This is a genomic window from Streptomyces sp. NPDC001020 (genome assembly GCF_053599115.1).
The window spans coordinates 110,204-166,997 of sequence record NZ_JBSFLQ010000011.1; the positions used below are offsets into that span (position 1 = coordinate 110,204).

Below are 56,794 nucleotides of genomic sequence, written 5' to 3' on the forward strand. Positions count from 1 at the left end.
GTCGCCGACCTGGTGGGCCGCAAACGGACGTTCGTCATCGGACTGATCGGCTTCGCCGGGGCGTCCGCGGTGGGTGGCGCGGCCACCACGTCCGGGATGCTCTTCGGCGCCCGCGCGCTCCAGGGTGCCCTCGCCGCCGTCCTCGCCCCGTCGGCGCTCAGCCTGCTCACGACCACGTTCACCGACCCGAAGGAGCGCGGGAAGGCCTTCGGTGTCTACGGTGCGGTCGCCGGCAGCGGATCGGCCATCGGCTTCATCGCGGGCGGGGTGCTGACCGAGTACCTGAACTGGCGTTGGTGCCTGTACGTCAACGTCCCCGTCGCGATCGCCGCCGTGGTCGCCGCCTTGACCGTCCTGCGCGACCGGCCCGGCCACCCGGGAGCCCGGCTCGACGTCCCCGGCGTCCTGCTGGGCTGCGGAGGGCTGGTCGCGCTCGTGTACGGGTTCAGTGAGGCGCAGCCACGCGGGTGGAGCGACTGGGTGGTGCTGAGCCTGATCGCGGTGGCTGTGGTGCTGCTCGGGGCGTTCGTGTGGTGGCAGACGCGGGCGCCGCAGCCGCTGCTGCCGCTGCATATCGTCAGGGACCGTGTCCGGGCCGGCTGCTTCCTGACGATGTGCCTGGCCATCGTCGGTGTGTTCGGGGTGTCCCTGTTGCTGACCTACTACATGCAGGTCGTCCTCGGCTACTCGCCCCTGCGGACGGGCCTGAGCTATCTGCCGATGACGCTCGCGAGCATCGTGACTTCGACGCAGGTCTCGGCCCGCCTGCTGCCCCGCGTGGCGCCGCGCACGTTGATGGTGCCGGGTACGGTGCTGACGGCGGGCGGCATGGCGATGCTCGCCCGGATGACGGTGAACGCTACGTACGCGACGGAGATCCTGCCCGGACTCGTGCTGATGGGCCTGGGCATGGGCCTCACCTTCATGCCGATCTACGCGACCTCGACCGCCGGGGTCGCGCCACGCGAGTCGGGCGTGACGTCGGCCACCGTCAGCACCTCGCAGCAGGTGGGCGGTTCCATCGGCACGGCCCTGCTGAACACCATCGCGACGACCGGCGGTGCGGCGTACATCGCCGCGCATCTGCATGACCGCTCCGAACGGGCGCTGATCGTCCGCGAGGGCACGGTCCACGGTACTTCCGTCGCCATCTGGTGGGCGGCGGGCGTCATACTTCTGGCGGGCCTGGCCGCCGCCCTGCTGGTCGAGGTGAAGCCGACGGCCTGTGGCCCGGCTCGGGCACTGCTGGCACGGGGTGCGTGTCGACAGGACTGAACGGCGCTTTTCGGATGGAATTCGCCCAGGTCATAAATGGTCACAGCAGGCCCAGACGAATAGGTCCTGTCTGGGCCCTTTGTGCGAGGTTGCGGTGAATCACCATCCGTGGTGATGGAGGTTTGAGCTCGACTATGCCTTCGTCGAGGAGTCGGCGTCCGCCTCGGCGAAGAACGCTTCGGCGATTTCCCGCGCCCTGCGCTCGTCCGTGATCGGCTCGCCGATGATTCGTTCGGCCAGGTCGGTGGCGAGTCTGAGCACATCCTCCCGGAGCGCTGCCTCGGCGACGATCAGATCGGCCTCCACCTGCGCCCTGGCGGATGCCACGAGTTCGTTGCGTTGCCGCTGCCCCTCCGCGCGGACCTCCTGAATGAGGAGGCTTCCCTCGTCGACCGCGGCCTGCCGGATGCGGGCAGCCTCATGGCGCGCCTCGGAAAGTTCCGCCTGGTACTCCTCGTGAACCCGTCGCGCCTCCGCATAGACGGCTTCGGACCGCTCGACGGTGCCCTCGATGGCGTCCTGTCGGGCCTCAAGCGTCTTGGTGATTCGCGGCACCAGGACTTTTGCGAAAGTGAAGAAGACTGCCGCGAAGCAGATCACCGCAAAGACGAGTTCGTTTACCTTTGGCTCCAGGGGTCCCATGGAAAGAGCCTACCGGGTAATGTCGAGCGGCCCCTCGTACTCGATACGCGCAACTTTCAGCCATTACTGGTTTCCTGATATACCTAAATTTGCCCTGAAGTGTGCCCAGTGGCCAAGGGAGGCTCCGGTGCCTCCCGCCCGTCTGGCGAAAACGCCCCATCACGTAGCCGAAAAGCTGTCACGAAAAAATGTCTGGCTGTCTGGTTGAGCAGCCTGACCTGGATACACCCCGGAAATACCGACGATGCCCGGACGGCGACCGGCCGGGGCCTCTGACCCATCGGCGTATGTCGGTGTTTCTGCTACAAGGCCTTAAGACACCCGGGGGAAGCGGGCCTCGAGTGTCCAGATCGCGGGGTTGTCCCGGAGTCCTTCATGGAGGTCGGTCAGGTCGGCGATCAGGTCGTGCAGGAAGTCCCGGGACTCACGACGCAGTTCGGTGTGGGAGAAGGTGAGCGGCGGCTCGGCCGCCGGAAGCCACTCCGCCTCGATGTCCACCCAGCCGAAGCGGCGCTCGAAGAGCATGCGGTCGGTGGACTCGGTGAAGTCCAGCTCCGCCTGCTGTGGCCGGGCGGCGCGGCTGCCGAGCGGGTCGCGGTCCAGTCGCTCGACGATGTCGCACAGCGCCCACGCGAAGTCGAGCACCGGCACCCATCCCCAGGCTGTGGACAACTCCCGGTCCGTCTCGGTGTCGGCGAGGTAGACGTCACCGCAGAACAGGTCGTGTCGCAGCGCGTGGACGTCCGCGTGGCGGTAGTCGGTCTGCGGGGGGTCGGGGAAGCGGTTGGAGAGGGCGTAGCCGATGTCGAGCACGGGGGTGATGGTGTCATGCCGGGCCCGGCCCGCCGCCGTGGGCCACACCCTGGGGCCGCGGTCGTCCCCGAGCCACGCGCCCGCCACCACCCCGCCTGCGGCTCTCGCGCTCACGCGGGCCGGTTCACGTCCCGCTCGGGCAGGGGCTGCAGTTCCTTGCGCAGTACAGCGCAGGGGCGGCCGAGCCCGCGGTCCCGGCGGTGGTCGATGATCTCGTAGCCGAGGGCCGTCCAGAAGGCGAGACCCTTGAGGTTGTTCTCCAGCACCGCGAGCCGGGCGGCGGTGCGGCCCGCGGCGCGGAAGCGGTCCTCGACGAGTGACGCGAGCTGCCGGCCGTACCCCTGCCGCTGTGCCCCCGCGTCCACCATCAGCAGGCCGATCCACGGGTCGGGGTCCGCCGGGTCCGGGTGGTGGGCGAGCGTTATCGCGATCCCCACGAGGTGCCCTGCGCTGCGGGCGCAGAGGACCTCCGCGCCCGGGTGCGCCAAGTCGTCGGCCAGCGCGGTCGCCACCTGCTCCGGACGGACGTCGTCCGGGTCCGGGAAGTCGCCGCTGAGGGTGTGGAACTCGCGGTTGGAGGCGTACAGCGCGGTGAGTTCGGTGAGCAGGGGGGCCGGTATGTCGTGGTCGGGTGTGAGAGGGAGGGGCGCGAGGATCATGCGGGCAACGTAGCGCGGACCGGGGGCTGCCGCCGTACACCGTCGCGGTGGCTCCTTTCCCCGAACTCCCGCGCACAGAGCGATGGATGAACTACGCTGCGTGGTCCCGGCCGTACGGGCATCGCCCTGAGCAGGGCCGCAACGCCGTCGACGAGATCTCATCTCCTTGTCCGCCGTACAGCGCTACCCACCAAGGAGCACCATGCCGCCGAGACGGGTGATCACGGGACGCAGTCAGGAGCCGCGGAGGCGGTTCGCGGAGGAACTCCGGTTGCTTCGTACGGAGCGGGATCTGAGCCTGCGGAACCCTCCGTCGTCCCCGTCCGGGACAGCAAGTACCCCTCCCGTGGAGCGCTCGTCTTCGAGGCCGGTGCCTGGGCGTCGTTCGTCGGCGCGGTCAAGGGCGAAAGGTTTCCGGGCTGAGACCCGGACAGCGCGCAGGCGTGCGGGCCGGCAGTCTGCCTGCTGGTAGCAGGTGACCGCTCGGTCGCGTACCAGTGGCTACTCGACCGGCTCGGCGATCAGTGCCGTGGCCACAGTGCGGAAGCCGAGCCGGGCATAGATCCGGGCGACGTCATCGTCGCCCGCGGACAAGAAGATGGTCTCGACGCCTCGCGACCGGGCGTCGGCCACCAGCACTGCGGTGACCGCATGCGCAAGACCCCGACGTCGCGCGGTCGGCAGAGTTCCCACCCCTACGATCTCGGTGACGGCTCCGACCGGCTGGTGCTGACCGGCGCACAGCGCCGTGCTGCCCTCCACCGCGGCGGCAACGCACGTCAGGCCGGCCAGGATGCGTGCAGCCACGCGTTCCACCGATCCGTCACCGGCACGGCCGCGCACCGCCTCGCCCAGTTCCGCCAGGCCGACTACGCCGCCACCGGTGCCCGGCTCAGCGAAAGCCAGGTCAGGAACGACCAGTGCGCTCGGCAGCACGGGATCGTCCGGCCCGACGGTCCGGAACACCACACCGTCGGCCACCTCGGGCACGGCGGGAGTCGGTAGGTCCGGGCCGAGCACCATCAAGGGGTGCTCGTGCACCGCAAGCCCTGCCTGCTCGACCGCGGCCCGCAGCGCAGGCGCGGTCTCGGCGACCCACTCGAAACTCTCCGGGATGCCCAGTTCCCGCTGCCGCGCGCGGACCCGGTTCACATCGGCGGCACTCACCGCTCCGGACCACTCCGGGGTCGGACGTGCGTAGAAGGGCCAGTCCTGCCCCTCTCGTATGAACAGGGTCAGCGGCCCGAAGTCTTCGACCCGGGCGCCGGAGCGGGGAACCGCGTCGTAGTACTGCTCAAGTCGGTCCAGCAGCTCACGGCGATCAACAAGATCCACAGACGTCACGCCGAGCATCCAAGCAGGAGCTCGGGAGCCACTGCCACCGTATTACGTCCTGTCACGGGCCCGAGGGCACCGGCAATGAGCTGCGGTTCACCGTGGCCGAGCTGGACGACTTCGCCCTCGGTCGGGTGAAGCGGCGGGGTCTCACAGTCAGTCGCTCAGCCTGGTGTGCTGCCCGAATCGGCATCACCCCGAACTGGCATGCCCGCTCGGCTGACGAATGCGAGAAAGCTCCCCGGATTCGACGAAGCCGAACCCGGGGGGCTTTCGTGCTGACAGCCGTCAGACGTTGACGCCGAAGTCCTGGGCGATGCCGACCAGGCCCGACGCGTAACCCTGGCCGACCGCGCGGAACTTCCACTCGGCGCCGTTGCGGTACAGCTCACCGAAGACCATGGCCGTCTCCGTGGCCGCGTCCTCCGACAGGTCGTAGCGGGCGATCTCCTGGCCGCCGGCCTGGTTGAGGATGCGGATGTACGCGTTGCGCACCTGGCCGAAGTTCTGCGACCGGTTCTCGGCGTCGTAGATGGAGACCGGGAAGACGACCTTGTCGACGTCGGCCGGGAGCCCCGCCAGGTTGACGTTGATCGCCTCGTCGTCGCCGTCGCCTTCACCCGTGCGGTTGTCACCGGTGTGGACGATCGTGTTGTCCGGGGTCTGCTTGTTGTTGAAGAAGACGAAGTGCTGGTCCGAGTAGACCTTGCCCTGGGGGTTGACCGCGATCGCGGACGCGTCGAGGTCGAAGTCCGTGCCTGTGGTGGTGCGGACGTCCCAGCCGAGGCCCACGGTGACGGCGGTCAGGCCCGGAGCCTCCTTGGTGAGCGAGACGTTGCCACCCTTGGACAGGCTTACAGCCATTGTTGGGAGTCCCTTCCTTCAGTCGCGCGCGGTGCGCTGTATGCGGACTTCGTACGGTCACGAAGCTACCGCTATCGGTAGGAACGCCAAGGAGGGTCCCCAAGGTTCCGTGCTTCTTTACGTTCTTTACCCGTTTGCCGGATCCGCCGAAAACGGGGTGACGGGGATCGGACAGACGCGCGACCATGGAGGCATGTCCGGTCCTTCTCGGGGGTCCGGGGGAGCACCCCCCGGTAAACACAGAATCCGCGGCTCCGTCTCGCTCCCCGAGGCCGAGCTCATGTGGCGTTTCTCGCGGTCGTCGGGGCCCGGCGGACAGCACGTCAACACCAGTGACACACAGGTGGAGTTGCGTTTCGACCTGGCCAGGACCGAGGCGCTGCCCCCGGTGTGGAAGGAACGGGCCCTCGAGCGACTGTCGGGGCGGCTCGTGGACGGAGTCGTCAGCGTGCGCGCCTCCGAGCACCGTTCACAATGGCGCAACCGCGAGGCCGCCGCCGTACGCCTCGCCTCCCTGCTCGCGGAGGCGACGGCCCCGCCGCCCAGGCCCCGCCGGGCGACCCGCATTCCCCGCGGCATCAACGAACGCAGGCTGCGCGAGAAGAAGCAGCGTTCGGAGACCAAGCGGGGGCGGGCAGGGCGGGACTGGAGATAGGGCTTGCCGAGAGGCCTCAGCGCAGGGCCAGCACGCCCACGGTCTCGCCTTCGCTCGTCTCACCGGTCGTCCGGAAGCCGAGCCCGAGGTAGAAGTTCTCCGGACCGTTCGGCCCGGTGTGCCAGGTGACGTACATGTGCTCGCCGCCCCGGCGACGGATCTCGGCGGCCACGGATTCGACGGCGAACCGGCCGTACCCCTTGCCCTGCTCGTCCGCCGCGATGTTCAGCCGCCACAGGCCGGAGCGGAAGAGCGTGCCGTCGCGGTGCCAGTCGATGTCGAAGAAGGCCATGAGGAAGCCCACCGGGCGTCCGTCGTCGACGATCAGGCGCGGCCAGGCGACGCCTTCGGGGTGGACGTACGCCTCGGCCAGTGACTGCATGACGGGGGAGACCGCGAATTCCTGGTCCGGGCGGACCTTTATGCCGACCGCGGCGTCGAAGTTCTGGGGCGTGACTTCTTCGAGACGAGGCGCGGTCGTCGTTGCCGTCTTGGCTGTCGTTGTCATCCGGGCAGAGTAGGCAGGACGATCACGGCGGGCCACGGAATTTCTGCTCATGCCGGGCTTCAGCCGAGGTGCCGGTACCGACCCCGGAAGTACATCAGGGGGCCGCCGTCCACGCTCGGTACCCGGGCCGTGAGGACCCGGCCGATGACCAGCGTGTGGTCGCCTGCGGGCACACGCTGTTCCGTGCGGCACTCCAGGGTCGCCAGGGCGCCGCCGACCAGGAGCGCGCCGCTGGTCTCGCCCCGGACGTACGGGATGTCCTCGAACAGGAGCCGGTCGCTGATGCGGCCCTTCATCGCGAAGCGGCCGGCGATGTGGCGCTGGCTCTCCGAGAGGACGGAGACGGCCCACGTCGGCTGCTCGGCGAGCAGATCGTCCATCCGGGAGCCCTCGCGCAGGCTGACCAGGACCAGGGGCGGGTCCAGGGACACCGACACGAAGGCGGTCGCCGTCATGCCGACGTCCTCGCCGCGCGGCCCGTCCGGCGCCAGCGCGGGCTCCTGTGCGGTCACCAGGACCACGCCCGCGGCCAGCCGGGACATGGCGGCGCGGAACTCCTCGTTGCTCACCCCCTCAGGATGCCCGGAGGTGGACGGGACGGCGGGGATGGTGGGGGCGGACGGAGTCTTCAGCACGCAAGAACGCTAGTCGCCGTCCCCGGGTCGCCACATCGGGCCGTGGGCCGAACCACGACCTAGGACCAGCGGCGGAGCCCGGGGCAGGTCATGTCAACGCCGGAAGCCCAACTCGTCCGAGGTGGAGGCCAGTTGGTGCGGTCCCCCCAGGTCTCGGTGCGCGTTCGGGAAGCACGCGGGAGCTGTGGGAATCCCCGCTCAAGCGCCCACACAGTGTTGTGACTTGAGTCACAGGTGTCGTTATTTGTTGACCCTGTGTACCTAGTGAGGAGCGCACTGTGATTCAGTGGCTGGGACGCTGCAGTGACGCTGCCTACCAGTACGCGGAGTAGTGAGCCGAGGCAGACCGAGAGAACCGCAGAACGCCGACGCGTCCCCGGAGTTGCTGCGAGACCTCGAGGGGAGGGCGAGTGGAGGCCGAATCCGAGCCGTACGTCCGGCTGACGACCCTGCGGCAGCTGCATCGAGTGATGGCGGACATGAACACCGCCCGCAGCCTGGCGGACACGCTGCAGACCGTCGCCGACGGCGTCGTGAGCGGCCTCGGCTACGAACTCGCGGCCGTCAACCTCGTACGCGGTGACGGCGACCTCGTCGTGGCCGCGTTCGCCGGCGACGCCGCCGCCGAGGCGCTGATCACCGGCCGCGTCGGCTCCCGCGCCTCCTGGGAGCGCCGGCTGAGCATGGGCGAGGCCTGGGGAGACCTGCGGTTCATATCGCACACCGAGGGCTGGGTCCTGGACGAGGACGACGTGCCGCAGTGGTTCACCGACGGCCCCGGGCCCCGCTTCGAGGACGAGTGGCACCCTTCCGACCGTCTCTTCGCCCCCATGTACACGCCGACCGGCCCTGGCGGCGCCACCGGTGAACTCATCGGGGTCATCTCCGTGGACCGCCCGCGCAACGGGCGGCGGCCCGGAGCCTGGGGGCGCGAGGCGCTCCAGATGTACGCCTTCCAGGCCGCCATCGCCATCAGCAACGCCCGCCTGCGAGCCAACATGCAGCGGGCCCTGGTCCGGCTGGAGCGGGAGCAGCAGGCCCTGCGCGCCAGCGAGGAGTCCTTCCGGCAGGCCTTCGAGTACGCCCCCTCCGGCATGGCCATCGCCGAAATGGGCGGCGACCAGCACGGGCGGATCCTGCGGACCAACGACGCGCTCTGCCGGCTCCTTGGCCGTCCCGCCTCCGCCCTGCGCCGCTACTCGTTCTCCGACCTCGTCCACCCCGAGGACATCGGCACCCTGCTGCGCACCTCCGGCGAGGGCGGCCGGGCCGAGCTGAGGCTGGGACGCCGGGACGGCACCTACGTATGGGTGTCCCTGCGCAACTCCGTCGTCGCCGACGCCGCCGACGGGCCCCGCTTCCTGCTCACCCACGTAGAGGACATCGAGGAACGCAAACGCCGCGAGCTGCAGCTCGCCCACCGCGCCTCCCACGACTCCCTCACCGGTCTGCCCAACTCCGCCGAGCTGCGCTCCCGCCTGTCCGCCCGCATCTGCCAGCGCCCGCACGCCCTGCCACCGAGCGCGGCCGACTCCGTGGACGCCGCCTACGGGGGCCACACGGCCGGCCATCCGGCGGCGTACGAAGGCGGTGGTGGCCACGGGGGCGACCATCCGGCGGTGTACGAAAGCGGCGCGCACGCCTTCGACCTCCACACCGGTCCCGGCCCGTACGGCGCCTTCGACCACCATGTGCACACCGTCGCGCCGGAAGACGACATCGACGACGGCACCAAGGGGCTCGCGGTGCTCTTCTGCGACCTGGACGGCTTCAAGTCGATCAACGACCGCTTCGGGCACAACGCGGGCGACGCCGTCCTCATCGAGGTCGCCCGGCGGCTCAGCGGCGGTGTGCGCGACGGGGACACGGTCGCCCGGCTCGGCGGCGACGAGTTCGTCGTCCTCGCCGACGGGCTCGGCAAGGCCGACGCCCAGGACCTCGCGGTGCGCCTGCGGAACGAGATCATCCAGCCGATCCGGGTCGAGGGCCGCGCCATGCGGGTCGGTGCCAGTTTCGGCATCGGCTGGGCCCACTGCGGCATGACGGCGGACGAAGTGCTGAAGTCGGCTGACGAACGGATGTACATAGAGAAACGATCTCGTCCCAAACAGCACAGGCGTGCGGGGTAAACCCCAGGTCAGCGAACGGGTGATGGGGAGAACACCTGTGGGGGTTCCGGGAGCGGGTAGGCTCGCCATTCAGCCATATACCCACTGGACCCGCACCTGTTGAGGAGACCAAGGGATGACGCCCGGCGACAACGGCGCGAGCACGCCCGAGGACGACGACCCGTTCGGCTACCTCTATGCCGACGGTCAGGCCAAGGGCGCTCAGCCGCCCACCGGGGGCTACGGCTACCCGGGCTCCGTCAACAGGGTGCGCGCGGTCGGTCAGCGCCAGTACGGCCAGCCGCAGGCCGCCCCCGGCCAGGCGCCCCAGCAGCCGTACGGCCAGCCCAACGCCCACTACGCGGCACCCGAGACCATGCCGGGCGGCGCGCCGCCAACCCGGCAGGCGCCGACGGGTCCGGGCGGCAACGGACGCGGTCGCGGCCCCAACACCAAGGGCCTGCTGATCGGTGCGATCGCGGTGGTGGCCGCGGTCGTGATAGGTATCAGCGTCGCCATGATCGGCGGGGACCCGAAGAACGACGAGACCGACAACCGGCCGTCCGCCGGCTCGACGGCCACCCAGAGCACCGAGCCGAGCCAGTCCGCCACCCAGAAGCCGACGCAAAGCGCCGAACTCCCGAAGGCCGACGCGAAGGACCTGAAGCCGGAGGGCGGCGCCGGCCCGTCGTCCGAGATCAAGGGTGCCAAGGCTGACGGCGGGACCTATGTGGACGGCTTCAACCAGGTCGGTGCCGCCGTGACCTGGAGCGTGGACGTCCCCTCGACCGGCAAGTACACGCTGTACGCCAACTACGGCGTGCCGGGTGTCGACGCCGACGCCACCCTGGCGATCAACGGCACGCCGCAGACCACTCCCATGAAGCTGAAGAACTGGGCGGGCGCGTCCGAGGGCGACTGGGAGAAGGGCTGGACGAAGACGTACAACTGGATCCAGCTCAACAAGGGCACCAACACGATCCGGATCTCCTGCGAGCAGGGGAACCAGTGCGACGCCAAGCTCGATCAGGTGTGGTTGGCGGAGGGCTGGAAGAAGTAGCGGCCCAAGGGGGTCACGCCGCCGTCGCCTCCCCCGTCACCACCACCCGCTCCAACAGCTCCTCGTAGGTCTGGCGGTCGAACTCGCCCGCCACGGGCGCCACGACGGTCGCCGCGGACAGGGCCACCGCCCGGGACAGGCGCCCTGGCCAGGACAGGTGTTCCACCAGGCCCGACAGCAGGCCCGCGACCACCGCGTCGCCCGCGCCCGTCGGATTGCCTCGGACGCGGCGCGGCGGGGCCGCGCGCCAGCGGCCCTGGGTGTTCACGATGAGCAGGCCCTGAGCGCCCAGCGAGGCGACCACCGTGTGCGCCCCGCGGCGGCGGACGTCCTGAGCGGCCTGCAACGGCTCGTGGGAGCCGGTGAGTTCGGCCAGCTCGTCGGCGTTCGGCTTGACGATGTCCGGGCGGGCGGCGACCCCGCGGCGCAACGGTTCGCCGCTCGTGTCGAGCAGTACGGGCACGCCCACCGTCCGTGCGGTGCGCACCAGTTGGGCGTACGCCCCCACTGGCACCCCCGGCGGCAGACTGCCGCACAGGGCCACCGCCGAGGCGGAGCGCACCAGGTCCTCGTACGTCTTGAGGAAGGCCGACCACTCGGCGGGCGCTATCACCGGGCCCGGCTCGTTGAGCTGGGTGGCGTCGCCGGTCGTCTCGTCGACCACCGCGATGGTGCGCCTCGTCGCGCCCTCGACCGGGGTCAGCGCGTCCACGATGCCGGGCGCGTTGGCGAGTCCGTCCTTGAGGGAGCGGCCCGTCGCGCCGCCCGCGAAGCCGGTGGCGGTCACCTCGTGGCCGAGCGTGGCGAGCACCCGGGCCACGTTCAGGCCCTTGCCGCCGGGCCGTTCGGTCACCTCCGTCACCCGGTGCGAGGTGTGCGGCCTCAGTGCCCGTACGCGGTAGGTGATGTCGAGAGCGGTGTTCAGCGTGACCGTCAGGATCACCCGGTGGACCTCCCTCGCATGAGGATCGTGCTTGGCGCCGGCGCGGCGCGGGCGGCACGATCATGCCAAAAGACATGGCGGTCGGCCCAGACCCCCGGGGCAACCGCCGCACGTCAAAAGGCGGAGAAATCAGCCCAGTTGCGGATCGACCACCCACTCGCCCCGGCGCATCACGCCCTTGAGGCCGAACTCCGCGTCCAGCAAAACCAGGTCGGCGTCCTTGCCGGGCTCAAGGGAGCCCACCCGGTCGTAGAGGCCCAGCAGCTTCGCCGGGCCCGCGGAGATGGCGGCGACGACGTCCTCGACCGGAAGCCGGTCGACCGTGACGGCCCGCTGGAACGCCCGGTCCAGGGTGAGCGTCGAACCCGCGATCGAGCCGCCGTGCACCAGCCGTGCCACGCCCTCACTGACCTCGACCTCCAGCGGGCCGAGCATGTAGCGGCCGTCGCCGATGCCGGCCGCGTCCATCGCGTCCGTGATGAACGCGACCCGTCGCGCACCCGCGTGATGGAACGCGAGCTGGAGCGAGGCCGGGTGCAGATGCGTGCCGTCGTTGATCAGCTCGACCGTGACCCGCTCGTCCTCCAGGAGCGCGGCGACGGGGCCGGGGACGCGATGGCCGAGCTGCGGCATCGCGTTGAACAGGTGGGTCGCGACCGTGGCGCCCGCGTCGATCGCCTCCACGGTCTGCTCGTACGTCGCGTCCGTGTGCCCGATCGCCGCGATCACGCCGTGCTCGGCGAGCAGCCGCACCGAGTCGATACCGCCGGGCAGTTCGGTGGCGAGCGTGACCATCTTCGCCCGGCCACGGGCCGCGTCGATCAACTTGCGCACCTCGGCCGGATCCGGGTCGCGCAGCAGTTCCTCGGAGTGCGCGCCCTTGCGGCACGGCGAGATGAACGGCCCCTCGAAGTGGATGCCGGCGACGTCGCCCTGCTCGGCCAGTTCGGACAGCAGCCCGGCCTGGCGGACGAGGACGTCCATGTCGTCGGTGACGGTCGAGGTGACGAGGGTGGTGGTGCCGTGCGTCCGGTGGGTGCCGATGGCCGTCAGGACCTCGTCGGCCGTGCCCGAGAACGACGCGCCGCCGCCGCCGTGGTTGTGGATGTCGACGAAGCCGGGGACCAGCCAGTGCCCGGTCGCGTCGATGATCTCAGCGTTCTCATGGGTGCGCTCCGCGATCCGCGTGCCCTCCACGACGACGCGGCCGTCGTCCACGATTCCGGTGGGCAGTACCACCCGGGCACCGGCGAGAACCTTGCTAGCGGCCATCAGGGGGTTACCTCCGGGGAGTCAGCGGTTTCGTCAAGGAGATCCCAGGCGAGGAGTCCCGCGCCCAGGCAGCCGGCCGCGTCACCGAGGGCCGCGGGGACGACGGACGGCAGCTTCTGGAAGGTGACGCGCCGCCGCACGGCCGCGCGCAGGGGGCTGAACAACGTCTCCCCGGCCTCGGCGAGCCCGCCGCCGATGATCACCGTGCGTGGGTCCAGCAGGGTGAGCGCGGTGACGAGACCGTCCGCGAGGGCGTCCACGGCGTCCTGCCAGACCTTCCGGGCCCGCGGATCCCCGGACTCCACGGCTTTCGCGCAGTCGGCCGCGTCCGCCTCCAGGTCGCCGGAGGCCTCGGCCCAGGCCTCGCTGACGGCAGCCGCGGACGCGTACCGCTCCAGACAGCCGTGCTGCCCGCACGGACAGGGCAGCCCGCCGGGCCGTACGACGACATGGCCGATCTCGCCCGCGAAGCCGTGCGCCCCGGCCTCCACCCGGCCGCCGATGCCGATGGCGCCCGCGATGCCGGTGCCCAGGGGAACGAACAGGAAGCGGTCCGTCCCCCGGCCCGCGCCGATCCGGCCCTCGGCGAGCCCGCCGGTGCGCACGTCGTGCCCGAGCGCGACGGGCACGCCGTCGAGACGGCGGCTGAGCAGGGCGCGCAGCGGTACGTCGCGCCAGCCGAGGTTGGCCGAGTAGGCGGCGATGCCGAGGTCGGCGTCGACGATGCCGGGGACGGCGACGCCCGCGGCGGCCGCGGAAGCACCGAGGTGCCGTTCGCCGTAGGCGCGCAGATCGGCGGCGAAACCGAGGATCGACTCCACCACGGCGTCAGGCCCGCGCTCGCGCCCGGTCGCCCGGCGCGCCTGGTGCAGCAGCTCGCCTCCGGCGCCCACCAGGGCGGCCTTCATCCCGGTGCCGCCCACATCGAGGGCGATGACATGTCTCACGGGTGACAGTGTGGCGCCTTGACCCGAAAGAGGTCTAGTCCACTCATGTGGTGTAGACCATATGTCGGCATTGCGAACCGTTCACCATCCCGGCGGCCGGCCGGGGCCCATGTCGGCCCAGCCGGTTACGGTTCCTCCATGGACGACCTCACCCCCCGCGAAACGGCCATCCTCGCCATGGAGGGGCGCAGCTTCTCCGGGCCGGGGGCGAAGGAGCGAGCCATCCGCGAGCAGCTCGACCTGGCCCCCGTCCGCTACTACCAACTGCTCAACGCCCTCCTCGACGACCCCAGGGCCCTCGCGCACGCCCCGGTCACCGTCAACCGCCTCCGCCGCATCCGCGAGTCCCGCCGCACGGAACGCTGACCACTTCGCCGCGCACCCCCGGGGTGCGCCCGGCCCCGCACCGCTACTGTCGATCCATGGGCAGCCACACGGACTCCTTGCCGACGCCCGCGACTCCCGCCGGGCGTGACGGTCTCGACGCCATCCTCGAACGGCCCGGCCGGGCCGTCCTCGCGTTCGACTTCGACGGGACGCTCGCCCCGATCGTCCCCGATCCCGACCAGGCCCGCGCCCACCCCGACGCGGTCCCCGCCCTCGCGGCGCTCGCCCCGAAGGTCGCCTCGATCGTGGTGATCACCGGCCGCCCCGCCGGTGTCGCCGTCCGCCAGGGCGGCTTCGCGGGCGTACCCGGTCTCGAACACCTCGTCGTCCTCGGGCAGTACGGCGCCGAACGCTGGGACGCCCGCACCGGCACCGTCACCTCCCCCGCCCCGCCCCCCGGCGTCGCCGCCGTCCGTGCCGAACTGCCCGGTGTCCTGGACGGGATCGGCGCCTGGCGGGGGACCTGGATCGAGGAGAAGGGGCGTGCGCTCGCCGTCCACACCCGTCGCGCCGAGGACCCCGAGGCCGCCTTCGAGGCCCTGCGCGAACCCCTCACCGACCTCGCCGCCCGCCACGGCCTGATCGTCGAACCGGGCCGCCTGGTCCTGGAACTGCGCCCGCCGGGCGTGGACAAGGGCGTGGCCCTGCTGGAGTACGTCCGCGAGACCGGCGCCGAAGCGGTCATGTACGCCGGCGACGACCTCGGCGACCTCGCCGCCTTCGCCGCCGTCGACAAGCTCCGCTCCGAGGGGGGCGCGGGCCTGCTCGTCTGCAGCGGCAGCGACGAGGTCACGGAACTGGCCGGACGGGCGGACCTGGTGGTGGACGGCCCGGCGGGGGTCGTACGGCTCCTGAGGTCACTGACGCACAGGCTCGGCTGAGAGCGACCCGACGGGGCGCGGGGGAACGGCGCGCGCAACCCTCGCCGGCCCGCGCCCGCGTACGGCCCTCACTCGTCCAGCGCGGCCAACTGGTCCAGGAACCACTGGCCGGGCGGCAGCGCCGTGGCCCGAGCGGCCAGCGCCTTCGTTCGCTCGGCGCGCTCCCCCGCCGGCATCGACAGGGCCTGATGCAGCGCCTGAGCCGTGCCCACGATGTCGTACGGGTTCACGGTGACCGCGTCGTCGCCCAGCTCCTCGTACGCCCCCGCCTCTCGCGAAAGCACCAGCGCGCAGCCCTCGTCGGAGACCACGGGGACCTCCTTGGCGACCAGGTTCATGCCGTCCCGGATGGGGTTGATCAGGGCCACGTCCGCCAGCCGGTACGCGGCCAGCGAGCGCGCGAAGTCGTCCTTCACATGCAGTTCCACGGGGGTCCAGTCCGGCGTGCCGTAGCGGGCGTTGATCTCCTCCGCGACACGCCGGACCTCCGCGGTGTACGCGCGGTAGACGGCCAGGTCCTGCCGGGACGGGTACGCGAAGGCGACGTGGACGACCCGTTCCCGCCACTGCGGACGCGCCTGGAGCAGCTCCTCGTACGCCAGCAGACCCCGCACGATGTTCTTCGACAGCTCCGTGCGGTCCACCCGCACGATCGTCTTGCGGGGCGTTCCGTCGGGCGCCCGGCCGATCTGCCGGCGCAGCACGGCCAACCGCTCGTCCACGTCCGGCCGGTGCGCCCGCTCCCGCAGGAAGTCCGCGTCCGCGCCCAGACCGTGGACACCGATGCGCGTGCCCGAGGGGATTCCGGGGCCGAGCACCGCGTGACAGCAGTCGGTGAACGCGTCCGCCCACCGCCGAGTGAGGAAAGCCGCCCGGTCCGCGCCCAGGATCCCGCCGAGCACCTGCGCCGCGATGTCGTCCGGCAGCACACGGAAGTACTCCGGCGGCGCCCACGGTGTGTGCGAGAAATGACCGATCCGCAGGTCGGGCCGCAGGCCGCGGAGCATCCGGGGGGCCAAGGCGAGGTGGTAGTCCTGGATCAGGACCGCCGCGCCCTCGGCCGCCTCCTGGGCCAGCGCCTCGGCGAACGCGCGGTTGTACGCCTCGTACGACGCCCACTGCCGACGGAACTCCCTGTCGAAGACCGGCTCCAGCGGCGTCTGGTACAGCATGTGGTGCACGAACCACAGCATCGAGTTCGCGATGCCGTTGTACGCGTCCGCGTACACCCCCGGGTCGATGTCGAGCATGCGCACGCGCTGCCCGCCGGTGTCCGACGGGTCCAGCGCCCCGCCCGTCCGGCGCACGGCCTTGCGGTCGCCGTCGCTCAGGGCCGCGCAGACCCAGACCGCCTCCGCGTCCGGGCCGATCGCCGACAGGCCGGACACCAGCCCGCCCCCGCCGCGCCTGGCTGTGAGCGCCCCCGTCTCGTCCAGGGCGTACGAGACCGGGCCGCGGTTGGACGCGACAAGGATGCGAGCGCCGTGCGTGACAGCCATGCCACGAAACCTAGCCCGGCCCCGAAACGCTCAAACGTGCGGTTCGGCCGTCTGCGGAAAGCCCTGAGGAGGTGTACCAGCCGCGCGCCCGGCGGGAGGCTCAGGCCGCCTTGCGCTCCACGTACTCCTCGATCTCCGCCATCGGCGGCCGCTCCTCGGTGTCCACCGCGTAGGTGCGCGGCTCGAAGCCCTTCTCGCCCCGTTCGAACTGGGTGAGGGAGGGGCGGATCAGATGACCGCGGGCCAGGCGGAGTTGCGCGGTGCGGTAGATCGCGGCGGCCATCCGGCCCAGCGCCTGGCCGTCCTGGTGGCGGTGCTTGCGCACGCCGACGTCGACCTGGGCGAGGGCGTCAAGGCCCACCAGGTGCAGCGCGTCCACCAGCATGCCCAGCTCCACCCCGTATCCCACCGGGAAGGGGAGCCGTTCCAGCAGGGAGCGGCGGGCGGCGTACTCGCCGCCGAGCGGCTGCACGAAACCGGCGAGCTGCGGCCAGTGCATGTTGAGCAGCGGTCGCGCCATCAGCTCGGTGACCCGGCCGCCCTGGCCCGCCGCGGTCATCCCGGAGCCGGGATCGTCGGACAGGGCCAGCGGCCGGTCGTACATCGCTTTCACGAGGTCCACGCCCGGGTCCGTGAGCAGCGGGCCCACGATCCCGACGACGAAGTCCGACGAGAACTCCCGCAGGTCCGCGTCGACGAAGCAGACGATGTCACCGTGGGTGACGAGCAGGGAGCGCCACAGGACCTCGCCCTTGCCGGGCACGGCCGGTATGCGCGGCAGGACCGTGTCGCGGTGCACCACTCTCGCGCCGGCCGCCGCGGCCACCTCGGACGTGCGGTCCGTGGAGCCCGAGTCGACGACGACGATCTCGTCGACCAGCCCGGTCCGCTGCATGAGGTCGCGGCGGATGACGGCGACGATCTCGCCGACCGTCTCCTCCTCGTCGAGTGCCGGCAGTACGACACTGACCGACGAGCCCGAGGCCTGTTTCGCGGCCAGGATCGCGTGAAGCGGGCGATCGGCCACGGACCAGGAGCGCGTGCTCAGCCAGCGCTCGACTTCTTCCAGCACGATCTCCGGCTCCTCACATTCGTACGACTGGGGTCATGAAGGGTCTCTTCAAACAAGTGTCCGCATGGCCCATCTCGCGCATCGGACGACTATCTCAACTCTCCTGGCCTTCGGTTACAGTCTTGGACAACGCCGGTGACCTCCCGATGTCGGGGGTCGCCGTTTGCACATACCAGTGAAACAACCGCATACCGCTCATCCAGAGGGGCAGAGGGAAACGGCCCGGTGAAGCCCCGGCAACCCTCCAGTCGGTTCTCGTCGTTCATCGCGAGGCTCCCGGCTAGGGAAGGTGCCAAATCCGTCTCATGGCGAAATGCGTCATGAGGAAGATGAGGAGAAAGGGCCTCGCCTGACATGGCTGCACCGACAGTTGCAAGCATCACGAATCCCGTGGATCTCGGACCCGCCGCGGCCCTCTCCTGCCGCGAGTGCGGCCACCGGGTGCCGCTCGGCCCGGTCTTCGCCTGCGAGGAGTGCTTCGGCCCGCTGGAGATCGCGTACGACTTCTCGGACTACGACACCGAGCGGCTGCGCAAGCGGATCGAGGCGGGCCCCGCGAACATCTGGCGCTATGCCCCGCTGCTGCCGGTCCCGGCGGACGTCGCCGTCAAGCCGAACCTCAACCCCGGCTGGACCGAACTCGTCAAGGCCGACCACCTGGCGCGCGAGCTGGGCGTCACCGGCGAGCTGTACGTGAAGGACGACTCCGGTAACCCGACGCACTCCTTCAAGGACCGCGTCGTCGCCCAGGCACTGGAGGCGGCGCGCGCCTTCGGCTTCACCACCCTCTCGTGCTCCTCCACCGGCAACCTCGCGGGCGCGGTCGGCGCCGCCGCCGCCCGCGCCGGCTTCCGCTCCTGTGTCTTCATCCCGCACGACCTGGAGCAGGGCAAGGTCGTCATGGCCGCGATCTACGGCGGCGACCTCGTCGGCATCGAGGGCACCTACGACGACGTGAACCGCTTCTGTTCCGAGCTGATCGGCGACCCGGCCGGCGAGGGCTGGGGCTTCGTCAACGTCAACCTCCGTCCGTACTACGCGGAGGGCTCGAAGACCCTGGCGTACGAGATCGCCGAGCAACTGGGCTGGCGGCTGCCCGACCAGATCGTGGTCCCGGTCGCGTCCGGTTCGCAGCTCACGAAGATCGACAAGGGTCTGCGGGAGCTGATCGAGCTCGGGCTCGTCGAGGACCGGCCCTACCGGATCTTCGGGGCGCAGGCGGAGGGCTGCTCGCCGGTGGCCGCCGCGTTCAAGGCGGGCCATGACGTCGTACGTCCGCAGAAGCCGGACACGATCGCCAAGTCGCTGGCGATCGGCAACCCGGCGGACGGTCCGTACGTCCTCGACATCGCGCGTCGCACGGGCGGCGCGGTGGAGGACGTCACGGACGCGCAGATCGTCGACGCGATCAAGCTGCTCGCCCGCACCGAGGGTGTCTTCGCGGAGACCGCGGGCGGTGTGACGGTGGGCGTGACGCGCAAGCTCATCGAGAACGGCGTCCTCGACCCCACGAAGACGACGGTCGTCCTCAACACCGGCGACGGTCTCAAGACCCTCGACGCGGTGGCCGATACGGGACCGACCGCGACGATCCGTCCGAACCTCGACGCCTTCAAAGAGGCCGGCCTCGTCTGACGGCCCACCCGTCACCCGACCACCACCCCCTCAACGAGCCCGCTTCGCGAGCGCGCGTCTCCCGTCACCCGACCACCACCCCTCAACGAGCCCGCTTCGCGAGCGCGCGTCTCCCGTCACCCGACCACCACCCCTCAACGAGCCCGCTTCGCGAGCGCGCGTCCTGCGCCCACCAGCCATACCCAGACCGGAGGTCACACCACATGAGCGTCACCGTCCGCATCCCCACCATCCTGCGCACCTACACCGGCGGCCAGGCCGAGGTGACCGCCCAGGGCGCTACCCTCGCCGAAGTCATCGACGACCTGGAGAAGAACCACGCCGGGATCGCCGTCCGCGTCCTCGACGACCAGGGCAAGCTGCGCCGCTTCGTCAACGTGTACGTGAACGACGACGACGTCCGCTTCGAGCAGGGCCTTCAGACGGCGACGCCGGACGGCGCGGGCGTCTCCATCATCCCGGCCGTCGCCGGCGGCTGACGGTCACCCGGACGTGTGATCCCAGCCCTCGGCCGATGCCGGGCATCGGGGGTCCGTCGCGCGTGACGGCCGTGCCCTCGACGCGGTGCCTTCTTCGTCGGAGAAGCGGTGCCCTCTCCGTAAGAGAAACGGAGAGGGCAATTCCGCGGGGTTAAGCACGGTACAGTTGGGGAACGTGCTCGCATTCTCTTCGCCGGGCACCCCCGTTTTCTGCCTTGCTTCCGACAAGAAGTAGCCAAAGTGCGCGGGGATTTTGCGCCATTCGCTCTGTTTGCGAGGCCCGACTTGCCCTGAATTCGGGCGAATTCTCCGTACATTTCCGACCGGTCGTGCCCGGATTTCTCGTCCGACTGACCTGTTGCAGACGGCAGTTGGACAGATACATTCAGCCGCGGTCGACGCGTTCCGGCGCACGCCCCCAACCGTTGGGGGGTGAGGTCTGACCCGGGTCCGCGAAGTGTGGATCTGTGCAAGGGCCAGTAATAGGGGAGTTAGGCATGGCTCAGGGCACCGTCAAGTGGTTCAACGCGGAGAAGGGGTACGGCTTCATCGCGGTCGACGGTGGTGCGGATGTTTTCGTCCACTACAGCGCCATCCAGATGGACGGCTACCGCACTCTGGAAGAGGGCCAGCGGGTCGAGTTCGAGATCTCGCAGGGTCAGAAGGGTCCGCAGGCGGACATGGTTCGCCTGGCCGGCTGAAATACGCGCCGACGACTGAACTGTTCGACGTGTCGAGGGGCTCGTATCCCACCAGGGGTACGAGCCCCTCGGTCTGCCCGGGACCGGCCGGCCGCCTGCCCGGCCGACACCCGGCCACCACCCCTCAGCGAGCCGGCTTCGCCGGCGCACCTTGCGCCCGCCCGTCACCCGGCCACCACCCCTCAATGAGCCCGCTTTCGCGGGCGCACCTTGCACTCGGAGGGGGCGAGTGCTAATCATTGGCGTTAGCACTCTGAAGGTGAGAGTGACAAAGAAGGACCGGGTCGGTGAGGCCGCGGGCCGGGTGGGGCAAGGAACCACCGGCCGGGGCCGTCCGTCGCGGGCGCGGGCGCGGTCCGAAGTCATCACCCCCAGTCCTGGGAGGACCACTTCACATGGCCAAGATCATCGCGTTCGACGAGGAGGCGCGGCGCGGCCTCGAGCGCGGCATGAACCAGCTCGCGGACGCCGTCAAGGTGACGCTCGGCCCCAAGGGCCGCAATGTCGTCCTCGAGAAGAAGTGGGGCGCCCCCACGATCACCAACGACGGCGTCTCCATCGCCAAGGAGATCGAGCTCGAGGACCCGTACGAGAAGATCGGCGCCGAGCTGGTCAAGGAAGTCGCCAAGAAGACGGACGACGTCGCCGGTGACGGTACGACCACCGCGACCGTGCTCGCCCAGGCGCTGGTCCGCGAGGGTCTGCGCAACGTCGCCGCCGGTGCCAACCCGATGGCCCTGAAGCGCGGTATCGAGAAGGCCGTCGAGGCCGTCTCCGGTGCCCTGCTGGAGCAGGCGAAGGACGTCGAGACCAAGGAGCAGATCGCCTCCACGGCCTCCATCTCCGCCGCCGACACCCAGATCGGCGAGCTGATCGCCGAGGCCATGGACAAGGTCGGCAAGGAAGGCGTCATCACCGTCGAGGAGTCGCAGACCTTCGGTCTGGAGCTCGAGCTCACCGAGGGCATGCGCTTCGACAAGGGCTACATCTCGGCGTACTTCGCCACCGACATGGAGCGTATGGAGGCCGTCCTCGACGACCCGTACATCCTGATCGCCAACTCCAAGATCTCCAGCGTCAAGGACCTGCTCCCGCTCCTGGAGAAGGTCATGCAGTCGGGCAAGCCGCTGCTGATCATCGCCGAGGACGTCGAGGGCGAGGCCCTGTCGACCCTGGTCGTCAACAAGATCCGCGGCACCTTCAAGTCCGTTGCCGTCAAGGCCCCGGGCTTCGGCGACCGCCGCAAGGCCATGCTCGGCGACATCGCCATCCTCACGGGCGGCGAGGTCATCTCCGAGGAGGTCGGCCTCAAGCTGGAGAACGCGACCCTGGACCTCCTGGGCCGCGCCCGCAAGGTCGTCATCACCAAGGACGAGACCACCATCGTCGACGGTGCCGGCTCGTCCGACCAGGTCAACGGCCGCGTGAACCAGATCCGCGCCGAGATCGAGAACAGCGACTCCGACTACGACCGCGAGAAGCTGCAGGAGCGCCTGGCGAAGCTGGCCGGCGGCGTGGCCGTCATCAAGGCCGGTGCCGCCACCGAGGTGGAGCTCAAGGAGCGCAAGCACCGCATCGAGGACGCCGTTCGCAACGCGAAGGCGGCCGTCGAGGAGGGCATCGTCGCCGGTGGTGGCGTGGCCCTGCTGCAGGCCTCCCAGGTCTTCGAGAAGCTGGAGCTCGAGGGTGACGAGGCCACCGGTGCCGCCGCCGTCAAGCTGGCGCTCGAGGCCCCGCTGAAGCAGATCGCCGTCAACGCCGGCCTCGAGGGCGGCGTCGTGGTGGAGAAGGTGCGCAACCTGACCCCGGGTCACGGCCTGAACGCCGCGACCGGCGAGTACGTCGACCTGGTCAAGGAAGGCATCATCGACCCGGCGAAGGTGACCCGTTCCGCCCTGCAGAACGCCGCCTCCATCGCCGCGCTGTTCCTCACCACCGAGGCCGTCATCGCCGACAAGCCGGAGAAGGCCGCCGCGGCCGCTCCGGGCGGCATGCCGGGCGGTGACATGGACTTCTGATCCTTCTGAGGATCGGATCCGTCCGTCACGTACCGAGGGCGGCACTCCCTGGAGACAGGGGGTGCCGCCCTCGGGCGTATCCGGGATCACACCGCGGCGGGACGCCGATGCGGAATGCCATGGTCCACGGGGCCGTTGGACCAGTGAACATGCGCATGCATATGTCCGGCGTACCCGTACCTCGGCAAGGAGTCCCCACGTGACCGTCACCGCTTCGCCGTCCCGCGCGGCCGAGATCCTCTCCCGCCCCGCCACGATCAACGGCCTGACCGTCCGGAACCGCATCGCGATGGCGCCCATGACCCGCCAGTTCTCGCCCGGCGGCATCCCGGGCGAGGACGTCGCGTCGTACTACGCGCGCCGCGCGGCCGCGGACGTGGGCCTGATCATCACCGAGGGCACCTACGTGGGCCACGCCTCGGCCGGTCAGAGCGACCGCGTCCCGCGGTTCCACGGCGAGGAGCAGCTGGCGGGCTGGGCGAAGGTCGCCGAGGCGGTGCACGCGGCGGGCGGCGCGATCGTGCCGCAGCTCTGGCACATCGGCATGGTGCGCAAGGCCGGTGACCCGCCGTACGCGGACGCGCCGGCCGTCGGCCCGTCGGGCATCCGCCTCGACGGCACCGAGGGCACGGGCAGGGCCATGACGCGGCAGGACCTCGACGACGTGATCGGAGCCTTCGCCGAAGCCGCCGCCGCGGCGGAGCGGATCGGCTTCGACGGCGTGGAGGTGCACGGCGCGCACGGCTACCTCGTCGACCAGTTCCTGTGGGCCGGTACCAACCGGCGCACGGACGCGTACGGCGGCGACCCCGTGGCCCGTACCAAGTTCGCGGCGGAGATCGTGGCGGCCGTGCGGGAGGCGGTCTCGCCCGATTTCCCGATTCTCTTCCGCTACTCCCAGTGGAAGTCGGACAACTACGACGCCAGGCTCGCGGAGACCCCCGAGGAGCTGGAGGCGATCCTCACCCCGCTCGCCGCGGCCGGTGTGGACGCCTTCCACGCCTCCACGCGCCGCTACTGGCTGCCGGAGTTCGACGGCGCTGACCTCAACCTGGCGGGCTGGACGAAGAAGCTCACGGGCAAGCCGGCGATCACGGTCGGCTCCGTGGGCCTGGACGGCGACTTCATCCGCGCCTTCGCGGGCGAGGGCGCCCCGGTCAAGGGAATCGACAACCTCCTGGACCGGCTGGAGTCCGAGGAGTTCGACCTGGTCGCCGTCGGGCGCGCACTGCTCCAGGACCCGCGGTGGGTGGCGAAGGTCCTCCAGGGGCGCTTCGACGAACTGAAGTCGTACGACGCGGCGGCGCTGACGACGCTGAGCTGAGCCGTACACCCTCACGAGGCACGACCACCCCGTCGACCGCCGTCCTTCCGACCTCCGTTCAGAGTGTGTCGCAGGTCACATCCGACCCGTGTCACGTCCGGGCCGCCTGCTCCCATCTGGTGGGCGTCAGCAAGCGGGCAGAGGAGGACGGAAACGATGAGCGCACGACAGGAGACCGGAACGGCGACCGCGCACCGCGTGGTGATCCTGGGCGCTGGATACGCGGGCATGTCCGCGGCCATCCAGCTCGCCGCCCGGGTCAAGGGGCGCGAGGGCGTGGAGGTGACCGTGGTCAACGGGCAGGATCGGTTCACCGAGCGGATGCGGCTGCACATGACGGCGACCGGGCAGCCGCTTGCCGAGCTGAGCATCCCGGAACTGCTGGAGGGCACGGGCGCGCGGTTCGTACGCGGCTGGGTCACGGCGGTGGACGCCGACGCCAGGACCGTGCGGATCGATGACGATCGGGTGCTGCACTACGACACCCTGGTGTACGGGCTGGGCGGGGTCGCCGACACCTCGGCGGTGCCGGGGGCCGAGGACCACGCGTACACCCTGGGCGGTGCCCAGGACGCCGAGTTGCTGGCCGACCGGCTGGGGCGGCTCGACGGCGGCACGGTGGTGGTCGTCGGCAGCGGGCTGACCGGCATCGAGTCGGCGGCGGAGATCGCCGAGCGGTACCCGGCGGCGAACGTGGTGCTGGTGGGCCGGGCCGAGCCCGGTGCGGCCATGAACCCGAAGGCCAAGGCGTACGTGCACGCCGCGCTCGACCGGCTGGGCGTGACGGTGCGTGCCGGGGCCGAAGTGGTGAAGGTGCTGCCCGGCATGGTGGAGCTGGCGGGAGGGGAGAGCGTCGACGCCGACGTGGTCCTGTGGACGAGCGGCACGCGCGTGTCGCCGCTGGCGGCCGCTGCGGGGCTGGTCGTCGACGAGCGCGGACGCGTCGTCACCGACGCCGCGCTGCGGTCGGTGTCCCACCCCGAGGTGTACGCGATCGGCGACGCGGCCGCGATCCGACAGGGCTACGGCGTCATGCACGGCACCTGCCAGGGCGGCATGCCGACCGGGGTCCACGCCGCGCTGTCGATCGACCGGGTGCTCCGGGGCAGGCAGCCCAAGCCGTTCCGTTTCGGCTACTACCACACGCCGGTGAGCCTGGGACGCGGTGACGCCGTGGTGCAGTTCACGCGGCCTGACGACAGCCCGCGCCGGATCTGCCTGACAGGCCGCACGGCGGTCCGGTACAAGGAGACGGTGACCGCCTCACCCTGGCCCACTTACGGCCGCATGAAGAAGATGCCCGCTTCGGGCGCGTTCTGGCCCCGCGGGGGACGCTTCACCCGGGTCCGGGAGGACCGGTGACCAACCCGTCCGCCCACCCCGACCAGCAGGTCTTCCACGAGTACCGGCGGTTGCTGTTCTCCGTGGCCTACCGCGTCCTCGGCAGCGCGGCCGACGCCGAGGACGCGGTCCAGGACGCCTGGATCAAGTGGTCCGCCGCGGACCGCTCGCAGGTGGCCGACCCCAAGGCGTATCTGACGCGGATCGTGTCGAACCTGGCGCTGGAACGGCTGCGGTCGACCCGGCACAAGAGGGAGACATATGTGGGGCCGTGGCTGCCGGAGCCCATCCTGACCGGTGGGGATGTCTCCGAGGTCGTCACGGACGCCGAGTCGGTGTCGATGGCCATGCTGGTGGTGCTGGAGACGCTCAGCCCGCTGGAGCGCGCGGTGTTCGTGCTGAGGGAGGTGTTCGACTTCAGCCACGCCGAGATCGCCGAGGCGGTGGAACGTTCCGAAGTGGCGGTGCGGCAGGCCGCGCACCGGGCCCGCGAGCACGTACAGGCCCGACGGCCACGTTTCGCCGCGGACCGGTCGCGGCAGCGCGAGGCCACCGAGCGGTTCTTCGCCGCCGCGACCGGCGGTGACGTCAACGCCCTGATGGAACTGCTGTCCCCGGACGTCACCCTGTGGACCGACGGTGGCGGCAAGGTCCGCCAGGCCCTGCGTCCGGTGGTGGGCGCCGCCACGGTCGCCGCCTGGTTCGCGTCCATCGGCACCGTCACCTACCAGGGCATCGAGCCCGCCGACATGAAGGCCGAACTCGTCGAGATCAACGGCGGGCCGGGCATGGTGTTCAGCGGGCCGGAGCGCGTGATCGCCACCGTCACCTTCGACTTCGACACCGACGGCCGTATCACCGCCATCCACAACGTGGCCAACCCGGACAAACTCCAGGCCGTCACCGACGGCACCAGGTACGACATCGGGGCGCGCTGAGCGTCGCCACCGCGTGCTGCCGCAGCACTGGGGGACGGCCGAAGCGGTGGCGGACGCCCTCCGGTCTCGTCAGCCCGCCGCCTTCTCCAGCGCCGTGCGCAGATGCCCTTCGCTCTCCGCGAGGAGCCGCGCGGCCGAGAGCCCGTCCACGCCGCCCAGGATCGTCAGGATCGCGTTCTTGACCTCGCCGCCCGTAGCCGTCAGGGCGCGCTCGATCTCCTCGTCCGTCGCACCCGTCGCCAGCGCCACGATGCGGCGGGAGCGGGCGCGCAGCTTGGCGTTGGAGGCGCGGACGTCCACCATCAGGTTCCCGTACGTCTTGCCCAGGCGGATCATCGTGATCGTCGAGAGCATGTTGAGGACCAGCTTCTGCGCCGTGCCCGCCTTCAGACGGGTCGAGCCGGTGATCAGTTCGGGTCCTGTCACGACCTCGATGCCGTGCTCGGCGGCCGCCGCGAGGGCGCTGTCCGCGTTGCAGGACAGGCCGACCGTGAGCGCGCCGAGCGAGCGGGCGTGCTCCACCGCGCCGACCGCGTACGGTGTGCGGCCCGACGCCGAGATGCCGACCACCGTGTCACGGGCCGTCAGCCCCAGCGCGTCGAGATCCCTGGCCGCCAGCTCCCTGGAGTCCTCGGCGCCCTCGACCGCCGTCACCATCGCGTCCGGGCCGCCCGCGATCAGGCCGACGACCTGGGAGGGGTCCGTGTTGAAGGTCGGCGGGCACTCGGAGGCGTCGAGCACGCCGAGCCGCCCGGCGGTGCCCGCGCCCGCGTAGACGAGCCGGCCGCCGCGGGCCATGCGCTCCGTGATGTCGTCGATCGCGGCGGCGATCTGCGGGAGCCGCGCGGCGACAGCGGCCGGCACGGCCGCGTCCTCGCCGTTCATGAGGGCGGCGATCTCCAGTGTCGGCAGCCGGTCGATCTCCGCCAGTTCGGGACGGAACGCCTCGGTGGTCAGCGTCTCCAACTCGGCGCGGAGGTGGGGGAGGTCGGAGGAGGAGGTCATCGGAGCGGCTCTTTCCGGTGCGTGCTGCTCTGAGCGATGGACGGGCGAGTGTGACGACAGGCCCTAGCGCTTCGGCCCGCCGCTCGGGCGATGGCGGTGTGCGAGGGCCTCGTACGAGGCGGACAGCGCGGGCGCGGCGGTCTCGTACGCCCGCTGCGCCACGCCGACGAACAGGCAGTCCACGACGAGGAGTTGACTGGTACGGGACGACATCGCGGCCGGCCGCAGCTCGCTCTCGCGCGCCGTGGACGTGGTCAGGATGTGGTCGGCGTACTGCGTGACGGGCCCGTCGGGGCGGCCGGTGATGGCGACGGTCGTCGCACCGTGCTCGAAGGCGACGCGCAGCGGCTCGATGACATCGCCGGTGGAGCCGGAGTGCGTGATCGCGACCGCCACGTCCCTGCCGCGCAGTTGCACGGCGTTGGTGATGGCGAGGTGCGGATCGCTGTGCGCGTGGGCTATGAGCCCTATGCGCAGCAGCTTCTGCGCGAGGTCCTGGGCGACGAGCCCGGACGCCCCCACGCCGTAGACGTCGATACGGCGGGCGGCGGCGAGCGCGGCCACCGCGGCGCCGAGCTGCACGGTGTCCAGCCCGGCCGCCGTGTCGGCGAGGGTCTGCTGCTCGTCGTAGGCCAGCTTGGCGACGACGTCCACGAGGGGGTCGTCGACCGCGATGTCGGCGGTGACGGACGGGGCGCGGCCGGACTGCTGCTGGGCGGCGAGGCCCGCGAGCGCGAGGCGCAGGTCCCGGTAGCCGGGGTAGCCGAGGAGCCGGGCCGTACGGACGACGGTGGCCTCGCTGGTGCCGGTCAGCTCGGCGAGGCCGGTGACGGTGAGCGCCGCGCACCCGGCCGGGTCCCCGGCGACGGCCTCGGCGACACGCTGCATGGACCGGGTCATGGAGGGTGCGAGGGTCCGCACCTTGGCGGCGAGTGCGGCGGGGGCGGGAGGCGCGCTGGAGCCCGCCGACCCCTTCCCGAAAATTTCCTTCACTTCCTGGGTCACATTGTGAAAGATATTTTCGAGTGGGAGGTGTGGTCAAGAGTGCGCACAATGAGGGCATGGATCCCATCAGTCCCCTGGAACAGGCCCTGCACGCGGCCCGTGCGCGCGTACTCGCCGATCTGGTCACGGGAGAGGTCGCCGAGGCGGACGTCGTCTCACTCGTCGAGGACTCCGTCGTACAACGGCGATGGTGGGTCGAGCAATGGCCCGACGGCGCCGACTACGTGGCGGGGCTGGTCGCGCAGGACGTCCAGGACGCGCTGCTGGAGCGGTACGGACGCTGGCCGCTGTGCCCCGTCTGCCCCTCCGGCGGCCCGCACGCCCTCGACGTCGAGCCGGAACTCGGGCCGGACCCGTACTGGGTGTGCCACAAGGCCGGAGTGAAGGTCGCGGCGGTGGGGTCGCTGGGGCAGGCGACGGGCCGGATGTCCTCGTCGTGACGACCGGCCCGCGCGGCTGCCTCCATCCCCCCGGCGGGACAGGTCAGACGTCGGAGGGCACGGGATTCTCGACGGCCGCCGCCCCGGCCACCACCCGGGACGTCCGGCCGCGCCGCTGCAGCCGCAGGGAGAGGACGACCGCACCCAGGCCGGTAGCGGTCATGGCCGCTCCCGCCCATGCCGTCGAGGAGAAGCCCAGCCCCGCGTCGATGACCGCGCCGCCGAGCCAGGGTCCTCCGGCGTTGCCGAGGTTGAAGGCCGCGGTGGTGGTGGCGCCGGCCAGGGTGGGGGCGGCGGTGGCCACGTTGAAGAGGCGGGCGTTGAGGGCCGGTGCGGTGTAGAAGGCGGAGACGCCGAGGAGGAAGGCGATGAGGACGGCCGCGGTGGCGTACTGCCCGAGGAGGGCGAGTGTGACCAGCAGGACCGTCGAGGCGCCGGTGCCGGAGAGCAGGACGCCGAAGAGGTGCGCGTCGGCGACGCGCCCGCCGATCGTCGTACCGACGAGTGCGCCGACCCCGAACAGGGCGAGCACGGTCGGCACCCAGCCGGAGTCGAGCCCCGCCACGTCCGTGAGCAGCGGTGCGAGATAGCTGAAGGTGCAGAAGACCCCGCCCGCGGCGAGCATCACGACGGCGATGGCGAGCCAGACCTGCGGATCGCGGTAGATGGTCATCTCGTGCCGGAGGCGGGGCCTCTCGTCGGGCAGCGGGATGCGCGGGATGAGGGTGACGACACCGACGAGGGCGACGGCCGAGGCGGCCGCGACGGCCCAGAACGCGGAACGCCAGCCGAGGTGTTCGCCGAGGAAGGCACCGGCGGGGACACCGAGTACGTTCGCGATGGACAGCCCGCCGATCATCACGGCGAGCGCACGGGCCCGGGCACCGACGGGCGCCATCGCCACGGCGACGGACGCGCCGACCGCCCAGAACCCGGCACAGGCCAGCGCGCTGACCACGCGGGAGGCGAACAGCACGGCGTACGACGGCGCGAGCGCACCGGCGACCTGCCCGAGCCCGAACAGTGCGATCAGCGAGACGAGCGTCGTACGCCGGGGCAGCCGCAGGGTGGCCACCGCGAGGAGCGGTGCCCCGATGACCATCCCGATCGCGAACGCGGAGATCAGCAGCCCGGCCCGGGGGATCGAGACGCCCATGTCCTCGGCGATGGGCGGCAGCAGCCCCGAGAGCATGAACTCACTGGTACCGAGTGCGAAGACGGAGAGTCCGAGGACGTAGACGGCCAGGGGCATGCGGGGCCGTGCGGCAGGTGAGGGCATGTCCATGGGCAACGCCGGTCGGCGTGCCGGAATTCCCGCGCTTCAGGAGCCCAGCCGCGCCAGTTCGGCGCGCAGGTTGCGGCGGGCCGGCTCCTCCCACTCCCGTTCTCCGTGCGGCGTCCGGAACAGCCGTGGCAGGCCGAGGAGTTGGCGCAGGAGGTCCGCGCGGGCCGTGCGGAACGCGTCGTCGGGGACGAACGCGTACTCCTCGCGGACCGCCGCCGTGTACGTGGCGTACGTCTCCGCGGGCGCCGCCAGGATCGCCAGGTCGGCGTCGCACAGCACCGCGCCGTTCGCGTCGCCGGGCTCGGGCGCGTGTGTGACGGTGAGCCGGACCAGCCGGGCGACCTCGGCCGTCGTGGCCTGCGGCACCCCGGCCTCGGGAAGCGCGCGCTCGGCGAGCCGGGCCGAACGCTCCTCGTTCTCCGAGCGCTCCGGGAGATGAACCGCGTCGTGGAACCAGGCCGCGAGGCGCACCGCGGCGGGGTCGTCGGCGTACTCCTCCAGTACGTCGATGTGGTTCAGGACCGCCGTGAGGTGCGCGAGGGTGTGATAGCGGCGCCGCGGTTCCTGCCAGCGGGCGAGGAGGCTGTCGGCGTACGGCACCGGGTCGGGACCGCCGCCGGGGCCTCGGGCCTCCTCCAGAGCACGGGTCCAGCGGGAGCGGAGGCTGTCGAGGTCGGCCATGCGCTCATTGTCTCCATGGCCGTCGGCTCCACGGCCGTCGGCGTCATCGAAGCAGGCCGACTGCTGCCGGCCTGCTTGGCACGACTTCACATGCCCCTCCATGCATGTGCTCATCGGTACGCCGGAAAGAGAGCCTTCTCAGGCCGCGAGGCCCGTCTCCGGGACCGCGCGGGAACGCAGCATCCGGAAGACGACGTCCAGGGCATCGATTTCGTCGTCGTCGAAGTGGTCGTCGATGATCCCGCGGCTCCTGAAGAGGCTGTTCTCGTACAGGTCGCGGATGCTGATCAGGCCGTTCGCCGCGACATACCGGACCATCAGGCCGACCAGGTCGATCTGGTCGGCGGAGAGGTCGTGGTCGACGATGAAGCCGGCGAAGGCATCCTGCGCCGCCGTCCGGTCCAGGCCGCCGATGCGGCGCAGGAACACGCCGAGACCGCCGTCGGCCTCCCGCTTCTGCTCCAGGTCCTCGGCGGAGGCGACTCCCTCGGCCAGGAACACCTTTTCCAGGGTGGCGAGGTCCTCGGCCGTGATCTGCTCGTTCCCGCGCAGCTTGCGGACCGCCTCCTGCTCACGGTGGCTCTGCAGGTAGGCGCGGGCCTTCTGCTTGAAGCGCTCCTCGTCCGTGCCGACAGGCAGCCCCTTGAGTTCGATCTCCGTCAGGTCCCCGTGGTCTTCCGCGATGTCCGTGTAGACGATCTTCCGGGCGGCGGGCGCGTCGACCAGATGGGCCAGACCGCGCACGCGGCGCCGCACCTGCTCCAGCATCGGGATGGTCACGTTCTCCCACCACGCGTCGTCGACGACGGCATCCAGCAAGGACGCCTGGTCGCGGACAACGGGAATGTTGGTCTTGCCGAGCAGGTCCTGAGCGAGCTCCTGAATCTGGCCGCGCAGGCGCGGGTAGTCGGAGCTGCCTTCCAGGGCAGCGAGCTGGAGACGGTAGGCGATGAGATCGAATCGCTTGGCCTCCTCGCCCTTGTCCTCGCCCTCGGGCCAGTAGTCGGACGGCAGGCCGAGAACGTCCTCGCTCAGCGCGTGGGCCGCGTCGTCGCCGATGCGGTGCCAGGACGCGAAGTCGCCACCGAACACCTCGACATGACGACGGTGCGGTCGTACGAGGAAGTTGTCGAGGTTCATACCGCGCACAGTTTCGTGGAGGCGGTGTGCGACTGCCCAGCGCAGTGACGCCTCGGTGTCGATCGCGTCCGGGCCGCCGTCCTGTGCCGGGTCGGGAGCCTGGTGGCGGTCCAGCGCCCGGATGAGGTCGAGCTGGCGCTGCAGGAGCTTCTCGGTGAGCGTCGGAGCCTGCCGGGCCGGGGCACGGTCGAGCTCCTGGTTGAAGAACTCCGCGTTGCCGCACAAGTCGAAGACGTGGAACCCGTCCTTGTGGCGGCCGGGCCCGTAGATGTCCTCGCAGAGGCGGGTGCCACGGCCGATCATCTGCCAGAACTTGGTACGCGAGTACACCGGCTTGAACAGGACGAGGTTGAGTACCTCGGGCACGTCGATACCGGTGTCCAGCATGTCGACGGAGATGGCGATGTCAGGAGCCTTGGCCGGGTCGGAGAAGTCGTCGATGAGTTGCTGGGGGTTCTTCTCCTGGTAGGTGATGACACGGGCGTCGTTCCCGGCGCCCTGCCGGTAGTGGAGGTCGTACCGCTCCTCGATGGCCAAGGCATGCGTGTTGTTCTTGGCGAAGATGATCGTCTTGCCGAGCCGGTCTCCACCCTCCACCCGCAGACCGTGCCGCATCAGGACCTCGAGCGCGTTGTCGATGGTCGGCCGGTTGAACAGAAAACGGTTGACCTCGTCTGCGGACACAGCGTCCGGGACCTGCCCGTCCTCGGTCCACTCCAGGTTGTCCCAGGCCTCCTGCTGTTCCTCGGTGAGGTCGTCGTACCGGAACCCACGCCTGAGGGAGTCGAAGGGTACGTCGACGACGTTCGGCTTCACCAGGAAGCCGTCCGTGGCCGCCTGGTCCAGGCTGTAGGAGTCGGTCGGGACGCCGTCCTCCAACTGGAACAGCTGGTACGTGTTGTGGTCGACATCGTCCTTGGGCGTGGCCGTCAGACCCAGGAGGAGGCTGTCGAAGTACTCGAAGAGCTCGCCGTACTTGTCATAGACAGAGCGGTGGGCCTCGTCGATGACGACCAGATCGAAGAAGCCCGGTCCGAAGCGGCGACGGCCGTCCTCCGTGATCTCGTTGACCAGGTTCATCATGGTCGGGTACGTCGAGACGTAGACGTGGGCTTCGGTCTTCTTCTCGGTGAGGAGGTTGACCGTCACGCTGTTCGGCAGGTGCTCCTTGAACGCGCGCACCGCCTGGTTGACCAGAGCCTGGCGGTCGGCCAGGAAGAGGATGCGGCGCGCCCAGCCTGCTCGCTGCAGCAGTTCGGCGAAGGCCACCGTGGTACGGGTCTTGCCCGTACCGGTCGCCATGACGAGCAGAGCACGGCGGCGGTTCTCCTTCTCGAAGCTTTCGCTGACGCGCTGGATGGCCTGCAACTGGTAGGGGCGACCCGCGATGCCCTGGTTGACGTTGGACGACTTCAGGGCGAGCCGGCCGGCCCGCTGGCGGATCAGCCAGTGCAGTTCGTCCTTGGTGCGGAAGCCCTGGACCTTACGGGGCGGATAACCGTTGCCCTCGTCCCACAGGTAGGTCTCGTAGCCGTTGGTGTAGAAGACCACCGGCCGCTGGTTGTAAGCGGCTTCGAGCGCATCGGCATAGAGCTTGGCCTGCTGGCGGCCGGCGCGGGCGTCGACACGGGTGCGCTTGGCTTCGACGACGGCGAGAGGCAGGTCGTCGTCGCCCCACAGGACGTAGTCCACGTAGCCCTTGCCGGACTTGCTGATCACCCCGGGCTCGCTGTTGACCGGGAACTCGCGGTCGCGATCCTCAGCGAGCTCCCAGCCCGCCTCCTTGAGGAGGAGATCGATGAACAGGTCGCGGGTGGCGGCCTCGTCGTAGTCGTGGGCGTCGGGGCGAGCCTCGTTGGCCTTGCGGAGCTCGGTGATCCGGGCGCGCAGCTCGGCCACCTCGGAGGCGAGCTTTGCGCCCTTCGCACGCTCCTCGGCCAGTTCCTTGGCCTGCGCGTCCCAGCGTGCCTGGTCCTCCTCGGCCTGCTTCTTCAGCTCGGCCTGGCGACGCTGCTTGACCTCGGCGGGTACGGGGCGCGGAATGCGCTGGGTGTCGAACTGAACGCCAGGGGCGGGAGCCGCGGCCGGGTCGGGCGCGTAGGTCCGGGCGAACCAGTAGAAGACGTGGAACAGCTCGGCGACCGTCCGTACCGCGTCCCTGGCCTGGACGGGGGACGGGCGGTGCACGGCGTAGTTGCCCTGGCGCCGGATGAGGTCCATCTTCGCGCTGAGCGTCGGCCCGACCAGGTTCCGCATGCTCGGCTCGTTGAGCATCGCGCTCAGGTCGTTCTGGTACGGAGGCCGCAGCGCGGAGTCCCTGTCGTACATCCAGTGCACGGCGAGCTCAAGGACCCGGCGGGCGTAGAAGCAGGAGGTACGGGGGTCCGCGTAGGCGAGGCGCTCGGCGCGGAGCGCCTCGTCGTAGAGGGCGGGCCACTCGGTGCGGAGGAAGTGGAAGTTGCTTTGCGGCCGGCCGATGTCTTGGGCGGCGGTGATGCTCCGGGAGTCCTTCGCGCTTTGCTCGTCCCGGTTCTCGCGCTGCACCTGGCCCTTGCCGTGCCCCTCGATGGCCATGACCGAGTCGTGTCCCTTCCCCTGTGAGTGCGATGCGCCTTCCCCCCGGGGCTGCTGCGGCACTCAGTGGCCTGCGTGACGTGCTGTGACAGTTGCCAGGACGCCGACCGGCCGGTCGGCGGTTGCGGAACGGTCGGCGACTGGGTGGTGCGTGGTGCGGCCGGATTTTCAGGCCCCGCGCGCCGGCTCCGTCATTTCAGAGAGTGCCGGAGAAGGCACGGCGCTGCAGGGAGACGAAAAGTTCGTCCAGAGCGTCGAGGTGGCTCTCGTGTGCCTGCTTCGTCTGCCGGATGGCGAGCACCTTGCGCTGAAACGCACGCTGCTCCTCAAGAAGGGGCAGTTTGAAGGTGACCGCCCCCATTGTCTTCTGGTTGACCTTGTATGTGCCGTTTGTCGTCCGGGCTACGCTTTCGATCTGGTGACGGACATGTGGTGTCGCCCAGACATGGGTCAAGTACTCCTGAACGATCAGGTCGCTGCGGATCGGGGCGGAAAGGACTGTGTCCGGATACACCGTGTCGGCCATGGCGGCGTCCGGGAACACTCCTTTCCCGACCAACCTTCGATTCCCGTTTCCGCGGCACACCATGAAGAGATCTTCGGTGACGGCGTAAGCAGTCGTCGGATCTTGTGTGAAAGTTCCCATTTTCCACGCAGAACCGTTGAAGGAATCTCCGGTTACCGCGGAGAGAGTGAGAACCTTGGCCTCCACGTCGCCCTGTGACGAGGGAGAGATGCCGTTGCTCAGCTTCCTCTCCAGGACCATGTCCAAGTTGACCGTGCGGCCCTTGTCGGGGGACTGCTCGCCGAACATGTCGATGAAGACGGACTGTGTGAGCTCTCTCAGGAGGGCGATCGCTCGGCGGCGCTCGGCTCGCAGCGTGTCCACCCGCTCCAGCACGGTGGCGATGCGCTTCTGCTCCGTTGTGGACGGGCAGTAGAACTTCGCACCCAGCAGGTCGCCTTTGTTGACATGCTTCATCGTCGCGCCATGCAGATGACGCTCGGATTCGCGCAATACGTGACCAATCGCGTAGCGCAGGTATTGCTTGTCCACTCGGCTCTGGTCGGGCTGCACCCGGAAGATGTGCTGATTGAGCACGGCTACATCCGGTTCGGTCCATTCGAACACCCCGAGGGTGGCCGACCAGGAGACAAGGAGGTCACCAGGGTGGACCTTCACCCCTTCCGGCACTGCTCTTTGTGTCCGGTTGAACGGCTTGGTGCTGTCCGTCAGGTTCTGGATGCGGATGATCCGCGCTCCCGAATCACCCCAGTCGGTGGCCTTGAAGGCCATACCGTTGGTGAACTCCGCAACCTCGCCGAGCGAAGAAAAAGGCAACGTCACGTCAGCATCTCCCTCAGCTTCGCCGTACCTGCCTCGATCTCCTTGTTCAACTGCTCCAGATCGGTCAGGATCTCCAGCGGCGGCCGTGTCACGACCTCCTCGTGGACGATCTCCTTGTAGCGGTTCAAGGAGAGGTCGTAGCCCTGAGCGGCGATGTCGGACTTCGAGACGCAGAAGCTCTGCTCCGTACGGGCACGGTGGCGCTCGTCGGTGGTGCGGCGCTTCCAACGGGTCAGAACGTCCGGGAGGTTGTTCTTCGCGTGCTCCTCGGCCGTGAGATCGGTGGCGCGGGCGCCCAGGCGGTCCTCCGCCAGCAGCGGGTTGCGCTTGTCGTCCAGGCTGAAGCCATCCGCCTGGACGTCATAGAACCAGACCTCGTCCGTGCCACCGGAATCGGTCTTCGTGAAGAAGAGGATGGCGGTGGAGACGCCGGCGTACGGCTTGAAGACGCCCGACGGGAGCTTCACCACCGCGTCGAGTTTCTGGTCCTCCACCAGCATGCGGCGCAGTTCCTTGTGCGCCTTCGTCGAACCGAAGAGGACGCCGTCGGGGACGATCACCGCGGCCCGGCCGCCCGGCTTGAGCAGCTTGAGGAAGAGAGTCAGGAAGAGGAGTTCCGTCTTCTTGGTCTTGACGACCTTCAGCAGGTCCGAGGAGGTCGTCTCGTAGTCGAGGCTGCCGGCGAAGGGCGGGTTCGCGAGGATCAAGGAATAGCGGTCGGTCTCCTCACCCGCGCTCTGCGAGAGGGAGTCGCGGTAGCGGATGTCCGGGCTCGCGACGTCGTGCTGCAGCATGTTCATCGAGCCGATGCGAAGCATGGTCGAGTCGAAGTCGAACCCGTGGAACATGCTGTTGTTGAAGTGATGCTGGTTGTCGGCCTCGACCAGGTCGTCCTTGTGGACACGCTGCACGTACTCGGACGCGTTCACCAGGAATCCGGCCGTACCGCAGGCGGGGTCGCAGATCTCGTCGCGAGGGTTCGGCTCGGTCATCTCGACCATGAGCTGAATGATGTGCCGAGGGGTGCGGAACTGCCCGTTCTGGCCTGCTGAGGCGATCTTGCCGAGCATGTACTCGTACAGATCGCCCTTGGTGTCCTTGTCCTGCATCGGGATGCCTTCCAGGAGGAGGACAACCTTGGACAGCAGGTTCGGCGTCGGGATCGTGAAGCGGGCGTCCTTCATGTGGTGCGAGTACGTGGAGTCCTCGCCGCCCAGTGTGCGCAGATAGGGAAAGACCCTCTCGGCGACCGTCTTGTACATCTGCGCCGGCTCGGCGTCCTTGAAATTCTGCCAGCGCAGGTCCTGCTGATCAGGGCCGAAGAAGGGATTGGTGTCCTGGATGCCGCGCCGGGCCATCTTGTCCTTGACCAACTGCAGCTCGTCCAGACGCCGGATGAAGAGGAGGTAGGTGATCTGCTCCATTACCTCCAGCGGGTTGGAGATCCCGCCCGACCAGAACGCGTCCCAGACGCGGTCCACCTTGCTCTTCAGCTCGCCCGTAATCACACGAGCGATCCTACGGCCCGCCAGTGACAACAGCGGCCGATGCGGAGGGTACGGAACACCTCGGATCGGACCCGTATCGCTCACGTCACAACCGCGTGATCATCCTGGACTCTCACTCGCGAGGTGTCATGGTCCTGGACAGCCGGACCAAGTCCAAGAACGCACCGAACGTGCACTGCGTCACTACGCGCAAGTACCGGTGCCTGGGGCAGACCACGCCTAGCGTGACCCCATGACGAATGCAGATCTGCGTGACGACGTACGCGACCCGGAACTGCCCGGCCGGCTGCTGACCGTCGAGCGCGATGCGCTCATCCCGCTGCTGCGGGCGCGCCCGGACGTGGACTTCGCGCTGCCTGCCGCCGCGTGTCCGGGGTGGACCGTGCGGCATGTGCTCGCGCACTGTTCGGCCGCGCTGACTCGGGTGGTGGAGAGCCGGTTCGAGAAGGGCGTGTTCAGTCCCGAGGCGAACGACCGTGACATCGCCGAACGCGCAGGGTGGACGAACGCCCGGGTCGTCGACGAGCTGGAGCACGGGATGACCGCGGCGGGCGCCGCGATCGCGCGGGCCGGCGGGGCGCTGGACCTGGTGGCGCTCGGCATGGGGGTCCCCCCACGCCCTCAAGGCAGTGGGGGAGGGTGCACGCCGGGGACGTACGGGAGGCGCTCGGGGAGCCGGGGGCGTACGCGGGGGACGGACTGCCGTACGCGCTCGCCCTGCTCGCCCGCATCACACACGAGAAGGCGCACGTCCCGCTCCACGCCGACCTCGACGACGCCGACGAGCCGCTGCGACTGGGCGACGCGAACGGGCAGCACCCGCCGGCCAGGTACATCGGTGACGCGTCCACCCTGATCCGGCTCTACGCGGGCCGCCCGCCGGCGGGGACGCGGTACGAGCTGGCGGGAGTGGAGGAGGGAGAACTGAACATCTTCGGCTGAGGGCGCCCGCGCCGGCCGGCGATCCACTCGTCCCGGCACCTCCGCTCGGCGTACCCTTGAATTGGACTAGACCTGTAGCGGCCAGGGCGACAGGCCCTGGGGAACACCGACGGAAGGGGTCCTGATGAGTACGCGTGCAGTCCTGGAGGTGATCGCCCTCGACGTCGAGGACGCGATCGCCGCCCGGGTCGGAGGCGCGGACCGCCTCGAGCTGGTCGCCGACATGGCCGCCGACGGGCTCACCCCGCAGGTGGAGACCTTCACCGCGATCCGTGCCGCCGTCGACATCCCGCTGCGCGTGATGCTCCGTCTGCGGGACGGGTTCGCGGCCGGTGACATCGAGGCGCTCGTACGTGTCGCGCGCGAGCTGCGCGCGGCCGGCGCCGACGAGTTCGTGCTCGGGTTCCTCGACGAGAACGGCGGGCCCGACCTCGACGCCGTCAGCCGGCTGGTCGCGGAGCTGGACGGCTGCCACTGGACCTTCCATCGTGCGATCGACCGTGCCGCCGACCGTGAGTCCCTGCGCAAGCAGCTCGCCGACCTTCCGGGCCTGGACGCCTACCTCACGGCGGGCTCGCCCGACGGCGTGGACGACGGCCTGCCCGTCCTGGTCGCCGAGCAGGCCCGGCGCGGCGAGCCCGGCCACACCCAGCGGCTCCTGGTCGGCGGTGGCCTCCGCCTCGACCACGTCCCCCGGCTGCGCGCCGCCGGTGTCGACGCCTTCCACATCGGCGGCGCGGCCCGCCCGCACGGCTGGACCGGACCGGTCTCGCCGGAGGCGGTACGCCAGTGGCGCACGGCCGTCGACGGCTGACCGGCACGGCGGTGTGAGCGGGGCGCGGCGGCCACGCGACCGTCGCGGCCCGGCCCCGGTGTCGTGGGTGGCGGAGGGCTCGCCGTCGCAGGCGTGGTTTCACCGCCGTGACATGACGTCATGTCACGGAGCGATATCCGCCACGTAGTTGTTGTGTGCTGACCGTCCCCCGACGATCACCGCGCGCCTTCCGGCGTGCATAGTAGGGGCGTTCCGGCCAAGCCGGAGCATGACAAGAATCAGCCACAGGGGGGCCAACTCCATGCCATTCATACGCCGCCGCGGCGTCACGGCCGCCGTCGCCGTGATCGCCGCGGTCATGGTGACCGCCACGGCCTGCGACAGCAAGACGAAGGACGAGGGCAAGGCGTCCGCCTCGTCGTCGGCCCAGGGCGACCAGAATGATCCGGGCGTCGACACCGGGCAGGACGAGGGCGGGAACACGCTGGGCGGCTTCAAGCTGCCGGACGGCATTCCCACCGACCTCACCGGTCAGGCCCTGCAGAAATGGAAGGACGGCGGCTGGAAGGACTTCAGTGACTGGAAGTCCAAGGCGGAGGAGTTCGCCAACCCGTACATCAAGGACTTCTGGACGCCCGAGCGGGTCGCCGAGGCCAAGTCGGCCATTCCCGGGGTCACCGAGGCGAGCAGCACCAGCACCAGCTCGGGCGGCGGCACCACGTACATGTGGACGCCCGACGGCAAGGTGAAGCGCAAGACCGCGACGCGGGTGAAGACGACGTACCACCGGTACGCACCACCCGTGGGCAAGATCTTCTTCACCACCCCGCAGGGCAGCATGGTGTGCTCCGGCGCGGTCGTCACCGACCCCGCGCACCCCGGCAAGTCCAACCTGGTGTGGACGGCCGGCCACTGCGTGCACGCGGGCAAGGGCGGCGGCTGGTTCCGCAACATCGCCTTCGTGCCGTCGTTCGACAACACCGGCCGCTACAACATGCAGCAGGCGGGGCAGAACATCCGCTCCAAGTCGGTCTCCCCGTACGGCATCTGGTGGGCGAACTGGGCCTCTACGTCCCAGGCGTGGATCAAGGGCGGCACCCACACGGGCACCGTGGCCAACACCTACGACTACGCGCTGCTGCACGTGAAGCCCGAGAAGGGGAAGAAGTCCCTCCAGGAGTCGATCGGTTCGGCGCTCCCGGTGTGGTTCAACGCCCCCGCGGCCAACAAGATCAAGAGCATGAAGGTCCGCGGCTACCCGGCCGAGTCCCCGTACGACGGCTCGAAGATGTACGACTGCCGCGGCGCGACCAAGCGCTCGGTGCTCGGCTACAGCTACCCGAGCAAGTACCCGGCGATGTACATGATCGGCTGCACGCTGAACGGCGGCGCCTCGGGCGGTCCTTGGTTCATGACGCACAACAAGCGCACGTACCTGGTGTCGAACAGCTCCCTGAGTGACCGCAGGTCCTGGGTGAGCGGACCGCGACTGGGCACGGGTGCCAAGCAGATGTACCTGGCGGTCAGCAAGAAGTTCAAGACGTCCAACTGATCCAGGCGTCCCCCGCGGCCCCCGGTGCCCTCGTCCTGTAGGCGCCGGGGGCCGTGCCGTTCAGCCCAGCTGGGGCGGCAGTGGTGCCGTGTGGGTGACGATCAGGCCCGAGACCGCTCGGGTCAGGGCCACATACAGGCGGCGCAGGCCCGTTCGTTCGTCCGGTTCGCCGTCGACGACGGCCTGCGGCTCGTCGAGGACCACGTAGTCGTACTCAAGCCCCTTGGCGAGCGACGCCGGGACCAGGGTCAGCCGGGTCTCCCGCGTGGTCTCCTCACCGGGGCCGAGATGGCCGATGCCGGCCTCGGCGAGCGCCTCGGCGAGCGCGGGGACGCGGGCGTCGGCGGCGATCAGACCGGTCGAGCCCTCCCGCAGCAGCAGCTCCGTGCAGGCGGCGATGACATCGGAGTCCGTCGCGGTCGCCCGCACCTCGAAGAACCCGGGGTTCTCACGCACCGACGCGACCGGCGTCAGACCCGGCGCGATGTGCGGCAGCAGCCGGGAGGCGTACGTGATCACGTCCGTCGGCACACGGAAACCGGCCGTCAGCTCCTCGATGGCCGCGTCGGACTTCCCGAGATGGGCGAGCGCCTCCTGCCAACTGCGCGTCGCCCAGGGCGTGGTGCCCTGCGCGAGATCGCCCAGCACGGTCGCCGAACCGGTCGTGCAGCGGCGGCCGACGGCCCGGTACTGCATCGGTGAGAGGTCCTGCGCCTCGTCGAGGACGACATGCCCGAGCGAGTGCGTGCGCTGGACGAGGTCGGCCGCCTCGTCGATCAGCACGGCGTCCGCGGCCGACCACCGGGCGGACTTCACGGACCGCACCGGCTTCGCCCAGAGGATCTCCTTCTGCTCGTCACCGTCGAGGACCCCGTCCGCGTGTTCGGCGAGGAAGTCGGCGTCGGTGAGCAGCCGCAGGACCAGCTTGGCGGGATCGACGGGCGGCCAGATCGCCTTGACCGCCGCCTTCACGGCCGAGTTGCGGGCGACGGCGTCCTGCACGCGGTCGTCCGGCGCCTCCCCGGACCGCTCCATCTGGACGAGCACGGCGTGCGCGATCCGCTGCGGAAGGGCCTCGCGGGCAGCGCCGTAGCGGATGTCCCGGGCGAGCAACTCCGCGACGATCGCCTCCAGTTCGTACGCGGGTACCCGCCAGCGCCGTGAGCCGCGCACCACCACGACCGGCTCGGTGGGCAGGGTGACGTGTGAGCGGACGGCCCTGCGCAGAACCTCCGCCATGCGGGCGTCGCCCTTGACGACGGCGGCGGCCGCGGTGTCGTCCCCGCGCACCTCGACATGCGCGACGAGGTCGTCGACCGTCGCCTGCGTGACCGCCAGCTCGCCGAGAGCGGGCAGCACCTGCTCGATGTAGTGCAGGAAGGACCTGTTGGGGCCGATGACGAGGGTGCCGGTGCGGGCGAGCCGCTCGCGATGGGCGTAGAGGAGGTACGCGACCCGGTGCAGGCCCACCGCGGTCTTGCCCGTCCCCGGGCCTCCCTGCACACAGACGGTGCCGGACAGCCCGCTGCGGACGATCTCGTCCTGCTCGGGCTGGATGGTGGCGACGATGTCACGCATCGGGCCGACGCGCGGGCGCTCGATCTCCTGCTGGAGCAGCTTGCTGGTGGTCGCCGCCTCGGCGGGGTCCAAGAGGCGTTCGTCCTCGTACGCGGTGAGGTCGCCGCCGGTGTAGCCGAAGCGGCGGCGCAGCGCGATGTCCATCGGGTCCTTCTTCGAGGCCCGGTAGAACGGCTGGGAGACGGGCGCGCGCCAGTCGATCACCATCGGGTCGCCGTCCGCGTCGTGGACGTGCCGCCGCCCGATGTAGAAGTTCTCGCCCTCCGCGCCCTCCGCCTGGTCAGCGCCATGGGGGTCCCCCCGCTCGAGCGAAGTCGAGAGTGGGGGAGCGTGCAGGTAGTCGAGGCGGCCGAAGAAGAGCGGGGTGTGGCTCAGGTCGGCGAGGGCCTTGATGCGCTCGTCGATCTGGCGGGCGAGAACCGCGGCGTTGACCCAGTTCGCTGTGACGTTGCTGATGTCGAGGTTCTCCGCGTCCTCGCGCATCGCGCGCAGCGCCGCCCGGGAGGCGGTGAGATGGGAGCGCTCGCGGGAGAGGGGGTCGGGGGCGGACGGGATGGACGACGTGGACACGGGAGGCTGCCTCCGGGGCGGGTTCGAGCGAAGTCGGGAACGCTGGTGCGGTGACCGGAAAGGTTCACCGGCTCGCGGGCCGGCCGTCACGGTGTCGAGTGATGGTTTCAGCCGTCCGCGAGTGGCGGTTCAGCCGTCCGGTTTCCGTCCGGACGACGGCTCTCCGCGAGGGGAGGCGGGCAAGGGACGGGATTGTAGGTGAACGCCTATCACGGCGGCCAATGGATTTCCCGCAGCCTCATGCCCTCAGGCGGGACACGGGCTCACGACGGTGGGAGAAGCAAGCCGCGCAGGTTACGTCCTTGGACCGACGCCATCCGGGTCAAGCGGTTCCACCATGGGGAACATGAGTGCAGCAACCGTCTCCGCCGTCCCCGGCCGGCCCGGACCGCCGTCCGGTGCGACCGCCCTCGGCCAGGCGCACCGCCGCCACCGCCTCGGTGACGTGCTGCGTGCCGTGAGGGTGTTCGCGGGCGCCGCGTTCGACGTGCTTCTCTTCGGTGAGTACTGCGAGGAGATGGGCGTGCGCCGCCACCGGTAGCGGCGCCCGTCCCCGGCTCTCAGCTCTCTCCGGCCAGCAGCTCGTCCGCGTCCATGATCCGGTACGCGTACCCCTGTTCCGCCAGGAAGCGCTGGCGGTGGGCGGCGAAGTCCTGGTCGATGGTGTCGCGGGCCACGACCGAGTAGAAGTGCGCCTGGTGTCCGTCGGCCTTGGGCCGCAGCACCCGTCCCAGCCGCTGGGCCTCCTCCTGCCGCGACCCGAACGTCCCCGACACCTGGATGGCGACGGTCGCCTCCGGCAGGTCGATGGAGAAGTTCGCCACCTTGGACACGACGAGCACACTGATCTCGCCCTCACGGAAGGCGTCGAAGAGCTTCTCGCGCTGGGCGTTGGAGGTCTCGCCCTTGATGACGGGAGCGCCCAGGTGCTCGCCCAGCTCGTCCAACTGGTCGATGTACTGCCCGATGACGAGGATCTGCTGCCCGGCGAAGCGCCGCACCAGCGCCTCGGTCACCTTCCGCTTGGTGTCGGTGGTGGCGCAGAACCGGTACTTCTCCTCGGTCTCGGCGGTGGCGTACGCGAGCCGCTCGGAGTCGGTGAGGTTCACCCGCACCTCCACGCAGTCGGCGGGCGCGATGTACCCCTGGGCCTCGATCTCCTTCCAGGGCGCGTCGAACCGCTTGGGTCCGATGAGGGAGAACACGTCCGACTCGCGGCCGTCCTCCCGCACCAGGGTCGCCGTCAGCCCGAGCCGCCGGCGCGCCTGCAGGTCCGCCGTGAACTTGAAGACGGGCGCGGGCAGCAGGTGCACCTCGTCGTAGACGATGAGCCCCCAGTCCCGGGAGTCGAACAGCTCCAGGTGCGGGTAGACACCCTTCCGCTTGGTGGTGAGCACCTGGTAGGTGGCGATGGTGACCGGGCGGATCTCCTTGCGTGTGCCGGAGTACTCGCCGATCTCGTCCTCGGTGAGCGACGTGCGCTTCACCAGCTCGTGCTTCCACTGTCGGGCGGAGACGGTGTTGGTGACGAGGATGAGGGTGGTGGCCTTGGCCTGGGCCATGGAGCCCGCGCCGACGAGCGTCTTGCCCGCCCCACAGGGCAGGACGACGACTCCGCTGCCGCCGTGCCAGAAGTTCTCCACGGCCTGCTTCTGGTAGGCCCGCAGGGCCCAGCCGTCCTCGCGCAGCTCGATGGGGTGCGCCTCGCCGTCGACGTACCCGGCCAGGTCCTCGGCGGGCCAGCCCAGCTTGAGCAGCGTCTGCTTGATCTGCCCGCGCTCGGACGGATGAACGGCGACGCTGTCCTGGTCGATCCGGGCCCCGACCAGCGGGGTGATCCGCTTGGACCGCAGCACCTCCTCCAGGACGGGCCGGTCGGTGGAGGTGAGCACCAGCCCGTGGGCGGGGTGCTTGGTGAGGGTCAGCCGCCCGTACCGGTCCATGGTCTCGGCGATGTCGACGAGCAGCGCGTGCGGCACCGGGTACCGGCTGTACTGCACGAGCGCGTCCACGACCTGCTCGGCGTCGTGCCCGGCCGCCCGTGCGTTCCACAGCCCGAGCGGAGTCACCCGATAGGTGTGGATGTGCTCCGGCGCCCGCTCCAGCTCGGCGAACGGCGCGATGGCCCGACGGCAGTCGTCGGCCTGCTCGTGGTCGACCTCGAGGAGCAGGGTCTTGTCGGACTGAACGATGAGCGGACCACTCACGCGCGGCATCCTTTCCGTGTGGCCAAACGTCCAGTGTGCCTCATTGTGGGGTGATCACACCTGGTCGTCCGCGAGCTCCGCGACCCCCGTGACCCTGTGCAGCGCATACGTGCGGACCTCGTCCGCAGTGTGGTCGTAGGCCGTGACGAAGCCTCCCTCCACACGGACGGGGGCGATGAGGCGTTGGGAGGCGGTCCCCTCGGCGTTGACGTAGCCGATCCAGACGGAGCCGCCGATGAGGACGGCGGCCTGCATGGTGGCCAGGGTCTCGGCGGGGGTGGTGCGGGGGAGGTCGCCGCTGGTGGCGGGTGCCGTGCCGGTCTTGTGCGGGGTCGTGGAGGCCAGGTCGCCGGCGCGAATGGCACGGAGGGCCGCCGTGAGGAGCGAGGCGTCGGGGGTCGGGGGCCCGTCCGGGACCGGCGTCGGCGGCGTCCGCGGCGGGGTGCGGTGGGCGTGCGCGCGGGCGATCAGGACATCGCCCTCGGCGGACTCCGCGGCCGGGGCGAAACCCAACGCCCGCAGGCCGTCGAGGAGCGTCGCCGGGTCGGCCTGGGCGGCCAGGACCGTCGGGGCCAGCCGGCGCAGCCCCAGGGAGGCCGCGCGCTTGTCGGCGAGGATCTCGTTCAGCAGGGCGTCGTCGTCGCAGCGCACGTATGCCGAGGCCGCCCCTACGCGCAGATGTCCGTGCCTGCGGGCCACGTCGTCGATCAGATAGGTGAGCGGCTGCGGGACCGGGGTGCGGGAGTGCGCGGTGAGGAATGCGTGCAGGTCCGAGGCCGAACGGCCCGCGTCCAGGGCGCGGCGTACGGAGGCGGGCGTGAAGCGGTAGACCGTCGCACCGCCCTTCGACTCGACGTCCGCGAGCACGCCGAGCACCTCGGCCAGCGGGCGCTCCAGCGGGCCGGGGGCCACCGCGGTCAGGTCCGCCTGGAGCAGCACATGGTCCAGGGGCTCGGGAAGCAGCGGAGCGAGGAGGCGTGCGGCGCGGGTGGCGGCCGTCGCCCGCTCCGCGGCGGAGAGGGGTTCGTCCGGGAGGGACCGGTGGTGCTGCCGGTGGACGGGGAGCTTGTCGCCCGGTCCGGCCGGGACCGGCGGGTGGTCCGGACCCCGGCCGAGCAGGGCGCGACCGTGGGTGGACAAGGCGCCGCGGCCCGTGACGCCCAGCGTCTCGGCCTCGGACAGCGCCCACCGGGCGAGGCGGGTACGCAGGTCGTCGCCCGCCGGCCGGTCGCCGCGAGACGGGCGCTCCCAGCTCAGGCGGGACAGCATCGAGTCGGTGGCGACCGAGGCGCCCTCGGGCAGAGCGGCGAGCAGGGTCAGGACGCGGTGGCGGACCTCCGGCGCGGCCGAGCGGTCGAGGCCGGGGCCGAGCGCCGAGAGCGTACGGTCCTTGGCGTCCCGGCCGCCGACCAGGCCCGGGGTGCGGGTCGCCGTGAGCCAGGCGGTGGCGAGCCGGGTCCACCGCTCGGCGGCGGGCAGCTCGCGCCACTCGTCGTACGCCGGGGTCGCCGCGTACCGCTCGTCCGCCTCGCCGTCCGTCGCCAACAGGCCTGCGGCATAGGCCAGTTCGACCCAGAAGGCGGCGTCGGGCTCGGTCAGGTCGAGCGCCACGGCCGTCCGCTTGAGGTCGCGCACGCTCAGGCCGCCCGCGCGCAGCACCAGCGGCCCGCCCTCGTCCCAGTCCTTCAGCAGCTCCTCGACCGTCGCGAGCGCGGTGTACGCCTGCGCGGCCGCCGTCGCGTCCACCACCTGCGGACGGTACGTCGCGGCGGTTGCCACGAGGGGCGGGAGCGGCTCGGTGTGGCGGTGCGCGCGGCCGGAGCGCAGGTGCAGGGCCACCTCGCGGGGGAGTACGACCGTGCCGGGCGCCGTCGGCAGCAGCAGGCCCCGGTCGAGGAGCCAGCGCAGATGCGGGGCGGGGTGCGGGGTGACCTGGCCGTACGGCGGACCCCACACCAGTCGGGACAGCACGTCGAGGGATTCGGCGGGGGCGGCCGCCAGGAGCGCGGACGTGCGGGCGCGGTCGGTGAACAGGGCGGTGAGCGAGGCCACGGCGGACACGGCGTCGTGCGTGGTCGGCAGCCCGGTGGCGGTCAGGATCTCCTGGATCCGGCCGGGGGACATTCCCGCGGTGGCCTCGGCGACGGTGGGGCCGAGGCCGGTGGGCGAGGGGTGCTGCGGGGAGGGGGCGAGCAGCTCCCGGGCCGAGCGGACGAGACGGAGATGCTCGTCGGTGCCCCAGACGAGGGCCTGCTCTCGGAGGGTGTCGAGAGCGCCTGTGAGGGCCATGTCGACGACGGGGTCGGCCTCCGCGCCGCCGTCGCCGGCCAGCAGGCCGAGGAGTTCGTCGTAGGTGGCCGGGTCCGCGGCCACGGCCAGTGCCTGAGCGGTCTGCTGGGCGAACCGGTCCAGGCGCTCCAGCGCGCGGACGACGCTCGCACGGGTGGTGGCACGGGCGGCGAGCTGGGCGAGGTCGGTGGGGACGGGCGTGATGAGGTCCGGGCGGGCACGGAGGAGGGCCGACAGGGAGGCGTCGTCCTGCGCGCGCAGGGACTCGGCCAGCGAGCGGGGTGTCGTGGTGCCGCCGGTGGCCGGTGGTTCCTTGCGTGAGCGCGCCTCGGGGGTCATCCGGTCCACGGTAGCGGGTGAGGCGGGGGTGGCGCGGAGGTCGCCGCCGTTCGGCCCGGTCCGGGCCCGTCCGGCGTTCGAAGAGGCAGCCGAGGCCGACACGAAGTCAGGGCGCGCAGCCCCTCCGATGGCGGCGCGCCCGGGATACGGTACGGGGAACGCGGCGTATCCCGGAGGGACTTCGTGGGGATCGAGAGCGACCAGCTCGTCTTCGACTATCTGAGCAAGGTCGGCGACCTGGCCCAGCAACAACAGCTGCCGTCGGGCGCGCGCATGCGGCTCGTCGCCGGGCTGCGCCGGGAGATCGACCAGGACCGGGCGCAGTCCCAGGCCGACAGCCCGGCCGCCGTGCGTCGCATCCTCGCCCGTCTCGGCACCCCCGACGAGGTCGTCGCCGCCGCGTCCGTCGACGCTCCCGGCGGCGTCGCGCCCAGCCCCGCCGCCGACGTACCCGCTCAGCGCGCGGACCCGGCGGACGACCGTCCAAGGGGCCTGCGCCGCGTCGTGTCCCGTCCCGGTCCCGACGACCGCCCCAGGGGCCTGCGCCGCGTAGTGCCCCGTCCCCGCCCAGCCGAGCCCTCGCCCGCCGACACGTCCCGGAACGCGCCCTCCCCGCCCCATCTGGCCGGTGCGCACGAACTCGGCGACAGCGCCACCAGGCCCGACTGGTGGCGCGCGGACGGCGGCCCCGGCGGCAGCGCGTTCGGGCTCGGGGACGGTGTCCCGGGGTTCGTCGGCGGCCTGGAGATCCCCGAACTGCTGACACCTCCGCCGAAGGACACGTCGAAGCCGGAGGGCGACCGCACGGATCCGGACCCGCAACCGGCCGTGGAGGCAGACCCCGCCGGGGAGGAGGCCGCCGGCTCGCGTCGCCGTCTGCCCCGCCTCAGCGGTCGGCGCAACCCCCTGTTGCTGCTCGCCGCCCTGCTCCTGGTCGCCGGTGCGGTCATCGGCAACTGGGTCGCGCTGGGCCTTGGCTGGATCATCGCGTGGGCGTCCCGTCGGCTGACCCCCATCGAGTCCAAGTGGGCGGTCATGGGCATGCCCGGCCTGATCGCGGCCGCCGGCATCGTCTGGCTCTGGGGCCGCACGGACGGCCGCTGGGGCGATCCGATCGCCCAGGGTCACATGAGCGACGCGGTCGTCGAGACCTGGCCATGGGTCCTCCGCGGAGCGGCCGTCGCGTCGGCCCTGTACCTGGTGTGGCGCTCACAGCGCGTGAGGTGAGGGCGCGGACCCACGGCAGGCGCCGCGGGCGTGACCGGGAACAATGGCTCACATGACCTCTCGCGCCCTCACGGTCGGCTTCGACCTCGACATGACGCTGATCGACTCCCGGCCCGGTATCCGCGCCTGCTACCAGGAGCTTTCCGCGCGTACGGGGACGTACATAGACGCCGACCTGGTCATCACCCGGCTCGGGCCGCCGCTGGTGGACGAGCTGGTCAACTGGTTCCCGGCGGAGCGGATCGACGCGACGGCCGACCTCTACCGGGAGATGTACCCCGCCACCGCGATCGCCGCGACGCCCGCCATGGCCGGTGCCCGCGACGCGATCGAGGCCGTGCGGGCGGCCGGCGGGAGGGCGATCGTCGTCACCGCCAAGTACGAGCCCAACGCCAAGCTGCACCTGGAGCACCTCGGCATCGAACCGGACGCGGTGATCGGTGACCTGTGGGCTGAGCGCAAGGCGGAGGCGCTGGTCGAGCACGGCGCGGCCGTCTACGTGGGCGACCACACCGGTGACGTCCGTGGCGCCCGCAGAGCTGACGCGTACTCCGTCGCCGTCGCCACCGGCCCCTGTGCCGCCGACGAACTGAGGGACGCGGGCGCGGACGTCGTCCTCGCCGACCTCACCGAGTTCCCCGCCTGGCTGACGGCGTACGAGCCCCGGTAGCGGCGGGCGGTCCCGGCCCGCTACGACCGGGTGTCGCGTGCCCGCCTGCGGCCCTCCGCGATCGACTGGAGCAGCCCCGCACCGGCCATCAGGAAGCCCACTCCCATGAGCATGCTCAGGCCGAACATGTAGGTCGGGAAAGGCTTCGTCCCGAGCAGCAGCGGGGCCACAGTGACCATAGTGGCCACCGTTCCGACGAAGAACACGATCGCACCGGCACGGATCAGCCAGTCGCCGGCCGCGGCGGAATTCGCTTGGGTTTTGTCACGCACCGGACCAGGGTAGTTCCCAGCGCGAGGAACAACTCGGCGACGTCTTGTCACCGGCCCCTGGACCATTAGCCTTGGTACCGGCGGGCCCGTGCGGCCCGCTGCAGTGCTATCCAGAGCGATTTCACTACTTTGCAGACGCAGTTTCCGACGAGTACGAGGACGAGGACAGACGTGCCCACCGGCAAGGTCAAGTGGTTCAACAGCGAGAAGGGCTTCGGCTTTCTCTCCCGCGACGACGGCGGCGACGTCTTCGTCCATTCCTCGGTTCTCCCCGCCGGAGTCGATGCCCTCAAGCCGGGGCAGCGCGTGGAGTTCGGAGTGGTCGCCGGTCAGCGCGGCGACCAGGCGCTGTCCGTCACCCTTCTGGAGCCGACCCCCTCGGTCGCGGCGGCGCAACGCAAGAAGCCGGACGAACTGGCCTCCATCGTCCAGGACCTGACGACCGTCCTGGAGAACATCACGCCGATGCTGGAGAAGGGCCGCTACCCCGACAAGGCCTCCGGCAAGAAGATCGCGGGCCTGCTGCGCGCGGTTGCCGACCAGCTGGACGTCTGACCGAGGGACGGCCCGCGAGCCTGGGAACCCGGTTTCCCGGTCAGGGGAACGCGAGTGCGTTCGGGCCGAGGGGAGGCAGCAGCCCCTCGGCCGCCGCGCGCGTGAGCAGCCCCCGGATCGCGGCATAGCCGTCCTCGCCCAGGTCGGCCGTGAACTCGTTGACGTACAGCCCGATGTGCTGGTCGGCCACCGCCGGGTCCATCTCCTGCGCGTGCTCCATCACGTAGGGCCGCGACACCTCGGGGTCGTCCCAGGCCATCCGTACCGATGTGCGGACGGAGTCGGCGAGCAGCGTCAGCATGTCCGCGCCCAGCGCGCGCTTGGCGATGATCGCGCCCAGCGGGATCGGCAGTCCAGTGGTCAGCTCCCAGTGCTCGCCCATGTCGGCGAGCTTGTGCAGGCCGTAGTTCTGGTACGTGAACCGCGCCTCGTGGATGACGAGCCCCGCGTCGACCTTCCCGTCCCGCACGGCCGGCATGATCTCGTGGAACGGCATGACGACGATCTCGCCCACCCCTCCGGGCACCGTGTCCGCGGCCCACAGCCGGAAGAGCAGATACGCCGTCGACGTCTCACTCGGCACCGCGACCGTCCGGCCGCGCAAGTCGGCCCCCGGCTCCCGGCTGAGCACCAGCGGGCCGCAGCCGCGGCCCAGCGCGCCGCCGCACGGCAGCAGGGCGTACTCGTCGAGGACCTGGGGCAGGACGGCGTACGACACCTTCAGCACATCGAACTCGCCGCGTTCGGCCATGCCGTTGGTGATGTCGATGTCGGCGAAGGTGACGTCGAGCGCGGGCGCGCCCGGGACACGGCCGTGGGCCCAGGCCTCGAAGACGAAGGTGTCGTTCGGGCAGGGCGAGTAGGCGATCTGCAGGGGCTTGCCGGATGCGGTCATGCGGGTATCCAACCCTCCAATAGGGGCGCGAGCTTCCCGAAGCCCTCGGTGAGAGCCGCGAGGGCGTCGCCGATGCGCCAGGCGGCGCGGTCGCGCGGGCCGACGGGATTGGAGACGGCGCGCACCTCGACGACGGGGGTGCCGTGCGCGGCGGCCGCCTCGGCGACCCCGAATCCCTCCATCGCCTCGGCGAGCGCACGCGGATGGCGGGCGCGCAGATCGGCGGCGCGGGCGGCGCTCCCGGTCACGGTCGAGACGGTGAGCACGGTCCCGGTGAGGGCCCCGGTGGCGTCGGCGAGGTCTCGTACGAGTGGCTGCGGCGGCCGGTGGTTGACGGTACCGAAGCCGAGTTCGGTGACCGGAAGGAAGCCGTCCGGGGTCTGCGCGCCGAGGTCGGCGGCGACGATGTCGTCGGCGACGACGAGCGAGCCGACGGGCGCGTCGGGTGCGAAGCCGCCCGCGATCCCGGCGGACACGACAAGGCCGTAGGGGTCACCCCGGAGGGCGGCCGCGGTGAGCGCGCAGGCGGCGGAGGAGGCAGCCAGGGCGGGGCCGACGCCGGCGGCGACGAGGTCGAGGGCGCCGACGCGGTGCAGGGTCACCCCGGGGAGCGGAACCTCGACGGCCGGGGACGCGAGGGCCCCGGCCACCGCGTCCCGTTCAACGGGGACCGCGGTGGCTACCAGGACACGCGGGGACGACGTGGTCAGGAGCCCTTCTTGAGCTTGAAGGTCCACAGGCCCGTCACCGTGCGCTCGCCCGCCTTGACGGAGACGCGCGTGGAGTTGCCGGTGGCCCCGTACTGCGCGTTGAAGAACACGCTGCCCGGGATCGTGCGGTACGTCTTGGTGCTGGAGTCGGTCAGCGGCTGACCGTTCATCAGGATCGTCCAGCCCTTGTCCGCGATGCTCGGGTCCACGCCGAAGCGGACCGTCTCGTCGGGGTCGACCGTGATCGACTTGACGTCCTTCGACGCGAGGCACTTCACGAGGTTCGCGTTGCTCACCGTCTTGCCGTCGTTGTAGCAGTCAGGTCCGGCCTGGGAGCTCACCGAGTTGGTGCCGACCGTGACGGTCGCCATCGGCGTCGGCTTGTTACAGGCGGACAACAGGAGAAGTCCGGCGGAAACGGCGCCGAGGGCGGCTACGGCGCGACGGGAAGGCAGTGCGGTCATGGCCGAAGGTTATCGGGCGTGTCCAGTCCGTTCCCCACGTGGGGTGCGCGACGTGCCGCGCACTCGTGCGATCAGGTGCCTAGGTGTGCTTCGAAAGTCCCGTCGTCCGCCCGAAGGGCGGGCGCCGCGGCGTCGTCGGGCACCGCCCGCGCGAGCGAAGCCGAGCGTGGGGGAGCGTGCGATCGCAAGGCGGAGGGTCGCCCTCGTACTGGGCGTTTCGAGGGCGACCCCGACAACGCGGCTGCGGGTCCCCCCTGCTCGAAGAGCTTGGGGGAGCGCGTGCCAGGCGTCGCGTGCCAGGTGGGATTTTCGAAGCACACCCTGACCTCGCCGGTCAGGCCACCGCTCGCGTCGCGCCCGCGCCGCGCCGCGCCGACGCGAGCAGGCCCCGTACGGTCGTCAGCCAGCCCGTCGCGACGATCGCGGCGGCCACCGAGAGGCCCAGCACCCCGATCAACGGCAGCACGATCCCGATCGCCCCGCCCAGCACCCACGCCATCTGCAGCAGTGTCTCGGAGCGCGCGAACGCGGACGTGCGGACCTGGTCCGGCACGTCCCGCTGGAGCAGCGCGTCCAGCGACAGCTTCGCGAGGGCCTGCGCGAACCCGGCGACCGCCGCCAGCAACGCCACCAGCAACGTGCCGAAGAAGACGGCCGCGGTGATCGCCGCGCCCAGCACGATCGCCACCACCGTCACGATGATCACTTCCGGTGCGCGTGATTTCAGCCAGGCGCCGACGGCCGTGCCCAGGGCGTTGCCCGTACCGGCCGCGACGCCCACGATCCCCAGGGACACCGCCGCGCTCTGCCCGGCGAGCGGGTGCACACGCAGCAGGAAGGCCAGGAAGAAGATCAGGAAGCCGGACAGGCAGCGCAGTGAGGCGTTGGCGGCCAGGGCGTGGGTGACGGCGGGGCCGACCGTGCGCAGGCCGGGCCGCGGCTGGGCCGTTCTGCGGCGCGGCCCGTGCAGGTGCTGGGCGTCCGTGGCGAGCAGCGCGGTGTCCTCGCCCCTGGCGGAGTCGACCTTCGGCGGCAGCGAGAAGGACAGGAACGTTCCGGCGGCGAACACCACGAAGGCGCCGTACAGCGGCCAGCTCGGCCCTATGGTGTGCAGTCCGGCCCCGATGGGGGCGGCCACGCCGGTGGCGAGCAGGCCGCCGAGGGTGACCCGGGAGTTGGCCTTCACCAGGGAGAAGTGGGGCGGCAGCAGCCGTGGCACCACAGCGCTGCGGACCACGCCGTAGGCCTTGGACGCGACGAGGACACCGAGTGCCGCCGGGTACAGCTCCAGGCTTCCGCTGGCGACCGCTCCGGAGATGACCAGCGCGAGCAGGGCCCGGGCGACCATGGCGCCCGCCATCGCGGCCCGGCGGCCGTGCGGGAGACGGTCGAGGAGGGGGCCGATCACGGGCGCGAGGACCGTGAACGGCGCCATGGTGATGGCGAGGTAGAGCGCCACGCGCCCGCGGGCCTCGTCGGTCGGCACGGAGAAGAAGACCGTGGAGGCGAGGGCGACGGTGATCAGGACGTCGCCGGCGCCGTTCACGGCGTGCAACTCGATCAGCTTGCCGAGGCCGGACTCGCCGGCACCGTGCGCGTGGGTGGCCCTGCGGATGACGCGGGCGGCTCCGGTGAAGGGCAGGCGCAGGGCACGGCCGACCGAGCGGACGGACCTGCCGAACCGGCCCGAACCGCCACTCTGCCTGTGCCCGTCGACCCCCGTGATCCCGGGGGCTTCATGGGGCGACCTCGCTGCTGCCACCCCGTCATAGTGCCCCGAGAAAGGCGGGCGTAGTGAAGTTGCCGCGCGTACCGGGTCCCGTGGAGTCGTGACCGGGGGTTCGGGTGGTGCCCCGGGGAAGGGCGCCGGACCGGGCGGCCGCGCCCCAGGGCGTGGGCCTCGCTTCGGTACAGCGCAGCGACTCGGTGTGGGCCCAGGAGCCCGGAGAAGGTAGCGTGCGTAGCGCGCCGTGGCGGTTGTTCTCGGCCGCGCGCCTCTCGGCCATCCCGCAGAATGGGTGGTGTGGGTGCGCCCGAGCGCGATGGGGCGTGGACGTCGACGCGGTCCCCTGGTCCGCTCCGTCCGCACCTCCAGCCGAGGAAAGGTGCACCCGTGAGACGCGTAGGAGAGAAGCGATACCTGTGAGCGCAGCGACAACGCGAAGCCGCACCCCCGACCGCCTGTGCGCCGAGGCCGTCGACCTCGCCCGCGCTGCCGCCGAGGAGGTCGCCTGGCCCGGCGTCGTCGGCGAGCACGTGGGGATGGTGTCGGAGGGTGACCGCGTTGTCACGCACTTCTTCGCGTGCGAGGAGCTGGGGTACCGGGGCTGGCGCTGGGCGGTGACCGTCGCGCGGGCCTCGCGCGCGAAGGTGGTCACGCTCGACGAGACGGTGCTGCTGCCCGGCGCCGACGCGCTGCTCGCGCCGGAGTGGGTGCCGTGGAGCGAACGGCTGCGCCCCGGCGACCTCGGCCCCGGTGACCTGTTGCCGACGGACGCCGAGGACATGCGCTTGGAGCCCGGTTACTCGGGCGAGGACGAGCCGCCGCCGAACTCTGTGCTCTCCAGGGAGACGACGGAACCGGTCGAGGCGGAGGAGGACGCCGAGGCGACCGCACAGGCCCCGGCGGATCTGCCGGGCGCGCCGTCGCGCGGCTCCATCACGGCGGTGGCGGAGGAACTGGGCATGCGCCGTGCCCGGGTCCTGTCCCGCTACGGGCTGCATGTCGCGGCCGACCGCTGGGAGGAGGCGTTCGGGTCGAAGACCCCGATGGCACAGGCGGCGCCGGCCACCTGTGTGAGCTGCGGCTTCCTGACGCCGATCGGCGGATCCCTGGGGCAGGCCTTCGGTGTGTGCGCCAACGAGTTCTCCCCAGCGGACGGCCGCGTGGTCTCCCTGGCGTACGGCTGCGGAGCCCACTCGGAGGCCGCGGTCATGCCGAAGACACCGCGGCCCGCCCCGCCGGTGGTCGACGAGACGAAGGTGGAACCGTTCCCGCTGCGGCCCTCCCCGGACTCGGGTTCGGTCCCCGTGGTCCCGGACGAGTCGACTGCCGAACTGGGGCACTCGTAGGGGCGGCCGGGCATGCTCGGCCCGTTGTCGGGGAGGCGCGAGGACGAGGCGGTTCGGGCCCGATGAGGGCCGGGCGAGGCCCCCGGGGGACGGCACGCAAGACGGTACCTTCGTCCCGCGGTGAGCGGACGCGTGCCGCGAGAGGGAGAGTGAAAGCGTGAGCAAGTTCGTGCGGCCGGCAGCCGAGGGCGCGGACCCGTTCGGAACGGCCCGCCTGCGCCGCGGGGTGCTGGACGCCTGGGCGACCAGCCCGGCCCGGTTCCGCGAGGACGCCAACGCCGAGGAAGACCTCGTACTCGGCGGGTACCGCGACCGGCTGGTCGTCGAGCTCGCGCAGAACGCCGCCGACGCGGCGGCCCGGGCGAAGGTGCCGGGCCGGCTCCGGCTCACCCTTCGCGACGGCGTGCTGGTCGCCGCCAACACCGGTGCGCCCCTCGACGCGGTGGGTGTCGAGTCGCTGTCCACCCTGCGGGCCTCCGCCAAGCGCGACACCCATGAGCACGCCGTCGGCCGCTTCGGTGTCGGCTTCGCCGCCGTTCTCGCGGTCAGCGACGAGCCCGCCGTCGTCGGCCGGCACGGCGGCGTCCGCTGGTCCCTGGTCGAGGCTCGTGAGCTGGCCACCGAGACCGCCCGGCACAGCCCCGGCCTCGGCGACGAGATCCGCCGCCGCGACGGGCACGTACCGCTGCTGCGGCTGCCGTTCGCCGCCGAGGGCACCGCCCCGGACCCGTACGACACCGCCGTCATCCTCCCGCTGCGCGACGCCGCCGCCGAGGACCTCGCCGAGCGGCTCCTCAACGCGGTCGACGACGCTCTCCTGCTCGCTCTGCCCGGCCTCGAGGAAGTCGTCGTCGAGGCCGGCGGCCAGGCGCCCCGCACCCTGCGCCGCCGTACCGACGGCGCCGACACGATCGTCGAGGACTCCATCCCCCACTCTCGGCCTCGCTCGAGCGGGGGGACCCCCATCGGCACCACCCGCTGGCGGACCGTCTCCCGGCACGGCGTCCTCACCCCGGACCTCCTCGCCGACCGCCCGGTCGAGGAGCGGCTGCGCCCCCACTGGTCCGTCACCTGGGCCGTCCCCGTCGACACCGACGGCACACCGGCCCGGCCGCGCACCGCGCCGGTCCTGCACGCCCCGACCCCCAGCGAAGAGGCACTCGGCGTGCCCGCCCTGCTGATCGCCTCCCTCCCGCTGGACCCCAGCCGCCGCCACGTGGCCCCCGGCCCGCTCACCGACTTCCTGGTGGAGCGTGCCGCCGACGCCTACGCCGAACTCCTCGCCGCCTGGCGCCCGGTGACTTCGGGCGTCATCGACCTGGTCCCGGGCCCCTTGGGCAAGGGGGAGTTGGACGGCGCCCTGCGCCGCGCCATCCTCGACCGGCTGCCCCGCACGGCCTTCCTGCCGCCCGCGAACGAACCCGGTGACGACGGTGAGTTGCCCGAGGCGCTGCGCCCTCGTGACGCCGAGATCGTCGAGGGAGCCGGCGCCGAGACCGTGCGGGTCCTCGCCGAGGTGCTGCCCAGCCTGCTGCCCGCGGGCCTCGAACGCCGTGTGGAGCTGCGGACGCTGGGCGTTGCCCGGGTGCCGCTGACCGAGGCGGTCGACCGGCTCGCGGGTCTCGAGAAGGAGCCGGACTGGTGGTGGCGGCTGTACGACAGCCTGGTCGGGGTCGACCCCGACCGGCTGTCCGGGCTGC

The 56,794-nt window shown here is 70.9% G+C and carries 49 protein-coding genes, 3 pseudogenes and 1 riboswitch (2 of these 53 cut by a window edge); of the genes and pseudogenes, 25 read left to right on the top strand and 27 right to left on the bottom strand.

All coding sequences use genetic code 11. The annotated features are described in order from the left end of the window. Nucleotides 1-1,275, top strand: partial view of an MFS transporter gene (locus ACWDEX_RS13325; RefSeq protein ID WP_450463389.1) — the 3' portion only. The gene continues 234 nt to the left of window position 1, outside the view; 1,275 of the gene's 1,509 nt are visible here — the last part of the coding sequence; its start codon lies off the left edge, out of view; its stop codon occupies nt 1,273-1,275. Between the two features lie 132 nt (nt 1,276-1,407). On the opposite strand, the gene ACWDEX_RS13330 is transcribed toward ACWDEX_RS13325, so the two are convergent. The 3 genes from ACWDEX_RS13330 to ACWDEX_RS13340 form a co-directional block, all read right to left on the bottom strand. Beyond that, the gene (locus ACWDEX_RS13330) at nt 1,408-1,917 is read right to left on the bottom strand and encodes a F0F1 ATP synthase subunit B family protein (protein WP_450463390.1); all 510 of its coding nucleotides are present in this window, start codon (nt 1,915-1,917) and stop codon (nt 1,408-1,410) included. Nucleotides 1,918-2,229: 312 nt separating this feature from the next. Beyond that, nucleotides 2,230-2,730 carry a hypothetical protein gene (locus tag ACWDEX_RS13335; protein ID WP_450463473.1) on the bottom strand — a complete coding sequence of 167 codons (501 nt, stop codon included), beginning with the start codon at nt 2,728-2,730 and terminating at the stop codon, nt 2,230-2,232. A gap of 110 nt (nt 2,731-2,840) precedes the next feature. Beyond that, nucleotides 2,841-3,389, bottom strand: coding sequence for a GNAT family N-acetyltransferase (locus ACWDEX_RS13340; protein WP_450463391.1), 549 nt, complete (start codon nt 3,387-3,389; stop codon nt 2,841-2,843). A gap of 202 nt (nt 3,390-3,591) precedes the next feature. Here ACWDEX_RS13340 and ACWDEX_RS13345 point away from each other — a divergent pair. Further along, a pseudogene (locus ACWDEX_RS13345) lies at nt 3,592-3,693 on the top strand (XRE family transcriptional regulator); the annotation flags it as partial. Nucleotides 3,694-3,731: 38 nt separating this feature from the next. Then, nucleotides 3,732-3,812: pseudogene (locus tag ACWDEX_RS13350) on the top strand (DUF397 domain-containing protein); the annotation flags it as partial. A gap of 78 nt (nt 3,813-3,890) precedes the next feature. Here ACWDEX_RS13350 and ACWDEX_RS13355 read toward each other — a convergent pair. Together ACWDEX_RS13355 and ACWDEX_RS13360 are read right to left on the bottom strand one after the other, a co-directional pair. Then, nucleotides 3,891-4,733 carry a GNAT family N-acetyltransferase gene (locus ACWDEX_RS13355; protein WP_450463392.1) on the bottom strand — a complete coding sequence of 281 codons (843 nt, stop codon included), beginning with the start codon at nt 4,731-4,733 and terminating at the stop codon, nt 3,891-3,893. Between the two features lie 279 nt (nt 4,734-5,012). Then, nucleotides 5,013-5,588, bottom strand: coding sequence for a TerD family protein (locus ACWDEX_RS13360; RefSeq protein WP_450463393.1), 576 nt, complete (start codon nt 5,586-5,588; stop codon nt 5,013-5,015). Between the two features lie 193 nt (nt 5,589-5,781). Between ACWDEX_RS13360 and arfB the strand changes: the two genes are divergently transcribed. Continuing rightward, the gene (gene arfB / locus ACWDEX_RS13365; RefSeq protein ID WP_450463394.1) at nt 5,782-6,243 is read left to right on the top strand and encodes an alternative ribosome rescue aminoacyl-tRNA hydrolase ArfB; all 462 of its coding nucleotides are present in this window, start codon (nt 5,782-5,784) and stop codon (nt 6,241-6,243) included. Nucleotides 6,244-6,259: 16 nt separating this feature from the next. Here arfB and ACWDEX_RS13370 read toward each other — a convergent pair whose 3' ends face one another. Beyond that, a complete protein-coding gene (locus ACWDEX_RS13370) occupies nt 6,260-6,751 on the bottom strand; it encodes a GNAT family N-acetyltransferase (RefSeq protein WP_450463395.1) in 492 nt (163 codons plus the stop codon). A gap of 59 nt (nt 6,752-6,810) precedes the next feature. Beyond that, on the bottom strand, nt 6,811-7,386 hold the full coding sequence (locus ACWDEX_RS13375; protein WP_450463396.1) for a flavin reductase family protein: 576 nt from the start codon (nt 7,384-7,386) through the stop codon (nt 6,811-6,813). A 410-nt stretch (nt 7,387-7,796) separates the two neighbouring features. Between ACWDEX_RS13375 and cdgB the strand changes: the two genes are divergently transcribed. Next, nucleotides 7,797-9,515 (top strand): diguanylate cyclase CdgB, encoded by a 1,719-nt coding sequence (cdgB, locus tag ACWDEX_RS13380; protein WP_450463397.1) that lies wholly within the window; start codon nt 7,797-7,799, stop codon nt 9,513-9,515. Nucleotides 9,516-9,630: 115 nt separating this feature from the next. Beyond that, entirely contained in the window at nt 9,631-10,554 is a 924-nt protein-coding gene (locus ACWDEX_RS13385; protein WP_450463398.1) for a CBM35 domain-containing protein, read from the top strand. A gap of 13 nt (nt 10,555-10,567) precedes the next feature. On the opposite strand, the gene ACWDEX_RS13390 is transcribed toward ACWDEX_RS13385, so the two are convergent. The 3 genes from ACWDEX_RS13390 to ACWDEX_RS13400 all read right to left on the bottom strand — a co-directional run bounded on the left by ACWDEX_RS13390 (nt 10,568) and on the right by ACWDEX_RS13400 (nt 13,716). After that, entirely contained in the window at nt 10,568-11,497 is a 930-nt protein-coding gene (locus ACWDEX_RS13390; protein WP_450463399.1) for a 1-phosphofructokinase family hexose kinase, read from the bottom strand. Between the two features lie 129 nt (nt 11,498-11,626). Then, the gene (gene nagA / locus ACWDEX_RS13395) at nt 11,627-12,769 is read right to left on the bottom strand and encodes an N-acetylglucosamine-6-phosphate deacetylase (protein WP_450463400.1); all 1,143 of its coding nucleotides are present in this window, start codon (nt 12,767-12,769) and stop codon (nt 11,627-11,629) included. After that, a complete protein-coding gene (locus ACWDEX_RS13400; protein WP_450463401.1) occupies nt 12,769-13,716 on the bottom strand; it encodes an ROK family protein in 948 nt (315 codons plus the stop codon). The genes nagA and ACWDEX_RS13400 overlap by 1 nt, the downstream gene beginning before the upstream one ends. Before the next feature lie 138 nt (nt 13,717-13,854). On the opposite strand from ACWDEX_RS13400, the gene ACWDEX_RS13405 reads away from it, so the two are divergent. After that, complete coding sequence (locus ACWDEX_RS13405) at nt 13,855-14,082, top strand: DUF3263 domain-containing protein (protein WP_450463402.1); 228 nt, start codon at nt 13,855-13,857, stop codon at nt 14,080-14,082. A 56-nt stretch (nt 14,083-14,138) separates the two neighbouring features. Continuing rightward, complete coding sequence (otsB, locus tag ACWDEX_RS13410; protein WP_450463403.1) at nt 14,139-14,984, top strand: trehalose-phosphatase; 846 nt, start codon at nt 14,139-14,141, stop codon at nt 14,982-14,984. A 68-nt stretch (nt 14,985-15,052) separates the two neighbouring features. On the opposite strand, the gene ACWDEX_RS13415 is transcribed toward otsB, so the two are convergent. Together ACWDEX_RS13415 and ACWDEX_RS13420 are read right to left on the bottom strand one after the other, a co-directional pair. After that, the gene (locus ACWDEX_RS13415) at nt 15,053-16,483 is read right to left on the bottom strand and encodes an alpha,alpha-trehalose-phosphate synthase (UDP-forming) (protein WP_450463404.1); all 1,431 of its coding nucleotides are present in this window, start codon (nt 16,481-16,483) and stop codon (nt 15,053-15,055) included. Nucleotides 16,484-16,583: 100 nt separating this feature from the next. Next, nucleotides 16,584-17,555 (bottom strand): glucosyl-3-phosphoglycerate synthase, encoded by a 972-nt coding sequence (locus tag ACWDEX_RS13420; RefSeq protein ID WP_450463405.1) that lies wholly within the window; start codon nt 17,553-17,555, stop codon nt 16,584-16,586. A gap of 192 nt (nt 17,556-17,747) precedes the next feature. Continuing rightward, nucleotides 17,748-17,891: riboswitch (SAM riboswitch) on the top strand. Nucleotides 17,892-17,909: 18 nt separating this feature from the next. Here ACWDEX_RS13420 and thrC point away from each other — a divergent pair. The 7 genes from thrC (at nt 17,910) to ACWDEX_RS13455 (ending at nt 25,991) form a co-directional block, all read left to right on the top strand. Beyond that, nucleotides 17,910-19,190: a threonine synthase gene (gene thrC / locus ACWDEX_RS13425; protein WP_450463406.1), complete on the top strand. Its 1,281-nt coding sequence runs from the start codon at nt 17,910-17,912 to the stop codon at nt 19,188-19,190. 203 nt (nt 19,191-19,393) lie between these two features. Then, the gene (locus ACWDEX_RS13430; RefSeq protein ID WP_450463407.1) at nt 19,394-19,669 is read left to right on the top strand and encodes a MoaD/ThiS family protein; all 276 of its coding nucleotides are present in this window, start codon (nt 19,394-19,396) and stop codon (nt 19,667-19,669) included. Between the two features lie 497 nt (nt 19,670-20,166). Next, nucleotides 20,167-20,370, top strand: a complete 204-nt coding sequence (locus tag ACWDEX_RS13435) for a cold-shock protein (protein WP_009339379.1) — start codon at nt 20,167-20,169, stop codon at nt 20,368-20,370. 395 nt (nt 20,371-20,765) lie between these two features. Next, nucleotides 20,766-22,388 (top strand): chaperonin GroEL, encoded by a 1,623-nt coding sequence (gene groL / locus ACWDEX_RS13440; protein WP_450463408.1) that lies wholly within the window; start codon nt 20,766-20,768, stop codon nt 22,386-22,388. A 199-nt stretch (nt 22,389-22,587) separates the two neighbouring features. Next, on the top strand, nt 22,588-23,712 hold the full coding sequence (locus ACWDEX_RS13445) for an NADH:flavin oxidoreductase (RefSeq protein WP_450463409.1): 1,125 nt from the start codon (nt 22,588-22,590) through the stop codon (nt 23,710-23,712). Nucleotides 23,713-23,868: 156 nt separating this feature from the next. Then, a complete protein-coding gene (locus ACWDEX_RS13450) occupies nt 23,869-25,074 on the top strand; it encodes an NAD(P)/FAD-dependent oxidoreductase (RefSeq protein WP_450463410.1) in 1,206 nt (401 codons plus the stop codon). After that, nucleotides 25,071-25,991: an RNA polymerase sigma-70 factor gene (locus ACWDEX_RS13455; protein ID WP_450463411.1), complete on the top strand. Its 921-nt coding sequence runs from the start codon at nt 25,071-25,073 to the stop codon at nt 25,989-25,991. Before ACWDEX_RS13450 ends, ACWDEX_RS13455 begins: the two co-directional genes overlap by 4 nt. 69 nt (nt 25,992-26,060) lie before the next feature. On the opposite strand, the gene murQ is transcribed toward ACWDEX_RS13455, so the two are convergent. After that, the gene (gene murQ, locus ACWDEX_RS13460) at nt 26,061-26,996 is read right to left on the bottom strand and encodes an N-acetylmuramic acid 6-phosphate etherase (RefSeq protein WP_450463412.1); all 936 of its coding nucleotides are present in this window, start codon (nt 26,994-26,996) and stop codon (nt 26,061-26,063) included. Between the two features lie 63 nt (nt 26,997-27,059). Further along, on the bottom strand, nt 27,060-28,001 hold the full coding sequence (locus tag ACWDEX_RS13465) for a MurR/RpiR family transcriptional regulator (RefSeq protein ID WP_450463413.1): 942 nt from the start codon (nt 27,999-28,001) through the stop codon (nt 27,060-27,062). A 56-nt stretch (nt 28,002-28,057) separates the two neighbouring features. Between ACWDEX_RS13465 and ACWDEX_RS13470 the strand changes: the two genes are divergently transcribed. Continuing rightward, the gene (locus tag ACWDEX_RS13470) at nt 28,058-28,441 is read left to right on the top strand and encodes a hypothetical protein (protein ID WP_450463414.1); all 384 of its coding nucleotides are present in this window, start codon (nt 28,058-28,060) and stop codon (nt 28,439-28,441) included. A 43-nt stretch (nt 28,442-28,484) separates the two neighbouring features. On the opposite strand, the gene ACWDEX_RS13475 is transcribed toward ACWDEX_RS13470, so the two are convergent. The 5 genes from ACWDEX_RS13475 to ACWDEX_RS13495 form a co-directional block, all read right to left on the bottom strand. Continuing rightward, entirely contained in the window at nt 28,485-29,693 is a 1,209-nt protein-coding gene (locus ACWDEX_RS13475) for a Cmx/CmrA family chloramphenicol efflux MFS transporter (protein ID WP_450463474.1), read from the bottom strand. 69 nt (nt 29,694-29,762) lie between these two features. Beyond that, nucleotides 29,763-30,407, bottom strand: a complete 645-nt coding sequence (locus ACWDEX_RS13480; protein ID WP_450463415.1) for an HD domain-containing protein — start codon at nt 30,405-30,407, stop codon at nt 29,763-29,765. A gap of 138 nt (nt 30,408-30,545) precedes the next feature. Continuing rightward, nucleotides 30,546-34,121, bottom strand: coding sequence for a DEAD/DEAH box helicase family protein (locus ACWDEX_RS13485; protein ID WP_450463416.1), 3,576 nt, complete (start codon nt 34,119-34,121; stop codon nt 30,546-30,548). Nucleotides 34,122-34,317: 196 nt separating this feature from the next. After that, nucleotides 34,318-35,469 carry a restriction endonuclease subunit S gene (locus ACWDEX_RS13490; RefSeq protein ID WP_450463417.1) on the bottom strand — a complete coding sequence of 384 codons (1,152 nt, stop codon included), beginning with the start codon at nt 35,467-35,469 and terminating at the stop codon, nt 34,318-34,320. After that, nucleotides 35,466-36,977, bottom strand: coding sequence for a type I restriction-modification system subunit M (locus ACWDEX_RS13495; RefSeq protein WP_450463418.1), 1,512 nt, complete (start codon nt 36,975-36,977; stop codon nt 35,466-35,468). The genes ACWDEX_RS13490 and ACWDEX_RS13495 overlap by 4 nt, the downstream gene beginning before the upstream one ends. 232 nt (nt 36,978-37,209) lie before the next feature. Here ACWDEX_RS13495 and ACWDEX_RS13500 point away from each other — a divergent pair. The 3 genes and pseudogenes from ACWDEX_RS13500 (at nt 37,210) to ACWDEX_RS13510 (ending at nt 40,246) form a co-directional block, all read left to right on the top strand. Next, nucleotides 37,210-37,919, top strand: a pseudogene (locus ACWDEX_RS13500) (maleylpyruvate isomerase family mycothiol-dependent enzyme). A 124-nt stretch (nt 37,920-38,043) separates the two neighbouring features. Next, the gene (locus ACWDEX_RS13505) at nt 38,044-38,733 is read left to right on the top strand and encodes a copper homeostasis protein CutC (protein ID WP_450463419.1); all 690 of its coding nucleotides are present in this window, start codon (nt 38,044-38,046) and stop codon (nt 38,731-38,733) included. A gap of 262 nt (nt 38,734-38,995) precedes the next feature. Further along, nucleotides 38,996-40,246 carry a trypsin-like serine peptidase gene (locus ACWDEX_RS13510; RefSeq protein ID WP_450463420.1) on the top strand — a complete coding sequence of 417 codons (1,251 nt, stop codon included), beginning with the start codon at nt 38,996-38,998 and terminating at the stop codon, nt 40,244-40,246. A gap of 60 nt (nt 40,247-40,306) precedes the next feature. Here the strand turns inward: ACWDEX_RS13510 and ACWDEX_RS13515 are convergent, their stop codons facing one another. Next, nucleotides 40,307-42,307, bottom strand: a complete 2,001-nt coding sequence (locus ACWDEX_RS13515; RefSeq protein ID WP_450463475.1) for a HelD family protein — start codon at nt 42,305-42,307, stop codon at nt 40,307-40,309. Nucleotides 42,308-42,740: 433 nt separating this feature from the next. Here ACWDEX_RS13515 and ACWDEX_RS13520 point away from each other — a divergent pair, with 433 nt between their 5' ends. Then, nucleotides 42,741-42,935, top strand: coding sequence for a hypothetical protein (locus tag ACWDEX_RS13520; RefSeq protein ID WP_450463421.1), 195 nt, complete (start codon nt 42,741-42,743; stop codon nt 42,933-42,935). Between the two features lie 19 nt (nt 42,936-42,954). Here ACWDEX_RS13520 and ACWDEX_RS13525 read toward each other — a convergent pair whose 3' ends face one another. Next, nucleotides 42,955-44,601: a DNA repair helicase XPB gene (locus ACWDEX_RS13525; RefSeq protein WP_450463422.1), complete on the bottom strand. Its 1,647-nt coding sequence runs from the start codon at nt 44,599-44,601 to the stop codon at nt 42,955-42,957. Nucleotides 44,602-44,655: 54 nt separating this feature from the next. Next, nucleotides 44,656-47,229 carry a helicase-associated domain-containing protein gene (locus ACWDEX_RS13530; RefSeq protein ID WP_450463423.1) on the bottom strand — a complete coding sequence of 858 codons (2,574 nt, stop codon included), beginning with the start codon at nt 47,227-47,229 and terminating at the stop codon, nt 44,656-44,658. A gap of 183 nt (nt 47,230-47,412) precedes the next feature. On the opposite strand from ACWDEX_RS13530, the gene ACWDEX_RS13535 reads away from it, so the two are divergent. Next, entirely contained in the window at nt 47,413-48,456 is a 1,044-nt protein-coding gene (locus ACWDEX_RS13535) for a hypothetical protein (RefSeq protein WP_450463424.1), read from the top strand. 52 nt (nt 48,457-48,508) lie between these two features. Beyond that, complete coding sequence (locus tag ACWDEX_RS13540) at nt 48,509-49,126, top strand: HAD family hydrolase (RefSeq protein WP_450463425.1); 618 nt, start codon at nt 48,509-48,511, stop codon at nt 49,124-49,126. A gap of 20 nt (nt 49,127-49,146) precedes the next feature. Here ACWDEX_RS13540 and ACWDEX_RS13545 read toward each other — a convergent pair whose 3' ends face one another. Beyond that, complete coding sequence (locus ACWDEX_RS13545; protein WP_450463426.1) at nt 49,147-49,398, bottom strand: hypothetical protein; 252 nt, start codon at nt 49,396-49,398, stop codon at nt 49,147-49,149. 171 nt (nt 49,399-49,569) lie between these two features. On the opposite strand from ACWDEX_RS13545, the gene ACWDEX_RS13550 reads away from it, so the two are divergent. Continuing rightward, nucleotides 49,570-49,953: a cold-shock protein gene (locus ACWDEX_RS13550; RefSeq protein WP_450463427.1), complete on the top strand. Its 384-nt coding sequence runs from the start codon at nt 49,570-49,572 to the stop codon at nt 49,951-49,953. A 40-nt stretch (nt 49,954-49,993) separates the two neighbouring features. Here ACWDEX_RS13550 and ACWDEX_RS13555 read toward each other — a convergent pair whose 3' ends face one another. From ACWDEX_RS13555 to ACWDEX_RS13570, 4 genes are all read right to left on the bottom strand, one after another. Then, nucleotides 49,994-50,848 carry a 1,4-dihydroxy-6-naphthoate synthase gene (locus ACWDEX_RS13555; RefSeq protein ID WP_450463428.1) on the bottom strand — a complete coding sequence of 285 codons (855 nt, stop codon included), beginning with the start codon at nt 50,846-50,848 and terminating at the stop codon, nt 49,994-49,996. Continuing rightward, the gene (locus tag ACWDEX_RS13560) at nt 50,845-51,585 is read right to left on the bottom strand and encodes a futalosine hydrolase (protein ID WP_450463429.1); all 741 of its coding nucleotides are present in this window, start codon (nt 51,583-51,585) and stop codon (nt 50,845-50,847) included. The genes ACWDEX_RS13555 and ACWDEX_RS13560 overlap by 4 nt, the downstream gene beginning before the upstream one ends. Continuing rightward, complete coding sequence (locus ACWDEX_RS13565; RefSeq protein WP_450463430.1) at nt 51,555-52,022, bottom strand: DUF2771 domain-containing protein; 468 nt, start codon at nt 52,020-52,022, stop codon at nt 51,555-51,557. The genes ACWDEX_RS13560 and ACWDEX_RS13565 overlap by 31 nt, the downstream gene beginning before the upstream one ends. Nucleotides 52,023-52,356: 334 nt before the next feature. After that, nucleotides 52,357-53,784 (bottom strand): MFS transporter, encoded by a 1,428-nt coding sequence (locus ACWDEX_RS13570; RefSeq protein ID WP_450463432.1) that lies wholly within the window; start codon nt 53,782-53,784, stop codon nt 52,357-52,359. Nucleotides 53,785-54,164: 380 nt separating this feature from the next. Here ACWDEX_RS13570 and ACWDEX_RS13575 point away from each other — a divergent pair, with 380 nt between their 5' ends. Next, nucleotides 54,165-55,094, top strand: a complete 930-nt coding sequence (locus ACWDEX_RS13575; protein ID WP_450463433.1) for a DUF3027 domain-containing protein — start codon at nt 54,165-54,167, stop codon at nt 55,092-55,094. Nucleotides 55,095-55,251: 157 nt separating this feature from the next. Continuing rightward, nucleotides 55,252-56,794 carry the 5' end (the start) of a sacsin N-terminal ATP-binding-like domain-containing protein gene (locus ACWDEX_RS13580; protein ID WP_450463434.1) on the top strand. Its footprint extends 1,643 nt past the window's final position, so the window shows 1,543 of its 3,186 coding nt (coding positions 1-1,543); the start codon lies at nt 55,252-55,254; its stop codon lies beyond the right edge, outside the window.

What these genes read in the sequence shown, in the direction of transcription:
- ACWDEX_RS13520 (WP_450463421.1), top strand. Translation starts at nt 42,741, where the DNA reads ATGAGTGCAGCAACCGTCTCCGCCGTCCCCGGCCGGCCCGGACCGCCG.
- ACWDEX_RS13515 (WP_450463475.1), bottom strand. Translation starts at nt 42,307, where the DNA reads ATGCGCGAGGACGCGGAGAACCTCGACATCAGCAACGTCACAGCGAAC.
- ACWDEX_RS13555 (WP_450463428.1), bottom strand. Translation starts at nt 50,848, where the DNA reads ATGACCGCATCCGGCAAGCCCCTGCAGATCGCCTACTCGCCCTGCCCG.
- ACWDEX_RS13370 (WP_450463395.1), bottom strand. Translation starts at nt 6,751, where the DNA reads ATGACAACGACAGCCAAGACGGCAACGACGACCGCGCCTCGTCTCGAA.
- ACWDEX_RS13510 (WP_450463420.1), top strand. Translation starts at nt 38,996, where the DNA reads ATGCCATTCATACGCCGCCGCGGCGTCACGGCCGCCGTCGCCGTGATC.
- ACWDEX_RS13385 (WP_450463398.1), top strand. Translation starts at nt 9,631, where the DNA reads ATGACGCCCGGCGACAACGGCGCGAGCACGCCCGAGGACGACGACCCG.
- ACWDEX_RS13405 (WP_450463402.1), top strand. Translation starts at nt 13,855, where the DNA reads ATGGACGACCTCACCCCCCGCGAAACGGCCATCCTCGCCATGGAGGGG.
- ACWDEX_RS13530 (WP_450463423.1), bottom strand. Translation starts at nt 47,229, where the DNA reads ATGACCCCCGAGGCGCGCTCACGCAAGGAACCACCGGCCACCGGCGGC.
- ACWDEX_RS13470 (WP_450463414.1), top strand. Translation starts at nt 28,058, where the DNA reads ATGGATCCCATCAGTCCCCTGGAACAGGCCCTGCACGCGGCCCGTGCG.
- ACWDEX_RS13415 (WP_450463404.1), bottom strand. Translation starts at nt 16,483, where the DNA reads ATGGCTGTCACGCACGGCGCTCGCATCCTTGTCGCGTCCAACCGCGGC.
- ACWDEX_RS13475 (WP_450463474.1), bottom strand. Translation starts at nt 29,693, where the DNA reads ATGCCCCTGGCCGTCTACGTCCTCGGACTCTCCGTCTTCGCACTCGGT.
- otsB (WP_450463403.1), top strand. Translation starts at nt 14,139, where the DNA reads ATGGGCAGCCACACGGACTCCTTGCCGACGCCCGCGACTCCCGCCGGG.
- ACWDEX_RS13360 (WP_450463393.1), bottom strand. Translation starts at nt 5,588, where the DNA reads ATGGCTGTAAGCCTGTCCAAGGGTGGCAACGTCTCGCTCACCAAGGAG.
- ACWDEX_RS13450 (WP_450463410.1), top strand. Translation starts at nt 23,869, where the DNA reads ATGAGCGCACGACAGGAGACCGGAACGGCGACCGCGCACCGCGTGGTG.
- ACWDEX_RS13330 (WP_450463390.1), bottom strand. Translation starts at nt 1,917, where the DNA reads ATGGGACCCCTGGAGCCAAAGGTAAACGAACTCGTCTTTGCGGTGATC.
- murQ (WP_450463412.1), bottom strand. Translation starts at nt 26,996, where the DNA reads ATGACCTCCTCCTCCGACCTCCCCCACCTCCGCGCCGAGTTGGAGACG.
- ACWDEX_RS13485 (WP_450463416.1), bottom strand. Translation starts at nt 34,121, where the DNA reads ATGGCCATCGAGGGGCACGGCAAGGGCCAGGTGCAGCGCGAGAACCGG.
- ACWDEX_RS13430 (WP_450463407.1), top strand. Translation starts at nt 19,394, where the DNA reads ATGAGCGTCACCGTCCGCATCCCCACCATCCTGCGCACCTACACCGGC.
- ACWDEX_RS13565 (WP_450463430.1), bottom strand. Translation starts at nt 52,022, where the DNA reads ATGACCGCACTGCCTTCCCGTCGCGCCGTAGCCGCCCTCGGCGCCGTT.
- ACWDEX_RS13505 (WP_450463419.1), top strand. Translation starts at nt 38,044, where the DNA reads ATGAGTACGCGTGCAGTCCTGGAGGTGATCGCCCTCGACGTCGAGGAC.
- thrC (WP_450463406.1), top strand. Translation starts at nt 17,910, where the DNA reads ATGGCTGCACCGACAGTTGCAAGCATCACGAATCCCGTGGATCTCGGA.
- nagA (WP_450463400.1), bottom strand. Translation starts at nt 12,769, where the DNA reads ATGGCCGCTAGCAAGGTTCTCGCCGGTGCCCGGGTGGTACTGCCCACC.
- ACWDEX_RS13540 (WP_450463425.1), top strand. Translation starts at nt 48,509, where the DNA reads ATGACCTCTCGCGCCCTCACGGTCGGCTTCGACCTCGACATGACGCTG.
- ACWDEX_RS13340 (WP_450463391.1), bottom strand. Translation starts at nt 3,389, where the DNA reads ATGATCCTCGCGCCCCTCCCTCTCACACCCGACCACGACATACCGGCC.
- ACWDEX_RS13480 (WP_450463415.1), bottom strand. Translation starts at nt 30,407, where the DNA reads ATGGCCGACCTCGACAGCCTCCGCTCCCGCTGGACCCGTGCTCTGGAG.
- arfB (WP_450463394.1), top strand. Translation starts at nt 5,782, where the DNA reads ATGTCCGGTCCTTCTCGGGGGTCCGGGGGAGCACCCCCCGGTAAACAC.
- ACWDEX_RS13435 (WP_009339379.1), top strand. Translation starts at nt 20,167, where the DNA reads ATGGCTCAGGGCACCGTCAAGTGGTTCAACGCGGAGAAGGGGTACGGC.
- groL (WP_450463408.1), top strand. Translation starts at nt 20,766, where the DNA reads ATGGCCAAGATCATCGCGTTCGACGAGGAGGCGCGGCGCGGCCTCGAG.